38 protein-coding genes and 1 pseudogene (1 of these 39 running past the window's edge) are annotated in these 57671 nt (G+C 35.7%); 24 read left to right on the forward strand and 15 right to left on the reverse strand.

Annotation, left to right across the window (positions count from 1 at the left end):
- Positions 1 to 5: 5 nt before the first annotated feature.
- Together ACKXGU_RS09745 and ACKXGU_RS09750 are read left to right on the forward strand one after the other, a co-directional pair.
- A complete protein-coding gene (locus ACKXGU_RS09745) occupies positions 6 to 938 on the forward strand; it encodes a M28 family peptidase (RefSeq protein WP_463465133.1) in 933 nt (310 codons plus the stop codon).
- A gap of 17 nt (positions 939 to 955) precedes the next feature.
- Complete coding sequence (locus ACKXGU_RS09750; protein WP_463465134.1) at positions 956 to 2725, forward strand: MutS-related protein; 1770 nt, start codon at positions 956 to 958, stop codon at positions 2723 to 2725.
- 29 nt (positions 2726 to 2754) lie between these two features.
- On the opposite strand, the gene ACKXGU_RS09755 is transcribed toward ACKXGU_RS09750, so the two are convergent.
- Complete coding sequence (locus ACKXGU_RS09755; RefSeq protein WP_463465135.1) at positions 2755 to 3399, reverse strand: GldM family protein; 645 nt, start codon at positions 3397 to 3399, stop codon at positions 2755 to 2757.
- A 172-nt stretch (positions 3400 to 3571) separates the two neighbouring features.
- Positions 3572 to 4465: a thioredoxin domain-containing protein gene (locus ACKXGU_RS09760; protein WP_463465136.1), complete on the reverse strand. Its 894-nt coding sequence runs from the start codon at positions 4463 to 4465 to the stop codon at positions 3572 to 3574.
- Positions 4466 to 4715: 250 nt separating this feature from the next.
- Between ACKXGU_RS09760 and ACKXGU_RS09765 the strand changes: the two genes are divergently transcribed.
- Genes ACKXGU_RS09765 through ACKXGU_RS09775 form a run of 3 tightly spaced genes read left to right on the forward strand, consistent with a single transcriptional unit; the run spans position 4716 to position 6914 of the window.
- Complete coding sequence (locus ACKXGU_RS09765; protein WP_463465137.1) at positions 4716 to 5621, forward strand: sensor histidine kinase; 906 nt, start codon at positions 4716 to 4718, stop codon at positions 5619 to 5621.
- On the forward strand, positions 5618 to 6310 hold the full coding sequence (locus tag ACKXGU_RS09770) for a LytR/AlgR family response regulator transcription factor (protein ID WP_463465138.1): 693 nt from the start codon (positions 5618 to 5620) through the stop codon (positions 6308 to 6310). Before ACKXGU_RS09765 ends, ACKXGU_RS09770 begins: the two co-directional genes overlap by 4 nt.
- A 28-nt stretch (positions 6311 to 6338) precedes the next feature.
- Positions 6339 to 6914 (forward strand): hypothetical protein, encoded by a 576-nt coding sequence (locus ACKXGU_RS09775; protein WP_463465139.1) that lies wholly within the window; start codon positions 6339 to 6341, stop codon positions 6912 to 6914.
- A 5-nt stretch (positions 6915 to 6919) separates the two neighbouring features.
- Here the strand turns inward: ACKXGU_RS09775 and ACKXGU_RS09780 are convergent, their stop codons facing one another.
- Together ACKXGU_RS09780 and ACKXGU_RS09785 are read right to left on the reverse strand one after the other, a co-directional pair.
- Positions 6920 to 7372, reverse strand: coding sequence for a hypothetical protein (locus ACKXGU_RS09780; protein ID WP_463465140.1), 453 nt, complete (start codon positions 7370 to 7372; stop codon positions 6920 to 6922).
- A gap of 21 nt (positions 7373 to 7393) precedes the next feature.
- Positions 7394 to 9484, reverse strand: a complete 2091-nt coding sequence (locus ACKXGU_RS09785; RefSeq protein ID WP_463465141.1) for a S46 family peptidase — start codon at positions 9482 to 9484, stop codon at positions 7394 to 7396.
- An 80-nt stretch (positions 9485 to 9564) separates the two neighbouring features.
- Here ACKXGU_RS09785 and ACKXGU_RS09790 point away from each other — a divergent pair, with 80 nt between their 5' ends.
- The 3 genes from ACKXGU_RS09790 to ACKXGU_RS09800 all read left to right on the forward strand — a co-directional run bounded on the left by ACKXGU_RS09790 (position 9565) and on the right by ACKXGU_RS09800 (position 11918).
- Positions 9565 to 10707, forward strand: a complete 1143-nt coding sequence (locus ACKXGU_RS09790; RefSeq protein ID WP_463465142.1) for a methionine aminotransferase — start codon at positions 9565 to 9567, stop codon at positions 10705 to 10707.
- A gap of 65 nt (positions 10708 to 10772) precedes the next feature.
- A complete protein-coding gene (locus tag ACKXGU_RS09795; RefSeq protein ID WP_463465143.1) occupies positions 10773 to 11126 on the forward strand; it encodes a hypothetical protein in 354 nt (117 codons plus the stop codon).
- 12 nt (positions 11127 to 11138) lie between these two features.
- On the forward strand, positions 11139 to 11918 hold the full coding sequence (locus ACKXGU_RS09800; RefSeq protein ID WP_463465144.1) for an amidohydrolase: 780 nt from the start codon (positions 11139 to 11141) through the stop codon (positions 11916 to 11918).
- Here ACKXGU_RS09800 and ACKXGU_RS09805 read toward each other — a convergent pair.
- Both ACKXGU_RS09805 and ACKXGU_RS09810 read right to left on the reverse strand, forming a co-directional pair.
- The gene (locus ACKXGU_RS09805) at positions 11905 to 13509 is read right to left on the reverse strand and encodes an Ig-like domain-containing domain (protein WP_463465145.1); all 1605 of its coding nucleotides are present in this window, start codon (positions 13507 to 13509) and stop codon (positions 11905 to 11907) included. The genes ACKXGU_RS09800 and ACKXGU_RS09805 overlap by 14 nt on opposite strands.
- Positions 13510 to 13560: 51 nt before the next feature.
- Positions 13561 to 13965, reverse strand: a complete 405-nt coding sequence (locus tag ACKXGU_RS09810; RefSeq protein WP_463465146.1) for a ComF family protein — start codon at positions 13963 to 13965, stop codon at positions 13561 to 13563.
- 433 nt (positions 13966 to 14398) lie between these two features.
- Between ACKXGU_RS09810 and ACKXGU_RS09815 the strand changes: the two genes are divergently transcribed.
- A complete protein-coding gene (locus ACKXGU_RS09815) occupies positions 14399 to 15283 on the forward strand; it encodes a hypothetical protein (protein WP_463465147.1) in 885 nt (294 codons plus the stop codon).
- Positions 15284 to 15346: 63 nt separating this feature from the next.
- Positions 15347 to 16891, forward strand: a complete 1545-nt coding sequence (locus ACKXGU_RS09820; RefSeq protein WP_463465148.1) for a glycine--tRNA ligase — start codon at positions 15347 to 15349, stop codon at positions 16889 to 16891.
- A 62-nt stretch (positions 16892 to 16953) separates the two neighbouring features.
- On the opposite strand, the gene ACKXGU_RS09825 is transcribed toward ACKXGU_RS09820, so the two are convergent.
- The 4 genes from ACKXGU_RS09825 to ACKXGU_RS09840 all read right to left on the reverse strand — a co-directional run bounded on the left by ACKXGU_RS09825 (position 16954) and on the right by ACKXGU_RS09840 (position 26359).
- Positions 16954 to 18099 carry an efflux RND transporter periplasmic adaptor subunit gene (locus ACKXGU_RS09825; protein WP_463465149.1) on the reverse strand — a complete coding sequence of 382 codons (1146 nt, stop codon included), beginning with the start codon at positions 18097 to 18099 and terminating at the stop codon, positions 16954 to 16956.
- Positions 18100 to 18108: 9 nt separating this feature from the next.
- Complete coding sequence (locus tag ACKXGU_RS09830; RefSeq protein WP_463465150.1) at positions 18109 to 22410, reverse strand: CusA/CzcA family heavy metal efflux RND transporter; 4302 nt, start codon at positions 22408 to 22410, stop codon at positions 18109 to 18111.
- Positions 22411 to 22480: 70 nt separating this feature from the next.
- Complete coding sequence (locus ACKXGU_RS09835; RefSeq protein WP_463465151.1) at positions 22481 to 22870, reverse strand: hypothetical protein; 390 nt, start codon at positions 22868 to 22870, stop codon at positions 22481 to 22483.
- 54 nt (positions 22871 to 22924) lie between these two features.
- Positions 22925 to 26359 carry a hypothetical protein gene (locus tag ACKXGU_RS09840; protein WP_463465152.1) on the reverse strand — a complete coding sequence of 1145 codons (3435 nt, stop codon included), beginning with the start codon at positions 26357 to 26359 and terminating at the stop codon, positions 22925 to 22927.
- Between the two features lie 122 nt (positions 26360 to 26481).
- Here ACKXGU_RS09840 and ACKXGU_RS09845 point away from each other — a divergent pair, with 122 nt between their 5' ends.
- From ACKXGU_RS09845 to ACKXGU_RS09875, 7 genes are all read left to right on the forward strand, one after another.
- Entirely contained in the window at positions 26482 to 27243 is a 762-nt protein-coding gene (locus ACKXGU_RS09845; protein WP_463465153.1) for an exodeoxyribonuclease III, read from the forward strand.
- 18 nt (positions 27244 to 27261) lie between these two features.
- A complete protein-coding gene (locus ACKXGU_RS09850; RefSeq protein ID WP_463465154.1) occupies positions 27262 to 28218 on the forward strand; it encodes an OmpA/MotB family protein in 957 nt (318 codons plus the stop codon).
- Between the two features lie 30 nt (positions 28219 to 28248).
- Positions 28249 to 29286, forward strand: coding sequence for an aldo/keto reductase (locus ACKXGU_RS09855; protein WP_463465155.1), 1038 nt, complete (start codon positions 28249 to 28251; stop codon positions 29284 to 29286).
- A 201-nt stretch (positions 29287 to 29487) separates the two neighbouring features.
- Complete coding sequence (locus ACKXGU_RS09860; protein WP_463465156.1) at positions 29488 to 36795, forward strand: T9SS type A sorting domain-containing protein; 7308 nt, start codon at positions 29488 to 29490, stop codon at positions 36793 to 36795.
- Positions 36796 to 37056: 261 nt separating this feature from the next.
- Entirely contained in the window at positions 37057 to 43194 is a 6138-nt protein-coding gene (locus ACKXGU_RS09865; RefSeq protein ID WP_463465157.1) for a gliding motility-associated C-terminal domain-containing protein, read from the forward strand.
- 20 nt (positions 43195 to 43214) lie between these two features.
- Positions 43215 to 44132 carry a PorP/SprF family type IX secretion system membrane protein gene (locus ACKXGU_RS09870; protein WP_463465158.1) on the forward strand — a complete coding sequence of 306 codons (918 nt, stop codon included), beginning with the start codon at positions 43215 to 43217 and terminating at the stop codon, positions 44130 to 44132.
- Between the two features lie 19 nt (positions 44133 to 44151).
- Positions 44152 to 46053: an OmpA family protein gene (locus tag ACKXGU_RS09875; protein ID WP_463465159.1), complete on the forward strand. Its 1902-nt coding sequence runs from the start codon at positions 44152 to 44154 to the stop codon at positions 46051 to 46053.
- Positions 46054 to 46115: 62 nt separating this feature from the next.
- Here ACKXGU_RS09875 and ACKXGU_RS09880 read toward each other — a convergent pair.
- Positions 46116 to 47662, reverse strand: a pseudogene (locus ACKXGU_RS09880) (Rne/Rng family ribonuclease).
- 304 nt (positions 47663 to 47966) lie between these two features.
- The gene (locus tag ACKXGU_RS09885; protein ID WP_044626974.1) at positions 47967 to 48257 is read right to left on the reverse strand and encodes an HU family DNA-binding protein; all 291 of its coding nucleotides are present in this window, start codon (positions 48255 to 48257) and stop codon (positions 47967 to 47969) included.
- Between the two features lie 135 nt (positions 48258 to 48392).
- Between ACKXGU_RS09885 and mutY the strand changes: the two genes are divergently transcribed.
- The 4 genes from mutY (at position 48393) to gldD (ending at position 51878) form a co-directional block, all read left to right on the forward strand.
- The gene (gene mutY, locus ACKXGU_RS09890; RefSeq protein ID WP_463465160.1) at positions 48393 to 49415 is read left to right on the forward strand and encodes an A/G-specific adenine glycosylase; all 1023 of its coding nucleotides are present in this window, start codon (positions 48393 to 48395) and stop codon (positions 49413 to 49415) included.
- An 88-nt stretch (positions 49416 to 49503) separates the two neighbouring features.
- Positions 49504 to 49962 carry a single-stranded DNA-binding protein gene (locus ACKXGU_RS09895; RefSeq protein ID WP_463465161.1) on the forward strand — a complete coding sequence of 153 codons (459 nt, stop codon included), beginning with the start codon at positions 49504 to 49506 and terminating at the stop codon, positions 49960 to 49962.
- Between the two features lie 24 nt (positions 49963 to 49986).
- Positions 49987 to 51291: a gliding motility-associated protein GldE gene (locus ACKXGU_RS09900; protein WP_463465162.1), complete on the forward strand. Its 1305-nt coding sequence runs from the start codon at positions 49987 to 49989 to the stop codon at positions 51289 to 51291.
- A 5-nt stretch (positions 51292 to 51296) separates the two neighbouring features.
- Positions 51297 to 51878: a gliding motility lipoprotein GldD gene (gene gldD, locus ACKXGU_RS09905; RefSeq protein WP_463465163.1), complete on the forward strand. Its 582-nt coding sequence runs from the start codon at positions 51297 to 51299 to the stop codon at positions 51876 to 51878.
- A gap of 51 nt (positions 51879 to 51929) precedes the next feature.
- On the opposite strand, the gene ACKXGU_RS09910 is transcribed toward gldD, so the two are convergent.
- Positions 51930 to 52448, reverse strand: a complete 519-nt coding sequence (locus ACKXGU_RS09910) for a heavy-metal-associated domain-containing protein (RefSeq protein ID WP_463465164.1) — start codon at positions 52446 to 52448, stop codon at positions 51930 to 51932.
- Positions 52449 to 52532: 84 nt separating this feature from the next.
- Between ACKXGU_RS09910 and ACKXGU_RS09915 the strand changes: the two genes are divergently transcribed.
- Positions 52533 to 53411 (forward strand): DMT family transporter, encoded by an 879-nt coding sequence (locus ACKXGU_RS09915; RefSeq protein WP_463465165.1) that lies wholly within the window; start codon positions 52533 to 52535, stop codon positions 53409 to 53411.
- Positions 53412 to 53462: 51 nt separating this feature from the next.
- Here the strand turns inward: ACKXGU_RS09915 and ACKXGU_RS09920 are convergent, their stop codons facing one another.
- Both ACKXGU_RS09920 and ACKXGU_RS09925 read right to left on the reverse strand, forming a co-directional pair.
- On the reverse strand, positions 53463 to 55544 hold the full coding sequence (locus ACKXGU_RS09920) for a M16 family metallopeptidase (RefSeq protein WP_463465166.1): 2082 nt from the start codon (positions 55542 to 55544) through the stop codon (positions 53463 to 53465).
- Positions 55531 to 56850, reverse strand: coding sequence for a M16 family metallopeptidase (locus ACKXGU_RS09925; protein ID WP_463465167.1), 1320 nt, complete (start codon positions 56848 to 56850; stop codon positions 55531 to 55533). Before ACKXGU_RS09925 ends, ACKXGU_RS09920 begins: the two co-directional genes overlap by 14 nt.
- A gap of 179 nt (positions 56851 to 57029) precedes the next feature.
- Between ACKXGU_RS09925 and ACKXGU_RS09930 the strand changes: the two genes are divergently transcribed.
- A complete protein-coding gene (locus tag ACKXGU_RS09930; protein ID WP_103051300.1) occupies positions 57030 to 57473 on the forward strand; it encodes a DUF4199 domain-containing protein in 444 nt (147 codons plus the stop codon).
- Positions 57474 to 57562: 89 nt separating this feature from the next.
- On the forward strand, positions 57563 to 57671 hold the 5' end (the start) of the coding sequence (gene rplU / locus ACKXGU_RS09935; RefSeq protein WP_463465168.1) for a 50S ribosomal protein L21. The gene runs 407 nt beyond the window's last position; the window shows 109 of its 516 coding nt (coding positions 1-109); the start codon lies at positions 57563 to 57565; its stop codon lies beyond the right edge, outside the window.

The following is a 57671-nucleotide window of genomic DNA, read 5'->3' on the forward strand; positions in this document are numbered from 1 at the left end:
TTTAAATGAATAACTGGATTACCTTATTTCTGGTACTGATTTTAGGCAGTGCGACTGGATGTAATGCCCAAAAAAAAGAAGCGCCTTCGTCAACTCCGATAACCTTTCAATTTAATACAGATTCTTTATTGCATCATGTTAAAATATTGTCTTCGGATACTTTTGAAGGAAGACGCACGGGAACTACTGGTGCCTTAAAAGCAAAAGACTATATTGTTTCGGAGCTTCAAAAACGAAAGGTTGAACCCTTGGTTGCTAATTATGAACAGGCATTCTCCTTTTCATCACGTAAAAAAGATTATCAAGGCATTAATATTATAGGTCAGATAGAAGGAACCGATTCTAAAGACAGCTATATTGTCATCAGTGCACACTATGATCATGAAGGTATTAAGAATGGACAGATTTATAATGGTGCCGATGATGATGCCTCTGGTGTTAGTGCGCTGCTCGCTTTTGCTGAATATTTTCAAAAACATCCCCCAAAACACTCGGTAATTTTAGCCTTTTTTGACGCTGAAGAATTAGGGCTTCAGGGTTCACGTTACTATGTGGATAATACGATAGTGCCAATTGGAAACATTAAGTTGAATCTGAATTTGGACATGGTGAGTAGAAATGACCAGAATGAATTATATATCACTGGTGCCCGAGATAATGAAGCTATTCAAAATGTCATTCAAAACCAGAATGCTTCAGATGATTTTGAGTTTCTAATGGGTCATGATGGAGAAGATGGGAAACAAAACTGGACTTTTTCATCAGATCATGGATCTTTTTTTAGAAAAGGTATTCCATTTCTTTATTTTGGAGTTGAAGACCATAAAGATTATCACAGACCAACCGACGATTACGAGAATATCCATCCTGAATTTTATAAATTAGCGGTTCAAAGCATACTTTCACTATTTTTGGAAATTGATGCTATGAAGTTATAGATATAAGAACACCTTCTATGCAGAATCCGCAAGATTTTTATTCTGAACAATTAAACCACTACCAAAAAATTGTCAAGGATTTAAACAAACAACTTATTAGGTTAAGTACGTTGCGTGTTTTGGTTTTTGTGTTGACAATCCTTGGAATTTACGTCACCTATCCTAATTGGGTTTTAGTGGCCATAGTAGCTGTTTTAGGGATTGGTATTTTTTTGTTTTTGTTGTCTAAATACACTAATGTAAAATACAACCGTGATTTAAATAAGGCTTTGGTGACTATCAATGAAGAGGAGTTGCTTATAGCTTCTGGAGACTTTCATCACAGACCCAACGGGAATGCATTTCAAGATCCGAAGCATTTTTATAGCTTGGATATAGATTTATTTGGAAAAGGGTCCTTTTTTCAATTCATCAATAGAACAACTATACCTGAAGGGACTCATCTGTTAGCCAATCTCCTAAAAGCAAATACTATTGACGGTATTGAGGAAAGACAAGAGGCTATCAAAGAACTGGCTCAAAAACCAACATGGCGACAACATTATTCGGCTGCTTCCAGTTTGATTCAGGTTGAAACGTCTGCAGGTGATATTATTGCTTGGTTAAAAAACCATAAACCATTTTTACCACAAATAATGCGTTGGCTTCCTATGGCTTTTGGGTTGGCTTCAATCATTTTAATTATACTTTCGATGTTCCAGGTTATATCACCTAATTTAGTTGGTTATTGGCTCTTGTTGGGCTTTGCCATCACTGGAAAATATCTGAAAATGATTAATAGTCTCGCTTCCAATACTGATAAGGTTAAAGATACGTTCAAGCAATACGCTACGTTGTTGGATAGTATTGAACAGGAATCATTTAATTCAAAATTACTGCTCGAAAAGCAACAACAAATAGAATCTCATCACCAAAAGGCATCCACTATTTTTAAACAGTTTTCAAGACATTTGGACGCGTTGGATAATAGAAATAATATGATTGGTGCTATTTTGGGGAATGGATTTTTTCTAACCGATTTAAAGCATAGTTACAGAATAGAGCAATGGATTACAAAGCACCAGCAAACTGTTGCCAAATGGTTTGAGGTGGTTTCCTTTTTCGATGCTTATAACTCCTTGGGTAATTATGTATTTAATCACCCAGAATATGTGTTTCCAGAAATAGTTGATACCAAACAAACGATTTCAGCAACGGAATTGGGGCATCCATTATTGGATAAAACCAAACGGGTTAATAGTGACCTAAAGATTGACAACCAAGAATTCTTTATTGTAACAGGCGCTAATATGGCTGGTAAGAGTACGTTTTTGCGAACCGTTTCCTTACACATTGTTATGGCCAATGTGGGTTTACCGGTTTGTGCCAAATCCAGTCAGTACCATCCTATTAAATTAATAACGAGTATGCGCACCAGCGATTCATTAACTGATGATAGCAGCTATTTCTTTTCAGAATTAACACGTTTGAAATTTATTGTAGACGAAATAGCCAAAGAGCCTTACTTTATAGTATTGGATGAAATTTTAAAAGGAACCAACTCAACCGATAAAGCCATTGGCTCCAAAAAGTTTGTGGAGAAACTGGTGGCCTCAAATGCTACGGGTATTATTGCCACGCATGATTTAAGTCTATGCGAAATTGAAAACCAATTAGAGCCTATCAAGAACTACTATTTTGATGCGCAAATTGTTAATGACGAACTCTTTTTTGACTATAAATTTAAAAAAGGCGTTTGCCAGAATATGAATGCCAGTTTCTTGTTAAAGAAGATGGAGATTGTTTAAAATTCCTGTGAAGACAGGAATCTTTTAATTTATTCCATAATTTTTATCTGAATAGGAGAAGGGGCTTTCATTCTAAAATGACTATTTCCCTCAATAACGGTTTTTATATCAAAAACGAATCCTTCATCGTTAGTTTTTAATTTATCAATTAATATTTTGGCTTCATCGGACATATTGGAGCCATTGACCTTGACTATGTCTAAACCTGGAAATTTCATTTTAAACCCTAAAACAACAAAATTCAAATCATAAGTAAAATCTTCAATTTTTACACCAATTTTTCCATCTCTTAACTGCTCTTTGGTTAATTCAATTATATAACGACTACCATGACCAAGACCATTAATAGTTCCAATTGGCTTCCCAATATTTTTAATTCGTAATGTTTTTATAGAAGTAACAATCTCCCCATTTGGAAGTTTGCCGCGTAGTTCAATATCAACGGTCAATCCAGAACCTGGACTCATGATATAATTTCCGTAATCATCAATTTTTTCCAATCCTGGAGCTGATGCTTCAAAGGAAACAGTTCCAGGCATACTTAATGTTAATGGATTGCTCACACCTCGGTAAACCACATTCATCTTGTTGACTTCAACAACAGCTTTTGGAGGCTCTTGTGAAAAACCAGTAATATTTATAAGAAGAAATAAAGAGCAATAGAGGACCTTCATAATGGATGGTTTAGCTAATCTAATAACTAAAAATACCGTTTTTTATTTTGTTTAATATGTTCTCGATACATTTGTTTTCACTATCGTTTCAAACAAACACTCGAACTGACAAGTTTTAGGTTTTGTCACTTCGAGTGGTTCAGATGCTTGTCGTCTGAATTGTATCGAGAAGCTATTCGACTTGAGACTTAATTTTCTCAATCATTTCTTTTGCATTGTCATCATCTGGCTTTAGGCTTAAAACCTTGTAATAGTTTTTTAGTGCCATATCGTAGTTTTTGGTTTCAAAATAGGCTTCACCCAAGCTGTCATAAACATTGTATTTATAAGGAAAAATTTGGGTGTTCAAATCAAAAACATACAAAGCTTTGTCGTATTCTTGGGCACGTAAATACACATAACCCAAAGTATTCAACTCCCGACTACCTTTTACAAACTCGGCCAATCTGGGAACTAAAATATCATGTTCCAATTGTAAACTATCAATAGACTTTTCGGATAGTAAATAGTTCAAATAATTGGCAGCCATATAGTTTGGTGTGTATTTATTGTCAGTAACAATAGTTAACATATCGCGTTCCAAAGTTTCCATAGGGTGTTCTACAATACGGTTTACTTCCTGACCATTTTTATAAAAAATAAAAGTGGGTACCCTGTGAATGTTCAAACCTTTTTCTTCATGGTTCGGAGCTTGTTTGTAGGCTTCCGGTTTGTTGTCTACGGCAATGACCTCTAATTGACTGGCTGTAAATTTAGCCTTATCCAGAATGTGGTAAAACCTTGGGACTTCTTTTTTGCTGTCACCACACCAGGTACCCAAAAACACTTTTATCGTATATTGATTAAGCGAATCCTTAAGTTTGGATAACACCTGTTTGTTGACAAGGTAGTCATCATAATTAGTTTCAAACCACGCGTTAAAAGGCGCTTGTTGCAGACCGCTTTTGTCAATTTTACCTAATAATTTAGGTTTGCCTTTGTCGTCAGTAACGGTTTGATTAATAGTTTGAGAAAAAGTGATTTGGGAGCAAAAAAGGATGGCTAAAGTTAGTGCTATTCGTTTCATGATTGATGATTTTTAATCAAAAATAGAAGCTTAACGGCTTGCTTGCCAATAATTTGTATTTTCAACTCATTTAGGTGTACAAACGTTTTATTTTACAATACCAATGGTTGTTTGTTGCGTTATTTCTGCCTTTTGTACATTATGTTTGACCAACTAAAGAATTCTGTTTACTTTTCATTTCCATATGAATACCTTAAAAAAGCATAGCTCTCAAATATTGGTGCATATCCTGTTTTGGATCTTGTTTGTCATGGTATCATTATTTGTTTTTTCACCTTATTACTGGCGAGAAAACCCTTTTTTGCAATACATATCCATACTGGTGGTTATTGTTTATGTCAACAATTTGATATTACTACCCTATTTTGTCAAGAAGAAAATGTACGCCTGGTATGTTTTTGTTATTGCCTTGATTTCCTTTCTGGCCACGCAATTGTATTGTTATGAATTTGCCCAATGCGGTTGCTCCATTATGAAATGCTTAAGTGATTATTTATGGCAAACCTTGGTACCACTCATTTTCTTCTCTTTTGTTTGGGTGTTATACCGATTTATAGATAAGCAAGAAGAAGTGGAGCAAATAAAAAAGGAACATTTGGAAATGGAATTGAAGTTTTTAAAATCGCAGATTAATCCGCATGTGTTGTTCAATAACCTGAATACCATTTATTCCTATGCCTTGGAAAAACCCAATGAAACACCAGAATTGATTTTAAGGCTTTCCGATAATTTAAAGCATGTATTGTACGAGAGTAATGCGAAAAAAATTCCATTGCACAAGGAGATTCAGTTTATTGACAATTATATGACCTTTCAAGAATTACGAACTGAAGGTGTGAATACGATTGTTTATGCCAAGAGCATTGAAAATGAAAACCATCAAATAGCACCTTTATTACTAATTACCATAATTGAAAATGCCTTTAAACATAGTTCCTTGAACAGTGAAATTAGGGTCTCCATCGTTGAAAAAAAGGGTGTTTTGGAGTGTGTTTGTGAAAATGATTTTACAGAAAAAGATCATGATTTAGCTGAATTTAAAATAGGCCTTCAAAACTTGGAAAAGCGTTTGGAGTTGTTATATAAAGATCATTTTGAGTTTACCATTACACAGAATAGTAAATACAAAGTGTATTTAAAACTGGATTTAGTATGACCTGTATCATCATTGAAGACGAAATACCTGCACAGAACATTCTTAAGAATTTCTTGAAGAAGTTGCCTGATATGGAATTATTAGCAACTTTTAAAGCCGCTATTGAAGCCAACAATTTTTTAAAAAGCGAAACGGTTGATGTGATTTTTTTAGATATAAACTTGCCGGATATTTCTGGGATTGATTTTATTAAAACCGTTAAAAATCCACCAGCTATTATCATGACAACAGCTTACCCAGATTATGCCGTGAGCAGTTTTGAACTGGATACTATTGTAGATTATTTGGTAAAACCATTTTCCTTTGACCGTTTTATAAAAGGGATTAATAAAGCCAAAGACAGATTAGTGGTTTCTAATAAAACAACTGCTGATGAATCTGAAGTATTGTTTTTAAATGTTGACAAAACCCTTCATAAAATTGTATTGGATGAATTGGTCTACATAGAATCTGACAGAAACTATATTACTGTTGTTACCACCAAACAAAAACTGTCCTATATTGATTCGCTGAAAAACTGGAACGAAAAATTACCGAGCAATCAGTTTATACAAACCCACAAGAGCTACATAATAAACCGGAAGTTTGTCGATAAAATTGCTGGGAATGAAATTTATGTGAACAGTAACCGCTTACCAATTGGCAGAACCTATAAGCAGGAATTGTTAAGGAAATTGCATATTGTTTAGATATTTTTAAATTTGAAAAAAGCTAAACATGATTTTTAAAAAGCCTCAATTAATTAAACTCCTATTTGTTCTTTTTACTTGCTACGGATTTAGTCAAGAAGTTAATTATAAAGAAATTAAAAATTACGTTTGTTTAAGTGACAACCAAACTAAATCGATATTAAATTCAAAAGGTTTTGAATTGAAAACACCAGATAGTTGGTGTGGATATAAAGGATTTCATGATATTCTCACTTTTTCACCAAAGTCATTAGCAAGCTTAAAAGAAGGGCATTATATAAATGGGCTATATGTTTCTACGTATAACGATAACACGTATCGGAGTAAGAGTATTGAAGAGGCTTTAAATACTCATTATGTCTTATTAAATAATGGTTCAGAGTTTGCTCCGATTTATGATGAAAGTGTCCATGAACTCTATGGGAAATATTATATCATTAAACACAAATCGATTCAAGAAGGACAAAAACTCATGAATTTGGATTTGTTATTTAATTACCAAAATCAAGACTATATAATCCATTATTCGGTGCTGGAAAAAGACTTTAATGCCAATCTAAATGAGGTTATTCAAATAATGGAATCATTTAAGATTGTTGAATAACTTTTTTAATGCTTAATGGAGTCTATTTCTGACATTAATTTATCCAATAATATAAATAAATTGGATAGGCTTCTATGATCATTCCTCCTTACACCACCACTAAAAATCAAATATTTTCCATTTAAGCCAAGCTTTGGGTGTCGACTATCCATTAAATATTGAGTGGTTGGACCTGATAAGAGAACATCTGAATATTGACTTTTCTTACCATAAAAATTAAAAGTATCAGATCTCGTTAAAAAAGTGAAAAAATATGCAGGCTTTAAATGGCAAGAATCAAAATCAAAAACTAAATCCGATTTTCTTGATTTAAATTCTATTGAAATATATTTTTTATTCCATTTAGAAATTACATCGATAGACCAGACATTTTCTCTCTTGTTAATTTGAAATTCTCCTTTTGGGATTGAATTTACCGAATTTAAAATGGTTTTGGCATATCGATGCAGTTCTTCCAAGTTAAATTGTTTTCATTTAATTTATTTTTTCGGATGGACCAAATCCATTTCTTCAATCAGGTGTTTGGCACCAGCATACTTGTCTACAATGAATAGAACATAACGTAAATCTACCATAATGTTTCGGCAAATTTCTGGATCGTAATTCATATCACTCATAGTACCTTCCCATACACGGTCAAAATTCAATCCAACCAAATTACCATGCGCATCAATTGCAGGGCTACCAGAATTTCCTCCTGTGGTATGATTGGTTCCTAAAAAGCAAACAGGCACCTTGCCATTGGCATCAGCGTATTGTCCGTAATCTTTAGCCTCATATAAATCAATCAGCTTTTGAGGCACATCAAATTCATAATCACCTGGCACATATTTTTCAATGACACCTTCTAAATGACTAACTGGTTGATAATACACCGCATCTCTTGGTTGGTATCCACGCACTTGGCCATAAGTAACACGCAAGGTGCTATTGGCATCTGGGAAATAACGAGCATTTGGCAACGCTTTCATAAGTGCTGTCATGTATTCCGTTTGTAAAGCCGTAATGGGCTCATTCTTTTGCTCGAATTCTGGATTAATACTCGTGTAGAATTCCTCAATGATTGGTTTAGCATAGACATAGGCGGCATCATTATTTAAGTTATTTATCACGTCTTCAGCCGAACCATCAAACAATTTTAAAGCGCTGTCTAAATTTGTAAAAGCTGTTTTGTCATAAATAGTTGGATCCACATTATTCTTACTATATAATGGCATGACGGCTTCAAAAACACCTTTATCCACGTTAACATCATAATTCTTGTGAACGCCTTTCAACAGGTTGGTTATGTAATCACGATTCTTTTCTAAATTATCTGAACTCTGCTTCAACGATTGCTCCACTTGATAGGCTCTGAATGTCATTTGCATCAATTCGTTAGTCACTAAAAATACCTCAATGAAATTTCGACGTTTAATATTGACATCAGCAAAATCCTTATAAAGTTTGTCAAATTCTGGTAAAATATGACCATACTTGTTTTCCAGTCCTTTTTCTTTTAAAGCTTTTGTAAACGTAGCCTCAAATGCTTGACGTTCGGCAACCGCATTACTTTTTTCAATTCCTAAATTTTCACCTATCCATTTTTTCCAGGCATTGGCAATACGTGCTTGTTTGGATGCATACTTAATACGTACTTCATCATCGGCTTTCATTCGGGCATCAATCACTTTTAAAGCCGCTTCTCGAATGGCAATGTTACTAGGGTTATAGTCTTTAGTAATATGTTCAATAGCTACAGCAGGAAGGTACTCATCCGTACGACCTGGAAAACCAAATACCATGGTAAAATCGCCTTCTTCAACACCATCTAATGAAACAGGTAAATAGTGTTTGGGCTTGTATGGTACATTATCTGCGCTGTACTTTGCAGGTTTATTATCTTTATCAGCATAAATTCGAAACATCGAAAAATCGCCTGTATGTCTAGGGAATACCCAGTTGTCAGTATCACTACCAAACTTCCCAATACTACTTGGTGGCGCGCCAACCAAGCGAACATCTTCAAAACGTTCAGTTACAAATAAGAAATACTGATTGCCTTTGTAAAACGACTTGACTTTAGTGTCTTGCCATGCTTCTTTTTTAACTTCAGCTTGCAAGCTGTTACTGTTTTTATCAATGGTTGATTGCTTTTCTTTTTCGGTCATGGTATCTGTAACACCAGCCAATACTTGATTGGTAACATCTTCAATACGTACAATGAATTCTATGAATAAACCTTCATTTGGTAATTCTTCTTCCAAACTCATAGCCCAAAAACCATCTTTTAAGTAATCATTTTCTAATGAAGAATGTGATTGAATTTGACTGAAACCACAGTGATGATTTGTTAAAACCAGGCCTTTAGGTGAAATCACTTCACTGGTACAACCACCATTAAAATGCCCAATAGCATCTTTTAAACTAGAGTTGTTAACATCATAAATATCTTTTGCGGTTAGCTTGCTTCCTAAGGCTTGCATTTCATTTTCATTCATGCCTTCCAAAAGTGAAGGAATCCACATGCCACCTTGTTGAGCTGAAACCTGAAGGGTTATAAAAAGTAATAGTAATCTGAATAATTTCATGGTATAAAAATTTTGAATCCTTCAAAGATAAAAAGTTCTTGTCATTAATTGGTATTATAGAAGTTATTACCTTTACAATTATGAGGCATATTTCAAAATTACCACAAGTTGGGACGACTATTTTTACCGTGATGAGTGCACTGGCAAATAAACATAATGCCATTAATCTATCACAAGGATTTCCCAATTTTAAAAGTGATCAGAAGTTGATTGACCTAGTGAGCAAAGCCATGAATTCGGGCTATAATCAATATGCACCCATGCCAGGCAGTTTGGAGCTACGCCAAGCTATTTCAAAAAAGTTTGAGCACTTATATAATTCCAGTTATCATTCAGAAACGGAGATTACCGTTACAGCTGGAGCTACGCAGGCTATTTTCACAATCATCTCAACTTTTGTAAGACAAGATGATGAGGTCATTATTTTTAAACCGGCTTACGACTGTTATGAGCCTGCAGTAGAGCTTTATGGCGGTGTTGTAAAGCCTATTCAATTAAGTGCACCTGGCTATCAAGTCGATTGGGACTTGGTTAAAAAAACGATTTCAAATAAAACGAAGTTGATAATCATTAACACACCGCATAACCCTAGTGGAACCATACTAAAAGAAACTGATATGTTCAGACTTCAGGAATTGACACAAAACACAGATATTATGGTGTTAAGTGATGAGGTTTATGAACATATTATTTTTGATGGATTACGACACGAAAGCGCTTGTAGATATCCAGATTTGAAAACTCGCAGTTTTGTAGTAGCATCCTTCGGAAAAACCTTTCATAATACAGGTTGGAAAATAGGGTATTGCTGTGCACCCAAAGAATTAATGGATGAATTTAAAAAGGTGCATCAGTTTAATGTGTTTTCTGTAAATCATCCTGCGCAAAAAGGATTAGCGGATTATTTGAAAGAGTCTGATCATTATATGGGCTTATCGGATTTTTATCAAGAAAAACGCGATTATTTTTTGAGTTTAATCAAAGATTCACGGTTTAAAATAAATCCCGCTCAAGGCACTTATTTTCAGGTGTTGGGTTTTTCAGAAATCACCAATGAACATGATGTGGAATTTGCCAAGCGCTTAACCATAGAACATGGCTTGGCATCCATTCCCATGTCGGTTTTTAATGAGGCTGGAAAAGATGACAAAGTATTGCGTTTTTGCTTTGCTAAAACCAATGAAACATTGGAACGCGCAGCAGAAATATTAAATAAAATATAATTTGTGTTACGATTCATAAAATGTTGTGTCTAAAGTTTTATATTAACATAGAATATTTTTGGAATATGAAACGCATAATTTTATTTTTAATCCTTTCAATAGTTAGTTTCAATCTGTCAGCACAGGAAATGACCGAAAAAGAAGCTAAAGCCATTCATAAAGAGCATGATAGGGCAGAAAAGGACATGAAACGTGCTGAAAAAAAGCACAAAAAAGCCGAGAAAGAGCATCAAAAAAAGGAAAAGGCACGCAATAATTTAGAAAAGGCACAAGATAAATACCAAGATGCCGAAGCCAAATACAACAAACTTAAAGATAAAGGGAAATTAAGCCCAGAAGCTGAAGAGAAATGGTTAAAAAAACTAGATAAACTGAATGAAAATATTTTAAAAGCTGAAAAGAAATTTAAAAAGGCTTAAAGCCTAAAAATTATGCAAGACCAACTAAAAACAGCCTTCATCCAAACCGATTTGGTTTGGGAAGATCCCAAAGCTAATAGAAAGCATTTCAAATCGAAATTTGATTTGTTGCCAGATGATGTCGATCTAGTCATTTTACCTGAAATGTTTTCAACTGGTTTTACTATGAATGCGCAAGCAGTCGCTGAAAGCATGGATGGTAAGACGGTTGCTTGGATGATAGAAAAAGCCCAAAAGCATCAATTTGCTATTGTAGGGAGTTTGATTATTGAAGAAAATGGTCATTATTTAAATCGGTTAGTTTTTGCTTTCCCAGATGGCACTTTAAACACTTACGATAAACGCCATACATTTTCTTTGGCAGGTGAAGACAAAATATTTACAGCAGGTAAGGAAAAAGTAATTATTGATTATAAAGGCTGGAAAATTTGCCCACTAATTTGCTATGATTTAAGATTCCCGGTGTGGGCAAGAAATGTTGAGGATTATGACCTGTTATTATATGTTGCCAATTGGCCCAAACCGCGTATTGCAGCCTGGGATGCGCTTTTAAAGGCAAGGGCTATCGAGAATATGAGTTATTGTATTGGGGTGAATAGAATAGGCCTGGATGGTAAAGAAAATGAATATTCAGGACATTCCGCTATTTATGATGTTTTGGGGAATAACATCACGCCATTAAGGCCTAATAAAGAACAGATAGAAATTGCTACAATTGAGAAGAAGCATATTGTCTACTATCGCGATAAACTCAAGTTTCTGGACGATAAGGACAACTTTAGTTTAATGTAAACGTTATTTCCTCATCAAAATTGGGTCTAGCCTCATAAGTGTAATCCATGTAGCTTATTCGTTCTGGCTGACGATTTTCAAGAAACTTACCAGTATCATACTTGCCATTTTTATTGGAATCAAAAACCGTTCTGATAAAATATTTACCAGATTCAACATTCCTAAAATCAATAGGTTCTGGTTTAGTACTGTAAATTTCATATTTCACGTCTCCTTTATCATCTGTAAGCTGCACAATAACAGGATAGGTAGCATTTTCTAAAATAATTCTTGCGTTGCTATAATCAGAATAGGTTTTGGTACTTAAACTGTAGCTGAGTGTATCATTCGTGTCACCAAAAAAATCAGTAAAGGCTTCTGGAAGTATCTGAATTCTGTAACGATCACTTTCTTTCTTTTCAAATTCAAAAGAAAAGGTGTTAGAAAGTGAATCTAATTTGGTTGAAAAGCTTACAGGTAGTGAGTCTTTATCTATGATAGTCACTTTTTCAGTATCGAAATTAACGAAAGGAACGGATCCAGTAATCTTAAAGTTGTCATTAAAGTTGAGGGTTCCCGATGGAGAGGATGATATGGTGAGGGTATCTCGCGCTTGCTCACTTATTTTTATGGTAAAGTTTTCGTTATAATCTTTATTGGTTACTTGGAAAATAAGTGAGTCCACTTCTAATCTCGGTTTGTACCAATAATTTAGTGTGTCGGTTTTTGGGTCTTTGGTTATTCGGTATTCAAATTCACTGGGAACTTCAGAAGTAATATCTATTGTGAAATCGGTGTTAGGCCCTTCAAAACCAAAGCCTATTTTTTCACCAGAAAGTAACCGAGGTCTGATGATTTTAGAGTCTAATTCCTCTTTGAATAGTTTTAACGTATACGAGCTGTCAGTTGGGACAGTTACATAGGAGCTGTTAAAGGCAATCTTGTCTGATTTAGGTTGAAATTTATAATCTTGATTTTCGTCTTTTAGGGCAACCATAAGATATTTTCCTGCCTTTAAATTTTCAAGGGTAAAAGTAGTTGTGCTATCCAATGTATTGGTTATGTATCTTGGTTGCTTGAAGTAAACTATGGAATCGGTTAAAGTAGAGTCAACTTCGTAGAGCATAACCGAAATAAAATCTTCAGGTTGTCGTAATGTTGCACTTGTAATTTGACCTTTAATAGACAAAGAATCAATATAGCTGCCTGTTGAAAACACATATTTGTAGTATGGGAATGGATTTTCCTCATTGTTGTCAACAATACTATTGCCAAAATTAAAAGCGTATGTGGTGTTTGCAGCCAGTGTATCAATTATTCTGATTTTTATGTATTTATTGGCATTGCCCAATGGCGTTATTTCAGGCATCGGATCCATTGGTGGTGAAATAATCAATTGACGTTGTAGGTTTTTGATTTTAATGTATTCGTCAAAATAAATTCTAATCTCATCCCCTTGAAAGTTCACAGACTGGTTTTCTGGTTCCGATTTCGTTATTTTTGGAGGGATAATGTCCTTTATTCCTCCACTTGGTCTTCCACGATTTGCGCAATTGGATATGGTGAGTATAATTGCAATTACTAGAATTATTTTTGAAATTATTTTGCGCATTTCTAACTATTATTTGTGCAAAGAAACAACATATTTATTATTATAAAAACCTTAAGCGGTCACTGCCATAGTTGCTAAACTAATTTTAACATTTTGTGCCTTTTTTAAAACATTTACACATGACTCAACGGTTGCTCCTGTGGTAACAATATCATCAACCAATAAAATGTGTTTGTTTTCTATTTTTTGTAGGTTTTCAGCTTTAAAAATTTCAGACGCATTTAGCCATCTGGCAATGCGATTTTTATGCACTTGTGAGTTGGTATTGGTTGCTTTTATCAGTACATCATCAATATATTGCGCATTGAGGGCTTTGGCAATATGTTCGCCAAATTTAGCAACTTGATTGTATCCTCTTTTTGATAATTTTTTCCTGTGCAATGGGACAGGTAATACCAAGTCAATGTTTTGATAGCCACCAACTTCCTTTAATTCTTCACCTAACCAGTCACCCAAAAACAACCCTATTTCTTCAAAACCTTTCTATTTTAGACTGTGAATTAATTTTTGGGTAATTCCTCTTTTTTCAAACCAAAGCAAAGCTGTCGCATTTTCCAGTTTACAACGGCCATAAAAAATATTTAAAACACTGTTGTCATCATTTAAATGACAGTTGGTTACAGGCAGATCATGCCGACATTTTGTACAGATATACTGCTCATAATCCTGCAAAAGAAGATTACAAGTGTAACAGACTTTAGGGTAAAAAATATTAATCAATGATTGAAGCATATATAACCAATTTAATATAAATATCTTACAAGTTCTAATACAGAAAGCAAGTTATTTTTAATCGAAAAAGAACTTCAACAAGTTTTTTATCATTTTATCGATAAAAATCCGTCAACACGATCTTAATATTTAGATTCGTAGGATAAAATTAATTAAGATGATAGTTAACCCTCAATTATTTAACTACAGATTAATTATTGGTACTTTGGTAATAGCCATTGTTGTATTAGGGTCGTACAGCTTTTCTAGTTACAACACACTTAAGAAACACGAGCAGTTTATTAAGCAAGAAGTCAATCTTGTTCAAAATGAATTATCAGATATGATTACGCTCTATGATGAAGTTAGTGTTGATAATAAAGAATTAGCTTCACAGTTGCAACAATCTAAATCTAGAATGCACCTCATTTTAGATTCTTTGAAAACAGCGAAAGCCAATTTCCCTTTAATTACTAAGTATAAAAGAGAGATTGCCGTATTAAAGCAAGAAAGAAGGAATTTGTTTAATCAAATTCAAACCATTCAAAATCAAAAAGACGCATTGGCTGAAAAAGCGCAGGATGCTACTGAAAAGCTGGATAAGCAAACCAATCAGTTATCCATGTTGGCAGAAGAAAACAAGAAGCTGACAGATATTGTTAATGAAATTACAGCTTTGAAGGTTAACAGTATTAATGTGTCCGCTATTATTACTAACAATAGTAATTATGATGTTGAAACGCTGAATGCTAATGAAGCTGATAATTTAGAAGTGTGTTTCACCGTTCTTGAAAATGCGTATTCTTCAGAAGGAAACAAAGACATCTATGTTCAGATTTTAGGACCTGATGATGATGTAATTTCAGATAGAGGGACTGTAACTTTTGGTAAGGCCGAGTTAACGTACAGTGGTAAGACTTCAGTAAATTACCGCAATCGAAATTTAGACGTTTGTACTAAAATAAATGTCAATCAAAAACAAAAACTTAAGAAAGGAAATTATCTTATTTCCGTTTTTCACGATGATTTTAAGTTAGGATCATCAGAAATAATACTTAATTAGCTAACCAATTTTATTTCTCAAGAAACCGTTCCATTAATTGGAGCGGTTTTTTATTTTTGCACTATGACAAACAACGACGATCAATTTAAGAAGGTAATCTCTCACGCAAAAGAGTATGGTTATGTGTTTCAAAGCAGTGAAATCTACGATGGTTTAAGTGCAGTTTACGATTATGCTCAAAATGGTGCAGAGTTAAAAAAGAACATTCGTGACTATTGGTGGAAAGCCATGGTGCAAATGCATGACAACATTGTGGGTATTGATGCAGCTATCTTTATGCACCCTACAACTTGGAAAGCTTCAGGGCATGTTGATGCATTTAATGATCCGTTGATTGACAATAAAGATTCTAAAAAACGCTATCGTGCTGATGTCCTTATAGAAGATTACTGTGCGAAAATTGAGGCTAAGATAGATAAGGAAGTAGCAAAAGCTACTAAACGTTTTGGAGATGCTTTTAATAAAGAAGAGTTTATATCTACCAACCAACGGGTGTTAGGTTACCAGGAAAAAATTGACACAACCCTTTCCAGAATGGCGAAGTCTTTGGAAAAAGAAGATTTAGCTGATGTGAAGGCTTTGATAGAAGAATTGGAAATTGCAGATCCTTTAACAGGTTCCAGAAACTGGACTGATGTCAAACAATTTAATTTAATGTTCGGAACCAAACTGGGAGCCAGCGCTGAACACGCCATGGATTTGTACCTGAGACCAGAAACTGCTCAAGGAATTTTTGTTAATTTCTTAAATGTTCAAAAAACAGGCCGTATGAAAATCCCGTTTGGTATTGCCCAAACAGGAAAAGCATTTAGAAATGAAATTGTTGCCAGACAGTTTATATTTAGAATGCGGGAATTTGAACAAATGGAAATGCAATACTTTATCAAACCTGGTACGCAAAAAGAATGGTTTGATTACTGGAAAGAAACTCGATTGAAATGGCATAAATCGTTAGGAATGGGAGATGAAAATTACCGTTTCCACGACCATGAAAAATTAGCACATTATGCCGATGCTGCTACCGATATAGAATTTAAATTCCCATTTGGATTTAAGGAATTGGAGGGAATTCACTCTCGTACCGATTTCGATTTAAAACAACACGAAGAATTTTCAGGAAAGAAACTACAATATTTTGATCATGAAGATAATACGAGCTATACACCTTATGTGTTGGAAACTTCCATTGGGTTAGATCGTATGTTTTTAGCAGTATTCTCTAATAGTTTACAAGACGAAACTTTAGAAGACGGAAGTGAAAGAACAGTTCTAAAGTTACCGGCTGTTTTGGCCCCTACAAAAGCAGCCATTCTACCATTAGTTAGAAAAGATGAGGCATTAACAAAAATGGCAAAAGATATTGTTGATGACTTAAAATGGGACTTTAATGTTGCTTATGATGAAAAAGATGCCGTTGGGCGCCGTTACCGTCGTCAAGATGCGGCTGGAACGCCATTTTGTATTACAGTTGATGGTGAAAGTATAGAGGACAACACGGTAACTATTCGTCACCGAGATACTATGGAACAAAAAAGAGTTAAAATAGAAGAGCTTCGAGACATCATTAAAAAAGAAGTAGACGTCAAGGAATGGTTGATGAAGATGTGATAGCTTCTTTATGCAACGAAAAACGAAATAAAAACTCCCAAGTATTACTTGGGAGTTTTTTATTAATGTCCATGTCCGCCTTCACTATCATTAGAAAGCATACCAGTTCCCGTTATTATTATTTTTTCGGATTTGAACTTGTCTGGATTTAGTATTTCAATAAAGTCTTCAGATTCCATTCCAGTTTCGACTTCTGTTTTACTAAATACTAAGTTTTCTGAAGTTTTGTCGTTCAGGACAAATATGTAGTTATGATTACCCGATTTGACAACAGCTCCTTTAGGTAGTCCCATACTTTTTGTATCATTAACATGGATAGCTGCTTCTACAAACATGCCAACAATAAAATTCTCTTCCTCGTTATCAATATGTCCATGAACCTTAACACGTCTGGAGGTTTCATCAATGGTAGTGCCAACCAAATGCACGTCAGCTGTGTAAGTTTTATTTGATGCTTCAGGTATTTTAAAGGTTATTTTTTGTCCTTTTTTTATTTTCATGATGTCTTTTTCAAAAACTGACAATTCTAAATGTATATGATCAATATCCACGATTTCCATAATCACATCACTGGCACCAACATAGGTGCCATTGCTCACGTTTACTGATGTTACAGAACCTGTAATAGGTGCATAAATATTGATGGAAGATGTGAAGTCACCTTTTAACACGGTATTTGGATTGATATTGAGCATTTGTAGCTTCTTTTTTAGCCCACTGTATTGGGCTAAACTGCTTTTATAGGTGCTTTCAGCTTTGAGGTAATTTTTTTCAGAGGTTATTTGTTCATCAAATAATGTTTTTTGACGTATAAATTCATTTTTTAAATAATTTAGTTGTTCTGCAACTTCCAAAAATTGTTGCTGTAAGGCCACGTATTCCGTATTTTCCATAGTCACCAAAAGCTGTCCTTTTTTAACTTGGTCACCAACTAATAAAGGTGTTTTGGTAATATAACCTGCCATGAAAGTGGTCACTCGCGATTTGTTATGTGGTGGCACATCAATCATACCGTTAACCACAACCGTTTCGGTGAAATCGTGTTCAGCAATAGATCCCAATTGCATGTTCTCACCTTCAAATTGCGTCTTTGTTAATATTATTTGGTCATGGTGTTCCTGATTATCAACTATAGCAGGTTCTTCCTTTTCTGAATTTCCGCAGCTCCAAAGTGCTAAAGCAATAAATGTTATATATAGTACTTTCATGATTTAATGTTATAAAGTTAAATGGTTGATAATGATTGCCACTTGATTGTATTTATTTAGGTTGTCCAGATATTCCAATTCTATATCCTGGGCGGTTTCTATACTTTGAATGTATTGAAAGAAATCAATTTCACCTTCCTTAAAAGTTCTGGAGGCTGTTTTTATGATTTCTTCTGAAAGTCTTTTGCCTTGGGTTTCATAATAAATAATGGACTCTTCGTGCTCTTTAAGTTTGGCTAACAGCGTTTGATATTCTTTTTGAATAATTGTTTTAAAATCTTCTTCTTGAGATGTTATAATCTCCTCGGCAATTTTTGAAGCTTTTATTCGGGATGCGTTGCCAGAAAAGAACAATGGAATTTTTAATCCAAATTGATAACCTTGAATGCTGTTATTTAATCCACTATTGGTTCCAATAAAATATTCTGCTGAAATATCTGGTAACAATTGTTGTTTTTCTTTACTGTTCAGGGCTTGATAGTATATTTTGGATTCCTCATAAAAACCTACTTTGGGATTGTTTTCAAGGGAAAAGCTTTGCAATACAACTTTGTCCAAAGGTTCATCAACTATTTGAAGCGTATCTACCTGAACAACTTGTTTGAGATTTTCCGAGGCCGCGATAACATCGTGCAGAGCTTGTTTGTACCTTGTTTGAATTTGTTTAGCCTTTGATTGAGCTGTAATCATTTCCAGATAATTGGTTTCACCTAATTCAAAACGCCGCTTAGCATTTTTTGAGAATGTACTGTACAAGCTGTCTAGATATTTATAAGTTTGAGCCTTGTTTTTAACGTATTGCAATTGGTAGTAATTGGCATAAATACGCTCCTTCAATTTTTGAAGTGCCATATTATGCTGTGACTGTTGCACATTGTAGGCCGCTTGATTCACTTTCTTATCAGCAAAGTACAGAGTTGGAAATTTGAAATCTTGCGAGATACCAAATACATTCAATGGTTTATTATTGACAGCTAAATTATTCTCGTCATAGCTGTAAAAAATATTGGTTTTATCAAAATCAAAAGCACTTCCAATCCGTGCTTGGGCTTCATCAACTTTCAGTAATGAGGCTTCAATACCTTTGTTGTTTTCTATTGCCAAGCCAATGGTTTCTTCAACAGTAAGTGGATTTTGTTGTGAAAATCCACTGAATGAAATTAATAGTGCAATTATTGTGGGTATATTTTTTTTCTTCATTTTAATGGATTTTTTCTCTTCCAACCAAGCATATAAAACGGGTAATACCACCAACGTTAATATGGTAGCGGTAACTAAACCACCTATCACTACAGTCGCAAGTGGTCGCTGTACTTCAGCACCAGCATTGGTAGAAACAGCCATAGGTAAAAACCCTAGAGCCGCAGCAGAGGCTGTTAATAAAACAGGTCTTAAACGTTCCGTGGCACCTTGTTTGATCAGTTGTTCAATGCTTTCAAAGCCGTTATGTTTAAGTTCCTTGAAATGCTCAATGAGTACAATACCATTTAAAACGGCAATACCAAACAATGCAATAAAACCAACCCCTGCTGAAATGCTAAAGGGTAAATCACGTATCCAAAGTAAAAGGACTCCGCCAACTGCTGCTAAAGGAATCGCTGAATAAACCATAAGCGCGTCTTTTACCGAGTTAAAAGCAAAGTATAATAAAACAAAAATGAGTACCAATGCCACAGGAACGGCAACCATAAGTCGGTTTTTGGCACTCTGTAAATTCTCAAATTGCCCACCATAGGTTATACTATAACCAACAGGTAGTTGAATCTTATCATTGATTAAAATTTGGACGTCATTAACAACGGATTGTAAATCTCGATTTCTTACGTTAATACCAATAACTATGCGACGTTTAGTATCGTCACGGGAAATCTGTGCTGGTCCTGTTGAATAGGAAATATCGGCCAATTCGTTTAAGGGTATTTTACCACCGTTTGGTAAATCAACATACAGGTTTTGTAAATCCGCTAATTTTTGACGATGATCACTATCTAATCTGATGGCTAAATCGAAACGCTTTTCGCCTTCAAAAATGCTACCTATCACATCGCCTGCAAATCCCATAGAAATGATTTGGTTTAAATCGGCTATGTTAAGACCGTAACGGGCAATTTTGTTTCTGTTGAAGGTTACACTCATTTGAGGCAATCCTTCTACTTTCTCTACAATTATATCTGAAGCACCATCAACATTGGCAATAACCGTTTTTATTTCTTCGGCTTTACTGGCCAAAACTGATAAATCCTCCCCAAAAATTTTAATGGCCACATCAGCACGCACACCTGTAATGAGCTCATTGAAGCGCATTTCAATGGGCTGGGTAAATTCAACCTCCATGCCAGGAATTACCGTAAGGGCTTCTTTGAATTTTTCAGCCAATTCATCTTTGCTTTCAGCAGAAACCCATTCGTCTTTGGGTTTGAGTTTAATAATGACATCACTTTGTTCCATGGACATTGGGTCGGTTGGTACTTCAGCGGCTCCAATTCTACTCACTACTTGATCTACTTCAGGAAAGTTATCCAACAAAATGGATTCAATTTTTGTGGTTATTTCAATGGTCTTTCCCAATGACGTGCCTGTTTTTAAAACAGGCTGAATAACAAAGTCGCCTTCGTCCAATGTGGGCACAAATTCACCACCCATTCGATTAAAAATGCCAATACTTAAAACCAGTAATACCAATGAAGAGCCTATGACCACTTTTTTATGGTTTAAGCTCCAATGTAAAGACGGCTGATACCAATTATTTATGGTATTCATAAGCCTTGCAGACAAACTTCTTTTACTAGTCTTGCTGGGCTTTAAGAATAATGATGAGACAACTGGAACATAGGTTAAACAAAACAGCATGGCACCAATTAAAGCAAAGCTGAAGGTCATAGCCATGGGTTTGAACATTTTACCTTCAATACCACTTAATGATAAAATTGGTATAAAAACAATGAGAATAATGAGTTGGCCAAAAATGGCAGAATTCATCATTTTTGAGGCACTTTTTAAGGTAATGCCATCAACCGTTTCTTTTGAGAGGTGCTTTAATTTGGCACTTTGGGCGGTGATTTGAAATGCTATAAACTCCACAATAATAACGGCACCATCAATAATAATCCCAAAGTCTATAGCACCTAAACTCATCAGGTTGGCATCAACACCAAAGAGATTCATTAAAGAAATGGCAAACAACAAGCTTAATGGAATAACCGATGCTACAATAAGTCCCGAACGCCAATTGCCCAGCAATAAAACCACTACAAAAATGACGATTAAGGATCCTAATATTAGATTTTCAGAAACAGTAAAGGTAGTCTTGTTAATGAGTTCACTACGTTCCAAAAAGCCATTAATATAAACCCCTTTTGGTAATGTTTGTTGTATTTCGGCAACGCGGTCTTTTACGGCATCAATAATTTTTTTGGAGTTACCACCTTTAAGCATCATGATTTGCCCTAATACTTTTTCGCCTTCGCCATTTCCGGTAATGGCACCAAAACGTGTGGCATGACCAAAGCCTACTTTGGCAACATCTTTTATGTAAATAGGAACGCCATCATTTTTGACAACAATGTTTTCAATATCTTTTAAAGAAGCAACCAATCCTTCACCACGTATAAAATAGGCTTTGTTGGTTTTTTCAATATAGCCGCCACCAGCAACACTGTTGTTTTTTTCTAGAGCCAGATAGATATCGCCAATGGAGATATTCATGGCTGTTAGCTTCAACGGATTAATAGCGACTTCATATTGCTTTAAATAGCCACCCCAAGTATTGACTTCAACCACACCTGGAATGCCAGATAGTTGCCGTTTCACGATCCAATCTTGAATGGTGCGCAAATCGGTTATGGAGTAGTCATCTTTATATTCAGGTTTAACATCCAGAATGTATTGATAAATTTCACCCAAACCAGTAGTAATTGGTCCCATTTCGGGTGAACCAAATCCTTCAGGGATTTTTTCGGAAGCCGATTTTATTTTTTCGGCAATTAGCTGTCGTGGTAAATAGGTACCCAAATCATCATCAAAGACGATGGTAACTACTGAAAGGCCAAATTTTGATACCGATCGAATTTCCTGTACACCAGGTAAATTAGCCATTTCCAATTCTACCGGATAGGTAATAAATTGTTCTACATCTTGTGTTGCCAAGTTGCGCGATGTGGTGATCACCTGTACCTGGTTATTGGTAATGTCTGGTACAGCACCAATGGAAATTCTGGTTAAGGAAAAAAATCCAAAACCTATTATAAAGACTATAAATAAGAGAATAATAAGCTTATTCTTTAAACTAAATTTTATGATGTTTTCTAACATAATTCATTTAAATATGGTGTTTGCCAATCAAGGATTGCCTTAATCGAAAAAATAAAATATGGTAAATGAATTAAGCGAACTTGGGTGGTTGAAAAATTGATGGTTTTTCAAATAAAGAAACAGATTCTTTATAAAAGAAGTTAAAAGGGATTTCTAAAAAGGGTTCATAAAACAATGGGTAATCTATGGTGTTCAGTGTAAAAACCACATTAGCATGAACACAGGCTTTATGATGATCCTTAAACGGAAGCTTTTCATGATCTGAATGATCGGCTTTTGGATGATAAGTACTATCACCATAATGCTCAGCAAGAAACTCAAAAAAGGAGTCACCATACTGTTCCTGGTGATATTGGGCGTGTTCTAAAAGTATATTAAAGCGGGAAACATCCTCAAAGCTTAAATTAAAACTTTGGAAAAGTATTAGAAATGAAAATGTTATGCTAAACAATTTGCCCATTGATACAAAGCTACAAAAAAATATATGGTAATGTGTAACTTGGGTTACAAGAGACTAAAAATAAGCCTTCAACTGTACATTTCCCGTATGAATCACCTTACTGGTTTCAGATTTTCTACCGTAATACGTTAAGTTTAAATCCAAATAGCGGGTAATCTTTTTTTGTGCCAACACACTCCAAGTATAGTTTTTTCCAGGTTGTAAACCTTCCATCATTTGGTAAGCCACAGCAGTATTGGCACTACCCGAAAAATCATTTGTAAAATAATTAAACTCGCCACTGATAGCCGACTTTTGAAAATTGGCAAAGGTGAATGAAGCACCGTATTTCTGCTGTTTTAGGGTTTCAAAATTACTGATGGTATTTTCTTTTGAAGCATACTGAAAAAACACATCAAAACGGGTGTTGTCGTTTAACAGATATGATAATTTAGGGTTAAAGTTGGTTTCGTCAATATCAAAATTCTTACTAGCGTAGTTTTCACTAATACTAATGTTGTTGTTAAAATTGGATTCCAAATTCAGTAACCAACTGGTGGCAAATTTATGTGTAAATAACAGCTTATGACTTTTTAACTTACTTTCAATAAACCCAAATGATAAGGTGTTTTTGGTTGCATTGTTTAAATAGGTATAAGAGGTTGTGTACCGTTGTTTACCACGATTAAAGAACAGCACACTTCTAAAGTTTTGCTGTAATGCCAATTGATTGGCTTCATCGCCATTAAAGGGATTCAGGTTAAAGGTGTTGCCTTGACGCTTTTCTTTTCGGTCAATTAAAAATGAGGTTTGGCTGTGAAAATGCGCCAATACTTTTAAAAAGCCATTATCAGAATTAGCCCATTGTTGCGGGTTTAAAGTCAGTAATTGACTAAATCGGTTTTGATGGGTTTTGATAAAAACTTGATTAGGTAATAATACACGAATATAGTCGGCTTCATCTTGAAATTGCGCTATTTCAAATTCCTCCAATTCCTGAATACCATTGTTATTATAGTCAATCCAAGTATAAATTCCTGTACCAGATTCCACTTCAACATAGGTGAAATCCTGTTGTGGTAAAGTACCTGAATTGGTTTCAAAGATGGTATTCCAATAAATAAGCTGTTCCCAAAAGCGTTGTCCATAGATTAAACGGGAGTTTAAGGATTGTTCATTCTCTTTATTCGGGTCAACATCTTTCAAAACGCGATAATTAGCATAGATAGATAAATTGGTTTTGGCGTTTTGAATAATTCTGGAATCTAAATAAATGGTGTTGGATGTGTTTACTTTTTGAAGTGTATTGTTTCTTATACTATCATTCGTTCGATATTTGTAACCGACTTCAGCAAAAATCTTGGTGCTATCACCAATGCCGGCAAATACCTCATAAGATTGGAAACGCTGACTTAAAGGCGTGTAAGCATTGGTCGCTCTTTCTTTTTGTTCATTATCCTCCAAACCAATTCGCGTTCCAGCCCATGCTTTGTTAAAGCTATACGTTATCTGATTATACGAGCGTAAAAAGGTTGACGTAGAGGTGCTTGCGGTTGCTGATAAAAAGCTGGAGCTAGAATTAATTTGCCACTTGTTCAGGTTGAAATTGACACCAATTAAATGCCGATTACCATTAAAATTATCGGTATAGTTGAGGTGTTCAAATTGGTAATTGGCCATGCCCTTTTTAAGATGAAATAAGCTTAAACCAGATTTAAAAATCAGTTGATTTCCAAAATTGGTAATATTCTGTGAGCCTGTTTCCAACCCTAAGTTCCAATCTCGATTGAATTCGGCATTGTAGATACGCTGAATGGTTCTGAAATTTTCATTGATATAATCGGTATCGATATTAGCAGATACATTCCAAAGACTGTCATTTTTTACTATGGCCTGATTCACTTTCAGCTTGGCTGCATAGCCATCGTTGTCGTCATCATCGATGCTTGAAAACAAGTTCAAATCATTCTTGCTTCCTGCCAATTCAAAACCAATATCCGTTTTGTTGGTTGGTGTGTAAGATCCGTTTACGATGGCCAATTGGAGTTTGGTTGGCGCTATGAGTTGAATGATTGGTTCATAATTTCCTTGCGGGATTCCCGCTATGGGCTCTACATATTCATAAATGGTTGAAATGGCGTCAATAGAGCTTACCACATAATTTCCCTGATTGTCACCGACTAATGAAAACGTCACACTAAAAAGGGTGTCATCTGGATTGTTAGAAAACACAAAGGCTTCAACACCGTTAATAATTTCTTTTTTATATAAAATACGATTTTCATTGTAAGCTTCAGGCGTGCTGGAAGGCGCGACCATTTGACTTTTGTCATCACCAGCATTTGCTAGAATTTGAACCTGCTCTTCCGATAAGTTTTGCTGAAGCGGATTATTTTTAGAGTCGTTTTCACTGTAAATACTTACACCCAATTTCAGCTTGTCACTCGTGTAATTACCACCTCCAAAAACTACTAGGCGAGAGTAGTTGCGCTCACTGAATTGATAATCAACCGTGATACGCATTTCGGAAGTAATTGGAAAGGTTGGATTGAAAATAATTTCACCGGCATTGTAGTCAATGATGTAATCTTTGTTTTCTCCACGTTCCAATGCTATTCCATTGACGTAGACGGTTTCACTTCCAGACACGATTAAAACATATAATTCTTCATTAGGGCCTCGTAACTTATAAGGTCCTTGGTTGCCTTCTTGAGCAATAAATTGACTGGTGGTAAATTGACCACGAACCAAGGCGCCAGCAGCAAATAAATTGGTTGTAGATTCTGAATGATTTAATCGCGCATTGATTGACAAGCCTTGGACACGCTTGCTAAAATTTCCAAAATAAGAATTGTTATTTTCCAAGTCTACATCACCAGCGCGAATTTTCCAATTATCACTAAAGAGTTCGATAAACACTTGATCAAATTCATCCAATCGCTGTGAATAGCCACTTTCTTGTAGTGGGATATTGGCATCCTGAATAGAGGCACGTAACGATACTTTGTCGCTTAACTTACCAGTGACCTGTAAATCAAGCTCGCTGTTTAATACAGAATTTTGGTTGTTGCCAATAACAATACCACGCGAAATACTTCCGGTGGTTGTCAAGCCATCAAAAGGCGTAAAATTGGATTTTTCGCTGGGTTGGGATAGTTTGTATAATTTCTGTTGATTCGTTGTATTAGCGAGTATGACGTCATCGTCCAATTGTCTGTAAGTTTTGGTTAAAAAATCAGGATAACTTAAATAATTGATAATAATAGAGTCCGTTGGAAGTGGTTTTGTTAGAGTCAAAGTGGCTTTAGCAAAATCAATTTCATAAAACGATGTATCAACAAAAGAGCTGTCTTTGGTTTTAATTGAAAAAAAACTTGAATTGATACTCACGGAGTCAATAACAATCGTATCGGAAACCGCAACTTTTTTGCTTTTATAATTAGAGTTTTGATCTTGTGCTAAAGCACAAAAACCAATAAGAAACAGTAAAAGCGTTGCAGTTAATTTCATTTGATACTTAAACTACTTTATAGCCAAAATATTTTGTTAATAGTTTTTGTTAAAAGCACTTTAAATTAATAGTGTAAAAGTAACGCATTATTTATTTTAGCTGAAATTCTAAATGACTTAAGATGAAAATCATTTCTTATAATGTTAACGGCATTCGTGCAGCTTTAAACAAAGGATTTGTTGATTGGTTAAAGAATGCGAATCCCGATGTAGTTTGTTTGCAGGAAATAAAGGCATTAAAAGAACAATTAGACTTAAGTATTTTTGAAGAAGCCGGTTATCCATATCAGTATTGGTTTAGCGCTCAAAAAAAAGGATATAGTGGTGTGGCTATTTTAAGTAAGGTTGAACCCAAGCATGTTGAATATGGCACTGGTATTGAGTCTATGGATTTTGAAGGACGAAATTTGCGTTTGGATTTTGAAGGGTTCTCGGTTATGAGCTTGTATTTACCATCAGGAACCAATGATGCCAGATTGGACCACAAATTGGAATATATGGATATGTTTCAGAACTACATTAACGACTTAAAACAAGATATTCCAAACTTGATTATTTGTGGTGATTATAACATTTGTCATGAAGAAATTGATATTCATAATCCTAAAATGAAAGGTGTTTCTGGATTCCTGCCAGTCGAGCGTGAATGGATTGGAAATTTCATTAGGAGCGGCTTTATTGATGGATTTAGATACCTGCATCCTGGCAAGCAGGAATACAGCTGGTGGAGTTATCGTGCAAACGCTCGAGCCAATAACAAAGGTTGGCGTTTGGATTATACCATGGTAGCAAAACCTTTACAAGAAAAAATTGAAAGAGCAGTTATACTCTCGGAGGCAGTACATAGCGACCACTGTCCGGTGTTATTGGAAATAAGTAATTAACTGATTAATAGTAAATAGATGAAAAAATATTTTTTAGGCGCCTTGATAATAGTTCTTATGACATCATGTGTGTCACCAAAAGTTTATAAAGATTTAGAGAGTAAATACAATACTTTAAAAGATCAAAACAGAGAACTTTCTGCTGAAAATGATGCACTTTTAAGTGCGAAAAATAAAGCTTTAAATGAATTGGAAAACTTACAAAAAGACTATGATGATGCCATCGCGCAGCGTGATAGATTACAGAGAGATTATCAGGCAACAAAGACTAATCTGGATAATTTAAAGGCTTCCTATGATGCTCTTGAGAAAAACAGTTCGGCTTCAATAGCTGAAAATGCTCAAAAAAACCGTGAATTATTAGCACAACTTGAAGCAAAAGAACAAGCACTTACGGCCGAGAATGCTCGCTTGGAAAAATTGAAAAAAGAATTGGAAGAACGCTCAAATCGTGTGGCAGAACTGGAGAGCGTTATTTCTGCTAAAGATGCAGATATGAAACGGCTAAAAGATGCCATTTCTAGTGCTTTAACCGATTTTGAAGGCAAAGGTTTGACTGTAGAACAACGTGGAGGTAAGGTCTATGTGTCTATGGAAAACAAGTTGCTGTTCGAATCGGGCAGTTGGGCAGTTGGGTCTAATGGTAAACAGGCAGTTAAACAATTAGGGTCTGTATTAGCGGACAATCCTGAAATTGCTATTTTGATTGAAGGTCATACGGATAATGTCCCGTACAAAGGTAATGGCCAATTAAGTGGCAATTGGGATTTATCTACGAAAAGAGCCACTGCTATTGTTAATATCTTAAGAGAAAATCCCGCCATAAATCCTGAAAACTTAACCGCTGCAGGAAGGGGCGAATATGCACCGGTAGCATCCAATGAAACATCTGAAGGCAGGACCAAAAATAGACGTATTGAGGTCATTTTAACACCAAAATTAGATGAAATCACCAAATTATTAAATGATATGTAGCCCTTGCCAAAAGCAGAATATTAATTTTTTATGAAATACACCAACTTACCACATACCGATATAGAAGTCAGTAAAATTTGTTTGGGAACTATGACATGGGGTAACCAAAATACCGAGTCAGAAGGTCATGAACAAATGGATTATGCATTTTCACAAGGCATCAATTTTTTTGATACTGCAGAACTATATCCGGTGCCAGCAACTGCAGAGACGTATTCCAGAACGGAAAAAATAATTGGTAATTGGTTCCAGAAAACGGGCAATCGGGATAAGGTGGTTTTGGCAACTAAAATTGCTGGTCCTGGAGATTATACGGCACATATACGAACCACAGGATTTAGTCCTTCAGCACTAGAAGATGCTGTTAATAATAGTTTAAAGCGTCTTAAAACGGATTACATTGATCTATATCAATTGCATTGGCCAGAGCGACAAACAAATACGTTTGGTATTAGAGACTACAAGCATAACCCAAATGATAAATGGGAAGATAATTTTAATGAAATTTTATATACCCTTGATGAAATCATAAAGGCAGGTAAAATCAGGCATATAGGTATTTCTAACGAAAAAGCCTGGGGAACCATGCGGTATTTGGAGGAGTCAAAAATTAATAAGCTACCTCGCATGATAACCATTCAGAATGCCTACTCATTATTGAATCGTGTTTTTGAAGGCGATATGGCTGAAATATCCCTCAGAGAACACATTGGATTGTTGGCCTATTCTCCAATGGCGTTTGGAGTTTTGTCTGGAAAGTATATCACGGGTACTGCTGCTGATAATGCACGATTAAATTTGTTTCCAAGGTTTTCGCGTTACAGTAGTGAACAATCAACAAATGCAACCAAAAAATATATGGAATTAGCTGCTGAAAATAATATGTCTCTTGCTCAAATGGCATTGGCTTTTGTAACCCAACAACCTTTTGTAACTAGTAATATTATTGGCGCTACAAACATGAGTCAACTCAAGGAAAATATTGATAGTATCCATGTAAATCTTACCGAGGAAATATTAGAATCTATTGATGAAATACATAAAATAATTCCCAATCCAGCACCTTAATCAGAGGAAAACACCATAAAATCCGACAAACAGTATTACCAACTTTTGGTCCTACCAATTCAACGAATAAAAAAGTAGTTTATCATATTGTTGCTACGTAAACAATCATTTTCACTAATTTTAGGGTCCTATATTTTATGGTCCCAGTGAAATATTGTTAGCCTACTGCATTATTAGTCATTAAACCTAACATTAATAACGATGAAAAAATTTACTTTTTCCATCTTGTTTGCGCTTATTTCACTTAGTGGATTTTCACAAATAGGATTAACAGAAAATTTCGATGGCGGATTGACACTACCAACTGGTTGGACGTCTGATGCCGGAGATTATTTTGGAGCTGTAGTTCAAGTCTGTCAAGGATTCTCTCAACGAGTCAATCTTTTTGACGCTAACACGACTGCTCACCTTACTTCACCAAACCAAGTAGGCTTATCGAATGGTAGTGATTTAACCATTACTTTCGATTATAAAATTGTCGATTGGTCAGCTGCTGTGGATGCCACACCACCTGGTTGGGGAGAATTACGAGTTCAATACTCAACCAACAATGGGGGTGTTTGGAACACCATTGAAACAATAAATGATGTTAACCATATTACATCCAGTGATTGTTTTAATTTTAGTACAGTTGTACCAGCGGCGAACTTACCAGTTGGCTCTGATTTCAAATTGCGTTTCGATGCAACATGGTTAGAAGGAACTTATTATATATATATAGATAACGTAACAGCTACACAAGTAGTGGTTGATCCACCATCATGTGTTAATTTAATAACACCTGCCAATGGGGCTAATGGCGTTGGGATTAACACCAATTTGGAGTGGAGCGCGGCAACGGGAATACCAACTGGATATACTTTGACAGTGGGTACAACACCAGGCGGAACAGACATCGTAGATAATGAAGATGTTGGATTGTCAACGTCCTATACCTTTGGAGCGCCTTTGGAATACTCAACAACTTATTATGTATCTGTTTTAGGATATAATGCCAATGGTCCTGCTGAAGGTTGTCAGGAATTTTCATTCACAACAGGTGCTGATCCTAATGCGCCAGTTGATTGTGCGGCTGGAACCCCAATTAACACGGTTTACTGTTATGGTAATAATGAAACACAAACCTGGAACTTCCAGAGTTCTGATGGTGGCCCAATGAATGTGTTTTTCAATGCGGGACAAATGGAAGAATGCTGTGACCAAATTACCATTTATGATGGTACAGACAATACAGGAACAGTTCTATATGATGATAACAACGGTGGTAATATGACAGGTGTTTCTGTTAACTCAACCACCGGTTTTATTTTTATTGAGATTGATAGTGATTTTTCAGTTAGCTGTCAAGCTAACGGTTATGTGCCGTTGAATTTTGATGTGTCGTGTATTGATACCACTGCAGTTCCAAACTGTAATTCAGTATTGACAACACCAGCTAATGGTGCTGTTGATGTCAATGAAAATACGGATATCACATGGAGTGCAGCTTCTATTATTGTAACGGGATATACCATTTCCATTGGTACTACCCCAGGTGGAACGGATGTTTTGGACAATTTTGACAATGGTCCTGCAACAACTTACGATCTAGGAACTTTGGATTATGAAACCACATATTATGTAACTATAGTTCCTTACAATGATAATGGTCCTGCCATTAATTGTAATGAGCAAAGTTTTACAATTAAAGATGACCCAAATCAAATAGTTGATTGTGATTCTGGAGAAATAATTAATACCACATTCTGTTATGAGAATAATAGTGGCGGGGCTGGCAATAATAATTTTATTGATGTTTTTAGTTTCCAAAGTTCTAATGGGGCACCGTTATCCATTTCCTTTAACTCTGGTAACATGGAGGTAGGATTTGATAGAATTAGAATAACCGATTCAGATGGTAGTATTATTTTTGAAGGTCAAGGAGAACTTTCTGGATTATCTTTCATTACAACTGGAGATTCTTTAACAGTGTGGTACGAGTCTGATGGTTCAGTAAGTTGTTCTTCAGGGAGCAGACCAGAATGGGATTTTGATGTAACTTGTGTAGATACATCTGCACTTCCAAACTGTAACGCTTCTTTAACAGGAGCTGTTGCAAATGGTAGTATAGATGTTAATGAAAATGAAGATTTAACATGGAGTGCTGCCACTGTATTTGTTACTGGATATACATTATATATGGGTACCACTCCTGGAGGAACTGATGTTTTGGACGGTATTGATGTAGGCAATGTATTGACTTATGATCCTGGAACATTAGAGTATGAAACAACTTACTATGTGACCATTGTGCCATATAATGATAATGGTAACGCTGAAAATTGTACAGAAGAGAGTTTTACAATTAAAAATGATCCAAATCAAATTGTGGATTGTGCTTCAGGAGAAGTTGTCAATACAACTTTCTGTTATGAAAATAATAGTGGTGGAGCTGGAGCTAATGTTTGGGTAGATGTTTTTAGTTTCCAAAGTTCAGATGGCTCACCGTTAGCAATTGCGTTTACCTCTGGAAATATGGAGAACGGATTTGATACTATCCGTATTACCGATTCAGATGGTAGTATAATTTTTGAAGGACAAGGAGAACTTTCAGGTCTGTCATTCTTTACGACAGGAGATTCACTTACCGTATGGTATGAATCAGACGGTTCAGTAAGTTGTTCTTCAGGAAGTAGACCAGAATGGAATTTTGACGTAGCTTGTTTTGATCCAACAGCAGTGCCAAATTGTAACGCAACTGTTACAGCACCAGCTGATGGAGCTATAGATGTTGATATTAATGCTGATTTAACATGGACTCCAGCTTCTATAGTAGTAACAGGATATCTTATTAATATGGGTACTACGCCAGGAGGGACAGATGTTCTAGATGGTGTAGATGTTGGAGACGTTTTAACATATGACCCTGGTACTTTAGAAAATGCAACAGAGTATTATGTAACTGTAATACCATATAACGATAATGGTCCTGCTGATACAGGCTGTATAGAATCTACTTTTAGAACAGTTTGTATACCGCAGGAAGTAACCTTTAATGCTGTTGGAGACTGTGATACAGATCCAGATAATCCAGAGTTTGTTTTAGAGGTTAATGTTGAAGACTTAAGTGGAGCGGCTTCGATTATCATTTCTGATGATCAAGGAAGTCCTTCACAAACAGCTACTGCTCCAGGTGTAATAACCATGGGACCTTATGCTGCCAATACAGTAGTTACAATCACGACTATAAAGTCTGATGATGATACGTGTGATGTAATCAGTAGTCCAATAACATTTATTTGTCCTCCACCACCAAACCCATGTTCTATTGTGTATGCAGGTGAGGATGCTGCTGTAGATTGTGATGAAAACACGTCTACTGATTTGACAGCTGTTTATCATTTATTTGGCCAAGACACTAATAATTACACTATTAATGCATTGGATTCATGTCCTTTGCCAACAACTGTGGGAGGAACACCGACAAGTTTAGATATAGATGATAGATGGTCAGAGGTTATTGATTTAGGTTTTGAATTCTGTTTCTTTGGTGAAATCTACGATCAAATTCTAATAGGTTCGAATGGTGTATTGAGTTTTGAATTAGGAAATGCTGGTGGTTTCAATAACTGGAATATTGATCCAGGTGATACACTGCCTAATAATGACAATACAAGTTTGACACAAGCCAATATCTTTGGAGTAGCCCATGATATAGATCCTTCTGTGTCAGGTGACATTAATTACTTGGTAATTGGTTCTGCACCATACAGAATGTTTGTAGTGAATTATGTTGAAGTTGCTCATTTTGGAAGTGCTTGTAATCAAACTTTACATTCTAGTTCGCAAATTATATTATATGAATCTTCAAACAACATTGATATCAATGTGTTTGAAAAACCAATTTGTGCTTCATGGAATGATGGAAATGCCGTAATAGGGGTTCAAAATATTGATGATACTATAGCATTTACACCAGCTGGAAGAAATACAGGTGTTTGGGAAGTAACTCCAGATGCTCCTGAATCTTACAGATTTGCACCTTATGAGGATACCCCAAGTTTTGTATTCGAGTGGTTCGATGGAGATACTTCATTAGGTAATTCTGAAACAATTACTGTATCACCAACTGAAACAACAACATATACAGCTACGGTGACTTATGATTTATGTACTGGGGGAACAGCTACTGTTGTTGACGAAGTAACCGTTACAGTGAGTGGGTCAGGTGGTGAAGCTTCATTTACTATGGAGCCATCATGTAATGGCGCTACAGCTACAATCACAGGTGATGAAGGTGGAACGTTTAGTTTTGATCCTGAACCAACGGATGATGCTGAAATAAATGCAGACACAGGTGAAATTACTAATGGTACACCGGGAGAAACATATACCGTTGTGTATACAATCTCAGGTGAATGTGGCTCTACAGCTACAGAATCTGTGACCTTATTACCAGCTGAAGATGCTTCATTTGAGTTAACTGCAACTTGTGGCGGCGCAACAGCTGTTGTAACTGGAGATACAGGTGGAACATTTACATTCAACCCACAACCAGAAGATGGTGCTGAAATTAATGCTGAAACAGGCGAGATAACAAATGGTGTTGAAGGAACTACCTATACTGTTGAATATACAACTTCTGGAGAGTGTGCTTCAAGCAGCACTCAAGATGTTACGGTATTAGGTTCTGAAGATGCCTCGTTCACATTAGAGGCAACCTGTGATGGTGCTACGGCAACAATAACAGGAGATGCAGGTGGAACATTTGCATTCAATCCTGAACCAGGAGATGATGCTCAAATTGATCCTGTTACGGGTGAAATAATCAATGGCACACCAGGTGCGACTTACACGGTTGAGTATACTACTGCGGGCGATTGCCCAACAAGTAGCACTCAAGATGTCACTGTATTAGACGCTGAAGATGCTTCATTTACTTTAGAGGCAACTTGTGACGGTGCTATGGCAACTATTACAGGTGATGCTGGAGGAACATTTGCATTCAATCCAGAACCGGGTGATGGCGCAGAAGTTGATCCTAACGGAAATATTATTGGCGGAACACCAGGAGCTACCTATACTTTGGAATATACTACATCAGGACCATGTCCAGCAAGTAGTATGCAATCTGTAACGGTACTACCTGCAGAAGATGCGTCATTTACATTAGAGGCAACATGTGATGGAGCCACGGCAACGGTAACAGGAGATGCAGGTGGAACATTTGCATTCAATCCTGAACCTAATGATGGAGCGGTAATTGATTCTAATGGTAATATTTCTGGTGGAACATCAGGAGCTACTTATACAGTTGAATACACTACTTCAGGGCCATGTCCAGCAAGTAGTACACAATCTGTAACGGTTTTACCCGCAGAAGATGCGTCATTTACTTTAGAGGCAACTTGTGATGGAGCCACGGCAACAGTAACAGGCGATGCAGGTGGAACATTTGCATTCAATCCAGAACCAGGCGATGGTGCTGAAATTGGTTCTGATGGAACAATCACCAATGGAACACCAGGTGCAACTTATACTGTGGAATATACCACTTCAGGACCTTGTCCAGCAAGTAGTACACAATCTGTAACGGTATTACCTGCAGAAGATGCATCATTTACGTTGGATTCAACTTGTAATGAAGCTACCGCCACAGTAACTGGAGATGCTGGAGGAACATTTGCATTTAACCCAGAACCGGGTGATGGAGCTCAAATAGATTCTGAAACAGGTGCTATCACTAACGGTACTTTAGGGAACACATATACTGTAGAGTACACAACTTCAGGACCATGTCCGGCTAGTTCAACTCAAACAATCACACTTGAGGATAACATTCCTCCAGTAGCTATTGCACAGGATATTACTATTCAATTAGACGAATCCGGTAATGCGTCAATTACTGTTGAAGATATCAATAACGGGTCATCTGATGATTGTGGTATTGAGACTATGACAATTGATATGGAATCTTTCACTTGTGAAAATGTTGGAGATAATACCGTAACATTAACAGTAACTGACGTTGGAGGAAATGTTTCAACAGCTACAGCAACTGTAACAGTAGAAGATAATGTGATGCCAGATGTGGTGTGTAATAATATTACAGTTTCATTAGATTCTACAGGTAATTATATGCTGTCGTCTGAAGATATAGATGCCATCGGAGCTGGAAGTAGTGATGCATGTGGCATAGAATCCATGACGGTTTCACCTCAAGCCTTTACTTGTGATGAGATTGGTGATAACACAGTGACGCTTACCGTAATTGATGTTAATGGTAATGAGAATTCTTGTGAGGCAACAGTAACTGTTGAAGGTGTTATTCCAACACTCACTATTACTGAAGAACCATTATCAGTTTTCTGTCGAGGTGTAATCCTGACTGCTGAAAGTGATGTTACCGTTACTTATGAGTGGACGACAGGAGAAGATACTCAAAGTATCACAGTAGTAGATAATGGCATTTATGGCGTTACGGTTACCTCTGAAACAGGTTGTACAACTTATGAAGAGATTGAAGTAACAAGTATTATTGAAGGAACACCTTTATCTGATTATACTATTTTTGCAACAAATGAAGTTTTCCTTCATGGAAACAATTCTGTACAATCAGGTGGTGTTGGAGCTGGCAGTAATGACGGTGAAATTCAATTACATCAGGACAGTCATATCGTAGAATTTGGACAAGCTTCTACATTTACTTTGAACCAAGGTAGTACTATTGGTGAAGAGATCAATGAAGCGGCTAACCCTATAATTCCTGATTTCATTTATAATACGCAATCGTCAAGAAACAGTGAATCAGTGACAATTCCAAATGGAGGTACGCGAACACTAGACGGCGACGTTTATGATGAAGTTTGGGTTAGAAGTGGTGCTACTGTAATATTCTCTCAATCTAATGTTTTTGTCAACAGAATAAAAACCAGTGAAGGAGCGAGTATTGAGTTTAGTGGTTGTGCAAATGTCTATATTAATGATAGATTCATGCTTGCCGAAAATGGAACACTTAATTCAAATGGAAATAATGTAACCTTTTATGTCAACAATAATGTTGATATAGAAAAAGGATCAGATGTGAATGCTGTTATTTATGCAACAAGACAAATATTGGCAAAAGGTTCTAATGTTAATAGTAATAACCCAGAGCCAACCTATATGACAGGATTGTTTATTGCTGAAAAAGTTCATGGATTAAACAATGTTATATGGAATGCTGCAGATATTTGTGATCCTTGTCCAGTTTACGATAATGAAAGCGATCCATTGAATAGAGAAGCTCAATTTGATGCTGTTGCTTGGCCAAACCCATCTAATACCTCATTTGATATGAGATTACGATCATTAGATCTAAATAGTGATGCGGTAGTTCTTGTTTATGATATGAGCAATAAGTTAGTTCATAAGGCTACATTTAGACCAGATCAAAAACATACATTTGGCTCTGAATTGGAAGCAGGAATTTATATTGTGAAAGTAAAACAAGCTAAAAACACCAAAGTTCTTAGAGTGATTAAATATTAAAAAAAAGATAATTGTTAAAAAAAAGGTCTGATTGAAATCAGACCTTTTTTATTTTCACGCAATTCATTTTAACGAGGAAAATTACCGTTAGTCTATTAACCGAAAGTTTAATTATTCCTTACAGAAATTTTCATAATTTTAGGGATTCATTTTTTTGAAATTTAAGGTTGCCAGGGGCATTTTTGATTCACTTTGTTTTGATAATGCTCATTATAAAACTGATTTTCAATTAAATATTTAACTAACTTTTGATTATTAGCAATGAAAAAAATTACATTTTCTTTCCTTTTTTTGTTAATTTCTCTGTCTGGATTTTCTCAAATAGGATTAACTGAAAATTTTGATGGCGGATTGACACTACCAACTGGTTGGACCTCTGACGCCGGAGATTATTTTGGGACAGTTATAGAAGTCTGTCAAGGATTCTCTCAGCGAGTAAACCTTTTTGACAGTAACACGACTGCTCATTTAACGTCACCCAATATAGTTGGGTCTTCAAATGGCACGGATTTAACCATCACTTTTGACTATAAAATAGTCGATTGGTCACAAGCTGTGGATGCCACGCCTCCTGGTTGGGGAGAGATGTTGGTTCAGTATTCTACCAATAATGGCGGTGTTTGGAATACGGTCGAAACCATTAATGATAGTAATCATGTCACTTCCAATGAGTGTGCAAACGTAACAACTACAGTTCCTGCAGCTAATTTACCTGTAGGCTCGGATTTTAAATTACGTATTGAAGGGAATTGGACGGCAGGAACCTTTTATATTTATATTGATAATGTAACAGCAACTCAAGTAGTTGTTGACCCGCCATCCTGTGTTAATTTGATAACACCTGCTAATGGAGCTAATGGCGTTGGAATTAATACCAATTTAGAGTGGAGTGCAGCAACGGGAATACCTACAGGATATGTGCTTTCTGTTGGAACAACACCGGGCGGAACAGACATTGTTGATAATGAAGATGTCGGATTGTCAACTTCCTATACCTTTGGAGCGCCATTGGAATATGCAACTACTTATTATGTAACTGTGTCTCCATATAATGCCAATGGTCCTGCTCAAGGTTGTACAGAATTTTCATTCACAACAGGTGCTGATCCAAATGCACCGGTTGATTGTGCAGCTGGAACCCCAATTAACACGGTTTACTGTTATGGTAATAATGAAACACAAACTTGGAACTTCCAGAGTTCTGATGGTGGCCCAATGAATGTGTTTTTCAATGCGGGACAAATGGAAGAATGCTGTGACCAAATTACCATTTATGATGGTACAGACAATACAGGAACAGTTCTATATGATGATAACAACGGTGGTAATATGACAGGTGTTTCTGTTAACTCAACCACCGGTTTTATTTTTATTGAGATTGATAGTGATTTTTCAGTTAGCTGTCAAGCTAACGGTTATGTGCCGTTGAATTTTGATGTGTCGTGTATTGATACCACTGCAGTTCCAAACTGTAATTCAGTATTGACAACACCAGCTAATGGTGCTGTTGATGTCAATGAAAATACGGATATCACATGGAGTGCAGCTTCTATTATTGTAACGGGATATACCATTTCCATTGGTACTACCCCAGGTGGAACGGATGTTTTGGACAATTTTGACAATGGTCCTGCAACAACTTACGATCTAGGAACTTTGGATTATGAAACCACATATTATGTAACTATAGTTCCTTACAATGATAATGGCCCTGCCATTAATTGTAATGAGCAAAGTTTTACCACAAGGGACGATCCGAATCAAATTTTGGATTGTACCAATGGAGAGGTTATCAACACAACCTATTGCTATGGTCAAAATGATAATATGGTCTTTAATTATGCTAGTAATGATGGATCACAATTATCTGTTGTATTCAATTCAGGCTGGATTGAAGCAGGTTGGGATAATTTAATTGTAACGGATTCAGATGGTACTGAACTTTTCAATGGCGACAATGGTGGTGATTTAACAGGGCTATCCTTTTTGTCTTCAGGAAGTTCTATAGCTATTGCTGTCGATTCGGATGGTTCGGTAAGTTGTGGTAGCACGGGTAATGCGCAATGGGATTTTACGGTGTCATGTTTTGATGCTACTGCGGTTCCAAACTGTAATGCTTCTTTAAACGGAGCAGTGGCCGATGGTACAATTGATGTCAATGAAAATGAAGATTTAACTTGGAGTGCCGCTTCTGTTGTGGTAACGGGATATGTTATCAATATGGGTACAACCCCTGGGGGAACCGATATTTTGGATGGTGTTGATGTAGGCAACGTATTGATTTATGAACCAGGAACATTAGAATTCTCAACCACCTATTATGTTACTATTATTCCTTATAATGATAATGGTAGTGCTGTAGGATGTACAGAAGAAAGTTTTACCATTAGAGATGATCCTAATCAAATAGTTGATTGTTCTATCAATGAAGTAATCAATACCACTTATTGTTATGCTGGTAATGATACCATGGAATTCAATTTTGCTAGTAGCGATGGTTCACAATTGGTAGTGTTTTTCAATGCAGGTTGGATTGAAGCAGGTTGGGACAGTTTAATAGTAACGGATTCAGATGGAACGGTTATTTTTGATGGTGATAATGGAGGTGATTTAACGGGATTGATTTTTATTTCTTCTGGAGATTCAATAACCATTGGAGTAGATTCTGATGGAATTATTAGTTGTGCTGGATCTAACAATGCACAATGGGATTTTGATGTAACATGTTTTGATGCTACCGCATTACCTAATTGTGATGCAACTGTTGTGACACCTGCTGATTTAGCTATTGATGTCCCAATAGATACTGATATCACTTGGACTGCAGCTTCAATATTTGTTACTGGGTATACTATTTCAATTGGAACGACACCAGGAGGAACAGATATTGCTGATAATGTTGATGTAGGCAATGTCTTGACTTATGATCCTGGTATTTTGATAAATGCGACTGATTATTATGTGACCGTTATACCTTATAACGATAATGGTCCTGCGGATACAGGTTGTGTCGAATCTACTTTTAAAACAGTGTGTATACCTCAAGTGGTTACGTTTAATGCTGTTGGCGACTGTGAAACAGATCCTGATAACCCTGACTTTGTTATTGAAGTTAATATTACCGATTTAAGTGGTTCAGCATCTATTCTGGTGTCAGATGACCAAGGTAGTGCAGTTCAAACTGCTGATGCAACAGGGGTCGTTACTATGGGGCCTTATGCAGCAAATACAGTAGTTACCATAACAACTTTAAAATCGGATGATGATACGTGTGAGGTGATAAGTAGCCCAATTACGTTTATTTGTCCACCACCACCAAACCCATGTTCAATTATATATGCTGGTGAGGATGTTACTATTGGTTGTGAAGAGTCAACAGATTTAACAGCCAGTTATCATTTGTTTGGACAAGATACTAATACCTATACCATTAATGCATTGGATTCCTGTCCTTTACCAACCACTGTTGGAGGAACACCAACTAGCCTTGATATTGATGATCGCTGGTCAGGTATAATTGATATCGGATTTGAGTTTTGTTTCTTTGGAGATACTTATAACCAATTATTAATTGGATCTAATGGTGTGCTTTCTTTTGAATTGGAAAATGCCGATACCGGAAATGGTTGGGCTATGGCGGCAGGTGATTTACTGCCTAATAACACGAATCCAACTTTAGCAGAAGGTAATATTTTTGGAGTTGGCCATGATATTGACCCAAGTGTTTGCGGAGATATCAATTATTTGGTCATAGGAACAGCACCTTACAGAATGTTTGTTGTTAATTATACAGATGTGTGTCACTTTAGTTGTAACGAACTACAGTCCAGCAGTCAAATCATTTTATATGAGTCTTCAAATAATATTGATGTAAATGTGTTTGATAAGCCTACTTGTAGTGGCTGGAATGGTGGTAGAGCTGTTATTGGGGTTCAAAATATACCGGGTACAGTGGCATTTACACCTGCAGGAAGAAATACTGGTGTATGGACCGCTACTGATGAATCTTATCGTTTCGCACCATCAGAAGGAACACCAAATTATACGTTTGAATGGTTTGATGGGACAACATCTTTAGGGAATTCCGAAACTATATCAGTATCTCCAACAGTCACAACTACCTATACAGCCACAGTGACTTATGAATTGTGTACTGGAGGAACCGCTACGTTAACGGATGATGTTACTGTTGAAGTTATTACTGATGGTAATGACGATCCTTCATTTACAATGGATGCGACCTGTGATGGTGGTATTGCCACTATTACGGGTACGGCAGGAGGAACTTTCCAGTTTAACCCTGACCCTGGTGATGGCGCTTTAATAGATCCTGCTACTGGTGAAGTAACAAATGGTTTACCGGGTGAAACATATACTGTTCAATATGTTGTTATGACTTCAGGAACATGTCCTGCGTCAAGCACGCAAGATGTTACGGTTTTATCTCTTGATGATGCCTCATTTACAATGTCTCCTGCCTGTGATGGTGGTTCGGCAGTTGTAACAGGTGTTTCAGGAGGAACATTTGCCTTTAACCCAGAACCAGGCGATGGCGCTGTAATAGATCCGAATACAGGGGTTGTTACTGGAGGAATGCCAGATACAGATTATACTGTTGAATATACTACTAATGGTGATTGTCCTAATTCTTCGACTTTGATGTTTACTACATTAACATTAGGCGGAGGTTTTATGGAAGATTTCGGTACAAGTCCTGATAGGGAACCGACACCATATACAAATTACACATTCAATGAATTTACTCAAGTGAATGATGGGGAGTATACTTTAAACAGTAATGCTTCTGACCTGAATACTGGATGGCATGATATGGAAGACCATACTGCCGGCGACACTGACGGTTTGATGTTTGTTGTTAACGCATCCAATACCGCTGGAGAATTTTACAGAAGATCTATTTTTGTTAGCTCAAATACTGAGTATAATTTCAGTGCTTGGATTACCACTGTATATGATATAGATACAGGTATTTGTCCTGGAACAGGAGTTCCTTCCAATGTAACATTTAGAATTGAGGATGAATCAGGGAACTTGATAACTGAAGTTAATACAGGAGATATTCAAAATGAATCAGATCCTAACTGGCAGGAATATCAATTAAATTTCAATACTTTGAATAATTCCCAGATACAATTGGTCTTATTAAATCAAGGTGTTGGTGGATGCGGAAATGATTTAGCAATTGATGATATTAGCTTAACAGCTGTTCAGCCAGTACTTTCATTCGATCCAGATTGTGAAGGAGGTACTGTAATAGTAACAGGAACTTCAGGTGGAACATTTGTATTTAATCCAGAACCTGGTGATAGTGCAGTTATTGATGAAATGACTGGTGAGATTACTGGCGGAACACCTGGAGCTACTTATTCTGTTGAGTATGTAATTCCTGGCGGATGTGCTTCAAATATTATTAATGCAACCTTGTTGCCTGGAGAAGATGCTTCATTTACAATGTCTGCAACATGTGATGGAGGGATTGCTACTGTAACTGGTGATATTGGGGGTTCGTTTGCATTCAATCCGGTACCAACTGATGGAGCTGCAATTGATGATATGACCGGAGAGGTTACAAATGGAATTCCAGGAACTTCCTATACAGTAGAATATACTACTGCTGGAGATTGTCCTGCAACTAGCTCTCAAACATTTACAGTACTGCCAGAAGACGATGCGTCATTTACTATGGCAGCTACATGTGATGGTGGGATAGCAACAATAACTGGTCTTCCTGGCGGAACATTTGCATTAAATCCTGATCCATCTGACGGCACTGTTGTTGACTCAACTACAGGAACTGTTACTGGCGGAACGATAGGTGTTACATATACTATTGAGTATACAACGTCAGGACAATGTCCTTCCAGTAGTTTTGAAACAGTAACTCCATTATCAGCTGAAGATGCCTCATTCATTGCCACTGCAGTTTGTGGCGGTGCTGAAGTAGAAATAATTGGTAACACTGGTGGAACATTTGCTTTTAATCCAATGCCAGACGATGGTGCTACAATTAATCCTAATACCGGACAGGTAGAAGGAGCTTCAGGTGATACAGAGTATACAATTGAGTATACAACTGCTGGGCCGTGTCCAACAAGTTCAACAGAAACTTTTATAACATTACAGTGTATCATACCTCAAGTAATAACACCTAATGATGATGGGTTTAATGATTCATTTGATTTAAGTGGTTATAGTGTAAGTAGTTTAGAAGTATTTAATAGAAACGGAGTGAAAGTTTACAGTAAAACCAATGGTTATACCAATGAATTTAATGGTGTTGCTGATAATGGTGATAAGTTGCCAGTTGGGACCTATTTCTATGTGATGAAATACCAAGGAGGTAAAGAACGAACTTCATGGGTATATATTAACAAGTAAAACAACACAACCAAGATTAAATGATGAAAAAACTATATATAATTTTAGTATTTGTAATGTCTGTTTCTTTTTTGCAGGCGCAACAAGACCCACAGTACACTCAGTATATGTATAACATGAATGTTGTGAATCCAGCTTATGCCGGTTCGTTTGATGGTATTGCCGTTGGAGCACTCTATAGAAGTCAATGGGTTGGATTAGAAGGAGCCCCTAATACAGGGACACTAGCCATTCATGCACCAGTAGGTAGAAGAGTTGGACTTGGTTTTTCGTTTATTAATGACGAGATTGGTCCAGTTCGTGAGAATAATGCTTACGCCGACTTTTCATATACAATACCGATGGGGAATGAAAATAAACTAGCTTTTGGTGTTAAGGCTGGAGCTACTTTTCACAACATTGGATTAACGGGATTAGCAGTTATTGACCCTAATGACCCCTTCCTTCAGGAAAATGTTGACAGTGTGACACCAAATGTAGGAGCCGGTGTGTATTTCTATAGTCCAGATAAGTATTACATATCAGTGTCTATGCCCAACATGCTCAATTCGGTTCATTTAGATGCAACTAATGGAACGAAAGTTGGTTCTGAAACACAACATTTATTCGCTGCTGCTGGATATGTGTTTAATTTCTCTGATAACTTTGCTTTAAAACCTCATGGTTTGTTAAAAGTTGCTTTTGATGCGCCAATCAGTTTTGATCTGAATGCAAATTTATTTATGTACAATTTAGTTGAAGTGGGTGTTGGATATCGATTGGAAGATTCATTCAGCGGTATGATTAACTTTATGGTTGCTCCTAATTTAAGAATAGGATATGCTTATGACAGTATTAGGTCAGATTTAAATATAGCGACTAGTTCATCACATGAGATATTTATAAACTTTGATTTCAGTTTTACGAAAAAGGTATCTCGTTCACCTCGTTATTTCTAACCACTTAAGCTTAAACATTATGAAAAACTTTAAAATATTTATAACATTAGTATTATTGGGTAGCTTAAGTATAACTGCTCAAAACAAGCACACGCAAACAGCGGATAAGCATTTTTCTAGATTTGAATTTATTCAAGCTATAGAAAGCTATATGAAATTGGTTGAAGATGGGAAAGCTGATGAATATGTGTATGCTCAATTGGCTGAAGCGAACTATAATATTTTTAATACCACCGAAGCTGAAAGATGGTATGCAAAAACACTAGAAACTTCTAAAGATTCTGAAACCATTTATAAATACTCCCAAATGCTTAAGGCAAACGGAAAGTATGATGAATCTAGTAAATGGATGCAAAAGTTTGCCGATGCTAACCCAAAAGATGATAGGGCTATAGCATTCAAATCTAATCCTGATTTCGTAACAGGAATTTTAGAAGGAGAGAAAAAATATGATATTAAAGCGTTGCCTTTTAATTCAGAAGAATCTGATTTTGGAGGGACTGTCGCTAACGATATGGTGTACTTTACATCAGCTAGAAATAAAGCCAGACGAAACTATGGTTGGAATGAAGAACCTTTTTTAGATGTTTACAGTGTGTCTTTAACGTTGGACGAGTCAGATCAAGAAGGGGAATTGGTAAATGGTGCCATTAACACCAGACACCATGAAGGTACCGTGACTTTTAGTCCAGATGGAAACACGATGTACTTTTCTCGTGAAAGTTTTTTTGAAGGTGATTATGAAAAGGATCAGACCAACAAAAATAAATTGAGTGTATTTTACCTTTACAAAGCGACAAATGATGGTGATAAGTGGGGTAATGTTGAGCCTTTGAATAGTATTAATAATCACAATTATAATGTAAGTGCTCCTGCTATGAGTGCCGATGGCAAAACACTATATTTCCATTCTGATATGCCAGGAGGACATGGTTTGTTTGATTTATACAAGGTTTCTGTTAACAGTGATGGAACAGTTGGAGAGCCAGAAAATTTAGGAAATACTATTAATACAGAAGGGAATGACAGATTTCCATTTGAAACGAGTAATGGCACGTTGTATTTTTCTTCAGATGGACATTTAGGTCTTGGTGGACTGGATGTTTTTTTTGTGTCTGAATCTGGTAAAGTTGAAAATGCAGGGACACCTATTAATAGTAATTCTGATGATTTTGCATTTACTATAGACGAAGAATCAGGTGAAGGCTATGTGTCTTCTAACAGACCAGGAGGAAAAGGGAACGATGATATTTATGGTGTCAAAAGATTAGAACCATGTGATGTTATGGTCATAACGACTGTTATGGATAGCGAATCGGGAGACCCATTGTCTAATGTAAGCGTTGTGATAAAAGATTCTAATGATCGTATTTTATCATCCCAAACTTCAAATGATAAGGGCCAGGTTTCATACCAAGTTACCTGCGATAAGGCATTGGAAATTTCAGGAACATTACCAGATTATGAAGGAAATACCTTGAGTTTTGCTGGTAGCAAGGATGAAGAAGTCAATTTGCAATTGGAATTAAAACCAATTGATAAGATAATTGTAGAAGATCGTGTGGTGTTAAATCCAATTCTGTTTGATTTTGATAAATCCAATATTACTTCACAAGGTGCTTTTGAATTGGATAAATTGGTGGCTGTCATGAACAAGTACCCAGATATGATAATTTTAGCTGAATCGCATACCGATTCGAGAGGTAGTAATAAGTATAATGAGGAACTATCTGATAGAAGAGCAAAATCTACGGTTCAATATGTCATATCAAAAGGAATTGATGCTAGTAGAATCTCTGGTGTTGGTAAAGGAGAGACCGAACTAAAAGTAAATTGCGGTTCAAAATGCACTGAAGAAGAGCACCAAATGAACAGACGCTCAGAGTTTATTATTGTAAGCGGTGGTCCTAATCAAGAATAAAGAGCTTTTTAAGCTAAAAATAATACATAAAAAAAGCCTTACGATATCGTAAGGCTTTTTTATTATTTAATCTGATTACCATCTTTGTCAAAAAAGTGGTATTCTAAATATGTGTAAGCATCTCTAGGTAAAATTTTCACCCATTTTTTATGTTCAAAAAACCATTTTGAACGAATTGATGGAAAGCCTTTAGTTAAAAAGGCTGCTATAAAAGGATGTGTGTTTAAAGTCAGCTTTTTATAGTCTTTTTTAATTAATTGTTCAAGATCATGAGTTATTTTGGGCACAATTCCTATTGGTGCCTCTACCTCTGTACCATTAAGGTCATTAGGGTTTTCCTCACGCGTTTTAATGTTCATTTCTTGTCGAACACGCTGTTCTTGTAATCTGTACTAAACCAAATTTACTTGGTGGTAGTATTTTGTGTTTGGCTCTATCATCCTTCATTTCATCACGAAGAAAATTATAAAGCGTTTTTCTGTTTTCAGCTCTGGTCATATCAATAAAGTCTATAACAATGATGCCTCCCATATCCCTCAAGCGCAATTGCCTGGCGATTTCAGCGGCGGCTATCATATTGACTTCCAATGCTGTGTCCTCTTTGAGTTTTGGCTTTATTGGAACGGTTACCACTGTTAACATCTACAACATGAAGTGCTTCCGTGTGTTCGATAACCAAATAAGCTCCTTTTGCCATTGAAACGGTTTTGCCGAATGACGTTTTAATCTGTCTTTCAACACCAAATTTTTCAAAAATGGGAACATTAGATTGATATAACTTAACTATAGATTCTTTTTTTGGTGCAATTTCTTGCACATAATCTTTAATTTGAATGTAAAGTGCTTCGTCATCCACATGAATATTAGTGAAGGAATCATTGAATATATCTCGTAATATTGACGAGGCTTTATTCAATTCTCCTAAAACTTTGCTGGGATGATGTGCTCTGTCTAGTTTTTTACACATTGCGGTCCAACGACCTAACAAGTTTTGTAAATCTCTATCCAATTCTGCAACTTTCTTGCCTTCTGCAACGGTACGAACAATAACACCAAAGCCTTGCGGTGTAATACTCCTTACAAGGCGTTTTAAGCGATCTTTTTCCTCTTTATCTTCTATCTTCTGTGAAATAGAAATTCTATCGGAAAAAGGCACTAAAACAATATATCGGCCAGCTATTGAAAGCTCGGAACTAATTCTAGGTCCTTTAGTAGATATTGGCTCTTTTACTATTTGTACCAAGATAGATTGATTGGACTTTAAGACATCATTTATCTTACCGTCTTTATCAATATCTTTTTCAAATGGGAAATTCTTTAAAGAATAATCTTTTAGTCTACCTGTGCTTACACGTTTTGTGAATTTTAAAAGGGAAGGAAGTTTAGGCCCTAGATCGTGATAATGTAAAAAGGCATCTTTTTCATAGCCTACATTTACAAAAGCAGCATTTAAGCCCGGAACAGCTTTTCTTATTTTGGCTATAAACACATCACCAACAGAAAAATTGTTTCCTCCTTCATCTTTTTGTAATTCAATTAGTCTTCCATCTTTTAATAAGGCAAAATCAACGTTATCAGAATCAGATCGAATAATCAATTCTTTATCCATTTAGTTAATTTTTATCCATCACGACAAAGCGCGACAGATGGATTAATACTAATTCTTCACAGGATTTTAATCCATAGAGTCACTCATTTCGCAAGGTAATACGAAACAGAAACTCACTATCAAAGAACGTTTTGATTTTAAAACCAAAAAAGTAGTTTGCCAACTACTTTTTCAGTTTATTTTTTCTTTTTGTGACGATTAGCGCGTCTTCTCTTTTTACGCTTATGCGTCGCTACCTTGTGTCTTTTTCTCTTTTTACCACTTGGCATAAATGTCTTCTTTTAAGGTTAATTAATAAATGTTTTTATTTAACGTCTACATTAGTTTTTACACCTTCAACAAAAACTTTTGCAGGTTTAAATGCTGGAATATTGTGAGCTGGAATCTTGATGGTAGTATTTTTTGAAATGTTTCTACCAGTTTTTTCAGCTCTAGTTTTAATGATAAAGCTTCCAAATCCTCTTAAATAAACGTTATCACCGCTTTCTAAAGAAGTTTTTACTTCATCCATAAATGTTTCAACAGTTGCCTGTACATCTCCTTTTTCAATTCCTAATTTTTCTGAAATTTTTGCTACTAAATCAGCCTTCGTCATTTTAAATATTTTTTGTGTTACTATTAATCTTTTAAAGGGTTGCAAATATAGGAATTTAATATTCAATATTTCAAACCTAATTCATTAAAATTTAAGAATATAAACGATTATTTTTGCATTTAGTATATACTATAAATGCATATTACAAAAATTTTAACATCTTGGTATTCAGATAATAAGCGCGAATTGCCTTGGCGTAACACTAAAAACCCATATTTCATTTGGTTATCGGAAATAATCTTGCAACAAACACAAGTTAAGCAAGGATTACCATATTATGAAGCATTTATAAAGCACTATCCAACGGTATTTCATTTGGCTAAAGCTTCTGAAGAGTCTGTTTTAAAATTGTGGCAAGGTTTAGGTTATTATTCGCGAGCGAGAAATCTTCACGCTACTGCCAAGTATATTGCCCATGAGCTGAATGGCGAGTTTCCTAAAGATTATAATGGTCTTATAAAATTAAAAGGCGTTGGAGACTATACTGCAAGTGCCATTGCATCAATATGCTATAGCGAGGTAACAGCTGTTGTGGACGGTAATGTTTTTAGAGTACTATCTAGATTTTACGGCATCCAAACTCCTATTAATAGTACATCAGGAAAAAAAGAGTTCAAAGAACTGGCACAACAAATCATTGACAAAAAAAATCCAGCTGAGTTCAACCAGGCTATTATGGAATTTGGCGCCATACAATGCAAGCCCAATAGCCCTGATTGTTCCATATGCCCGTTGCAGCTAGAATGTCACGCATTCCATACAGGAAAAATAAAAGACTTGCCTCAAAAAATCAAATCAGCCAAGCCAATAAAAAGACACCTTAATTATATTGTCTATATATCGGATTCCCATACAACTGTTCTGGAAAAAAGAGTTGGTAAGGGCATATGGCAAAATCTATATCAGTTTCCATTAGTTGAATCTGACAAGGAGCTACAACCCAAAGAATTCAAGAAACAGCTTAATGTTAATCATAAAAGTATAGCATTGTTTAACGAGAACCCGATTGTGCATAAGCTCTCTCATCAACATTTGTATGCCAAGTTTTGGATTGTAAAAGTGACAAGTTTATCTGAAAACGCCATTCCAATTAATAAAATCAATGATTTTGCAACTCCCATATTAATTAAAAACTTTATTGATGACTTCAATTTTTAAAGTGAAAAGAACTCCTGTCATATTTTTTTCTTAAATTTAAGATTATGAATTGCAAAAGCGTAATTTTGCACAATAAAAATCAGATAGAATGTCAGGAACACTAAATAAAGTTATGCTTATTGGGCATCTGGGAGATGAAGTTAAAATGCACTATTTTGAAGGAGGTGGATGTATTGGGAGGTTTCCGTTAGCAACAAACGAAACCTATACCAATAAACAAACTAATGAGCGTGTTACCAATACGGAATGGCATAACATTGTGGTCAGAAATAAAGCGGCCGAAATTTTTGAAAAGTACGTAAGTAAAGGCGATAAAGTATATATTGAGGGTAGAATAAAAACGAGAAAATGGCAGGATGAAAATGGAAATGATAGATACTCTACAGAAATTCAATGTACTGATTTCACCTTCTTAACTACCAAGAACGAAAGTGCTACTGGTTCTAATGTCCAACAAGGCAATCAAGCCAATCCTGTTGGTCATAAAGTAGAGTCTGTCAATCACAAACCTGAAGTTGATTTACCAGAAGACGATTTGCCGTTCTAAATTGTTTAATTAAAACCCAAGCTATTGGATCCTGAACCCCCGAGTTTTTTAGCGCTTCTAATAACAATAGAATATTCTTTAATATTTGGTTTTGTACTGCTCTTTGTACTACTTGTTTGTTCTGCCTTGATCTCTGGTGCCGAAGTTGCCTTGTTCTCGCTTACCCGATCAGACATTGAGGACAATCTAAACGAAAAAAACACGGCGCTTTCAATTATCTCAAAGTTACTTGATAGACCAAAGAAATTGTTGGCTACCATTCTTGTTGCCAATAACTTTATTAACATAGGTATTGTTATCCTATTTGCATATTTGGGGAATTTTATTTTTGAAGGCATTGAAAATAATATTGTTAAATTCCTTTTGGAAGTAGTTGTTGTAACTTTCTTGATTTTATTGTTTGGCGAAATACTCCCTAAAATATATGCCAGTAGAAATAAATTAAAGTTTGCAATCTTTATGGCTTATCCATTACGGGTACTTGATGTCATTTTTTCCCCATTAAGCCTTCCAATGCGAAGTGTCACAATTTTTATTCACGGTAAACTGGGGAAACAAAAATCTAATTTAAGTGTAGATCAATTATCTCAAGCACTGGAATTAACGAGTGAAGACGATACCACTATGGAAGAACAGAAAATATTACAGGGCATCGTGTCATTTGGTAATACGGACACCAAACAGGTTATGAGGCCTCGAATTGATATTTTTGCATTGAACATAAACCTGAAATATTTAGAAGTTATTCCAGAAATTATAGCCAATGGATATTCACGAATCCCTGTTTATGAAGATAGTATTGATACTATTAAAGGAATTCTTTACGTTAAAGACTTACTGCCTTACATAGATCGGAAACAGTTTGATTGGACAACATTAATGCGCGAACCATTTTTTGTTCCCGAAAACAAAAAATTAGATGACTTGATGGCTGAATTTCAAGAAAAGAAAGTGCATCTAGCCGTTGTTGTTGATGAATATGGTGGAACATCAGGACTCATTTCGTTGGAAGACATCATTGAAGAAATTGTAGGTGATATTAGTGATGAATTTGATGATGAAGATTTAATTTATTCCAAACTTGATGATAGGAATTATGTTTTCGAAGGGAAAACGGCACTGAAGGATTTTTATAAAATTGTCAAATTGGAAGAGGGTGCTATCTTTGAAGAAAATAAGGGTGAAGCCGAAACATTGGCTGGGTTTGTTCTAGAGATTTCAAAAAGTTTTCCAAAACAAGGCAGTAAAATAATTTTTGAAGATTTCGTTTTTACAGTGGAGGCTCTAGACAATAAACGTATAACAAGATTAAAAATCACATTACCATAATTTAAATGAAGCAACTGGCGTTTGTAACTTTAATTTTTTTAATATGTTTTTCTTGCGGTAACGATACCATGCCAAAACCGAATGCTTATTTGCGTTTAGACTATCCTGAAGCAGATTACAAAACTTTTGACCCTGGCTTTCCCTTTACTTTTGAAAAAAATGAGTTGGCAACTGAAATTAGAGCGCGAATGCTAACAGCTGATTCTGCTAGTTTAGGAATTGATCTTATCTATCCTTCATTAAAAGGGACTATTTATTTAACCTATAAAAAAGTAAATAGCAGTGAAGAAAAACTTAAAAGTCTATTGCGTGATGCCCAAGGTTTCACGCAAGAACATACTCAAAAGGCTGATGAAATAACAGAGCAGATATACCAAAATAATGAACACAAGGTATATGGAATGTTCTATGAAGTAGGTGGTAATGCCGCATCGCAGTCTCAATTTTATGTAACAGATAGCATCAATCATTTTTTAACGGGATCTTTGTATTTCTACGCAAAACCTAATTATGATTCTATTTTACCAGCTGCCAATTACTTGCAGAAGGATATTCAAAAAATTATGGAAACCGTGAGGTGGAAATAAAAAAAGGCTTTCATAATTGAAAGCCTTTTTTATCTCATGTTGATGCTCTATTTAAGCTTTTGCTTTATCAGCACAACAGGCCATTTTGCAGTCTTTGGCACAGGCTGTTTTTTCTGCTTCAGTTTTATTGGAACAGCAAGCTTTCTTGCAATCTTTATCACAAGCTTTCTTATTGCCATCAAAACTTTCAACGGTTTTCATATCCTTTACAGAATACATGTCACCAGATTTTTTAACAACTTCTTCTAAAGTTTCTGTACTTACTTTGGCTTCATCATACTCAACCATGGCTAATTTTTTGTCAAAATCTACTTTGGCAGATTTCACACCTTCTAACTTCGCCATTTTCTTTTCAATAGTTTTGGCACATCCCATGGCACAAGTCATACCTTCAATTGTAAATTCTGCTTTTGCGTAGGTAGCATTTGGGTCTAATTCTGCAACGGCATCATTAGTTGTTTCAATAGCTTCATTTTCTACTGTTACTACTTCAGGAGTTGTATCATTTTTACAGGCTGTAAAAATTGCAGCAATAGACAATATAGCTATAACATTTTTTAATCTATTCATTTGAATTACGTATTAAGTTCTGAACAAATTTAATAAATATTGTTTTTTATTGCATTAAAATTCAAAACTTTGTGATTTTTATCGATGAAGCAAATAAACGTCAAGTGGCTGTATTTAATTGTGCTTTCTCTCATTTGGGGCACATCCTTTATTCTCATTAAAAAATCCTTGTTGGGATTAAGTCCCTTTCAATTGGGTGCATTGCGTACAATTATTACAGGGGTGTTTTTATTAGTTGCTGGTTTTTCAACGTTAAAGACAATCGATAAAAGTCAATGGAAATGGGTTGCCCTTTCCGGCTTTTTAGGCTCATTTTTTCCCGCTTTTTTATTTGCCATAGCTGAAACTGAAATTGACAGTGCTGTCGCTTCCATATTAAATTCACTTGTACCATTGAATACCATTTTATTAGGCTTTGCTGTTTTTAAAATAACCTCAACCAAGCGACAAGTTTTGGGCGTTATCATTGGGTTTATTGGAACTACCATCTTGATATTAAAAGGTGCTGAATTAAACCCAGAACAAAATTATTTATTTGCTGGTTTTGTAATTGTATCAACTATCATGTATGCCGCTAACGTAAATATAATTAAACGCTATTTGCAAAATGTGAAGCCTTTGGCTATTGCTGCTGGAAATTATGCCATTATTGGAATTCCTGCTATAGTTGTATTGTTTTTTAGTGGATTTTTTAATCAGGAAGTTTTGCAGAGCCCTGTGTTAAAACAGTCTATTTTATACGTCACTATTTTATCCTTCTTCGGTACGGCGTTAGCCAAAGTGTTGTTCAATAAATTAGTGCAAATTTCATCACCAGTATTTGCATCGTCTGTAACGTATGTCATGCCTATTGTTGCACTTACTTGGGGAGTATTGGATGGTGAAGGATTCAGTTTTTTGCAAGGTCTGGCAACTATTATTATTTTAATAGGAGTTTATTTGTCACATAGACCCAAAAAATAAAAGCTTGAAGTTTCCTCCAAGCTTTTATTAAATTTATAAATACGTTTATAATTAGTCAAAATCAGCATCTTCTACACCTTCATTTACTTTTATTTCTTTGACAATAAAATCAAACTTACGTGGACCTGCTGTCTGTGAAATTTTGAATGGGAATTTGATGCCAGCAACTTCCTTGTAATCGGTATAGAAAATGGAAGTTGAACCCATTTCAGAGCTTCTATCTTCTTTAACTTTTAATCCCGTATCTACGCTGTAATAAGCTGTTAATTCATCCGATACTTTTACTTTGTAAGCTTTTTCACCGTCAACATCTTCAATTTTATCCAATGTCACACCTTGGCTTAAATAATTTACTTCCGGGAAAGGAGAGGATTGTCTTTGCGCTTTAGTAATTTCATCTTCAGTCATTTCAGAACGTTGTCCTTGCTGAACTTTATAACCAGCATTACCATCTAAAACTTGTTTTTGAACTGAAGTTCCCATGGCGGTAATCTCTTGCATTAATTGGTTTTTAGATGTTTTTTTCATTTCTAAATTCATCATCATGCCTGGCTGTAATTCTGCTTCGGCCAATATAAGCACCGAGTTTACGTTATCCAGTTTTTCACGACCACCAATGGCATCAATGTAGGCTTGTAATACTTTGTTAGGAGTAATATCCGCAGGCATCTCTATGTCATAGTTCGGTTTTTCAGTAGCATTAGCATATTTGTCAAAATACTTGATTGGAATTTTTGTTTTTTCAAGATTTTCAAGAACGTCACTACCATTGCCAATAATAACGATTCTGGCATTATCTGGCTTCATATACTTTTGAGCGACACGCGTAACATCTTCAGTAGTTACATCGTTGATTTTTTGAAGATAGGTTGTGTAAAAATCCTCTGGTAAATCGTTTAATTTAATGTTTAAAGCATAATTAGCGATGGTCTGTGGTCGCTCTAAAGCCATAACAAAGTTACCAGTGTATTTAGCTTTTACATCACGTAATGTTTCAGCTGAAACAGGCTCGGTATTAATACGTTTGATTTCTTTTAAAGCTTCAACTACAGCACTATCTGTAACTGCGTTTCTAACTTTTGCTGTTGCATTGAAACGAGAGATTCCATAGCGGTTAGCACTTAAGCTTGAATAGGCGCCATAGGTGTAACCATGTTCTTCACGAAGGTTTCTAAACAGATAACCTTCACCACCACCGCCAAGTATTTCATTGGCAATTAAAGCCGCATGATAATCTTCATCCTTCATTTTTAAATCCACATTATTCGTAATTGAAATGTTGGATTGCGTAGCTCCAGGAACATCAACAAAATTGATTTGAGTGTAAGGAACATTTGGATTTGGAGGTGTAATAGGTGCATCAATGGAAACATCACGCGTCCATTTACTAAAATATTTTTTTACTTGCTTTTCAACGGTTTTAAAGTCGACATCACCTACTACCACCAAATAGGCATTAGAGGGATTAATGTACGTAGAGCGATAGGATTTGATATCACTGAACTTTATATTGTTTATCGTCTCTTCAGTTGTAAACTCACCATAGGCATTTTGAGTTCCATAAGACAATGCACTGCCCACACGACCTGCAATGGCATCTGGGTTTTTTTCATTGTTTTTTAAACTTTCAATTAACTTGACTTTTTCTTTTTCAAATTCTTCTTCTGTCAATAATGGATTAATGACAGCATCAGCCATTAATTCTAAAATACGTTCGGAGTATTTGGATAAACAACTGGCAAAACCACCGCTAAATCCTAAATTAAAATTTGCTCCTAAATAATCTATTTCTTCATTAAATGCATCTTTTGGGATACTGGTGGTTCCATTGCCGAGCATAGATCCAAGAACACTGGTAACACCAGCAATATTTCCTTCAACAATAGGTTTGTTGTCAATTCGCAATGAATAAGATACTCTTGGTAATTTGTGATTTTCCACAACTAAAACTTTCAAGCCATTTTTAAGCTCAAATTCACCAGGCTCTTCTAATGTAATTTTTGGAGCTGGGCCAGCTTTTGGTTGTTTAGAACGGTCTATTTGTGCATTCATTCCCATTGCTACAAAAAACAATGCAACAAATGCTACTAACTTTATATTGGTTTTGTATGTTTTCATTTTATTGGTCATCATTTTTTGGTAAATATTCTATTTCCACACGTTGATTGGTGTTTAAGTATTTTTGTGCCACGGCCTGAATTTCTTCTCTTGTAATGGACCTGTAAATGTCAATTTCAGTGTTTATTAGGTTCACATCACCATAAAGCAGATAATATGTTGCTAATGAACTTGCAATTCCTGCAATACTTGAATTAGAGTTCACAAATTGGTTTTCAAATTGATTAAGCAGTTTTGTGTGATCGCGCTCCGAAATCAGTTCGGTTTGCATTTTAACAATCTCCTCATCCATTTCTTCCAATAATGTCGCTAATGGCACATCGCCAAGTGGAATGGCAAAAAGTGCAAAAATATTATAATCAACTTGTCCCAAATTTACTGCTTGAACGGTCAAAGCTTGTTTTTGTTCGTCAACCATTTTTTTGTAAAGCACCGAACTTTTTCCACCACTTAAATAGGTCGAGATCATATCCAATATTCGAGCATCACGAGTTGCAAAACCTGGCGTTCTATAAGCAGCAATTATTGCAGGAGCTTGAATATTCTTATCATATGCCTTGGTTTTGATTGTTTCAGTAATAGGCTCTTCTTTAGGGAAGGTTCTATCTACTTCTGGGCCTCTTTTTACCTCGCTAAAGTAATCTCTAACCAGTTTTTTGGTGTTTTCAATATCAATATCACCTGCAACAACTAAAACCGCATTATTAGGGACATAGTACGTTTTAAAGAAAGCCATAAATTCTTCTAGTGTTGCCGCATCTAAATGCTCCATTTCACCTATGTTGGTGTCTTTGTAAGGGTGAACTTTAAACAAATTCTCTCCTAAAACCTTAAGAATTTGCCCGTAAGGTCTATTGTCATAGCTTTGACGCTTTTCTTCTTTTACTACCTCATTTTGAGTATCCACACCTACTTGGTCTATTACTGGGTGCAACATACGTTCTGATTCTAGCCACAAGCCTAGTTCCATTTTGTTGGATGGAAATATCTCATAATAATAAGTTCTGTCTTGAGAGGTGTTGGCATTAAAAGTACCACCATTGGCAGGAATAATTTTCATGAATTCGCCACGGCCAATATTCTCAGAACCTTCAAAAAGTAAATGTTCAAAGAAGTGAGCAAATCCTGTACGGTTACGGTCACCATCTTTGCCGCCTACGTTATACATAACTGAAGTTGCCACTACAGGCGCAGTGTTATCCTGATGGAGAATGACATGCAGGCCATTTTCAAGATCAAATTCTTCAAATTTAACCTCTTGTGCGTTTGCAGTTACTATTGCTAGTAAAAACACAGCAAGAGTTAATAAATGTTTTTTCATTGTGAGTGTAATTTATCTGGTTAACGAATGTCTGTAAGTATAATTTTACATTAAAAAGTTACAGGACATCAAAAATAATAAATGATTAGCGTTTTAAATGTTAATTCAAGAAAATTCATTTGAAATTATTTTTTCTAACAAATTTTCACGAAATTTAAATGAAACCAAAACAAACAATTATGAAAAAAGTAGCACTTCCTGTACGTTTTGGATTAATTATGGGTGGTATTCTTATCGCTTATTTTTTAATCTTGGCTATGTTTCACAAACATACTAACCCCGTCTTTAGCTTTTTGAACGCGTTTATCACCGTTTTTGGAGTTTATGAAACGGTTCGTTATTATAAATTGGAGCAAGGTGAGGAATTTACATATGCCAACGGAATTACTGCTGCAATAATTTCAGGGTTTATTGCTACAACAGTATTTTCTATTTTTTTCTTGTTTTACATAACCGAAATTGATCCGGATTTTGTTTCCAGTTTATTGAAAACCATTGATTTTAATTCGAGTGTAAGTGTTGGCATAATGACCTTTACGGTTGCGGTCATGGGTTTGGCAACCACTGTTATTTCTGCATTAACGGTGATGCAATATTTCAAAAAAAGTTGGAATATTTCTTAATTTTAAGAAAACGTTTGTAGTTTAATTATTTAGGAGTATATTTGCACTCATTTTTTGAATAAATAAATAATTAATAAAAACGTTACGCTATGTACGCAATTGTAGAGATAGCAGGGCATCAATTCAAAGTTGAGAAAGACCAAAAAGTTTTTGTTAACCGTTTAGCAACAGAAGAAGGTAAGAAAGTTTCTTTCGACA

It is taken from the genome of Hanstruepera sp. CR43 (assembly GCF_055227665.1).

Coding starts and splice junctions, on each gene's coding strand:
- ACKXGU_RS09745 (WP_463465133.1), top strand. CDS start 6: ATGAATAACTGGATTACCTTATTTCTGGTACTGATTTTAGGCAGTGCG.
- ACKXGU_RS09750 (WP_463465134.1), top strand. CDS start 956: ATGCAGAATCCGCAAGATTTTTATTCTGAACAATTAAACCACTACCAA.
- ACKXGU_RS09755 (WP_463465135.1), bottom strand. CDS start 3,399: ATGAAGGTCCTCTATTGCTCTTTATTTCTTCTTATAAATATTACTGGT.
- ACKXGU_RS09760 (WP_463465136.1), bottom strand. CDS start 4,465: ATGAAACGAATAGCACTAACTTTAGCCATCCTTTTTTGCTCCCAAATC.
- ACKXGU_RS09765 (WP_463465137.1), top strand. CDS start 4,716: ATGGTATCATTATTTGTTTTTTCACCTTATTACTGGCGAGAAAACCCT.
- ACKXGU_RS09770 (WP_463465138.1), top strand. CDS start 5,618: ATGACCTGTATCATCATTGAAGACGAAATACCTGCACAGAACATTCTT.
- ACKXGU_RS09775 (WP_463465139.1), top strand. CDS start 6,339: ATGATTTTTAAAAAGCCTCAATTAATTAAACTCCTATTTGTTCTTTTT.
- ACKXGU_RS09785 (WP_463465141.1), bottom strand. CDS start 9,484: ATGAAATTATTCAGATTACTATTACTTTTTATAACCCTTCAGGTTTCA.
- ACKXGU_RS09790 (WP_463465142.1), top strand. CDS start 9,565: ATGAGGCATATTTCAAAATTACCACAAGTTGGGACGACTATTTTTACC.
- ACKXGU_RS09795 (WP_463465143.1), top strand. CDS start 10,773: ATGAAACGCATAATTTTATTTTTAATCCTTTCAATAGTTAGTTTCAAT.
- ACKXGU_RS09800 (WP_463465144.1), top strand. CDS start 11,139: ATGCAAGACCAACTAAAAACAGCCTTCATCCAAACCGATTTGGTTTGG.
- ACKXGU_RS09805 (WP_463465145.1), bottom strand. CDS start 13,509: ATGCGCAAAATAATTTCAAAAATAATTCTAGTAATTGCAATTATACTC.
- ACKXGU_RS09815 (WP_463465147.1), top strand. CDS start 14,399: ATGATAGTTAACCCTCAATTATTTAACTACAGATTAATTATTGGTACT.
- ACKXGU_RS09820 (WP_463465148.1), top strand. CDS start 15,347: ATGACAAACAACGACGATCAATTTAAGAAGGTAATCTCTCACGCAAAA.
- ACKXGU_RS09825 (WP_463465149.1), bottom strand. CDS start 18,099: ATGAAAGTACTATATATAACATTTATTGCTTTAGCACTTTGGAGCTGC.
- ACKXGU_RS09830 (WP_463465150.1), bottom strand. CDS start 22,410: ATGTTAGAAAACATCATAAAATTTAGTTTAAAGAATAAGCTTATTATT.
- ACKXGU_RS09835 (WP_463465151.1), bottom strand. CDS start 22,870: ATGGGCAAATTGTTTAGCATAACATTTTCATTTCTAATACTTTTCCAA.
- ACKXGU_RS09840 (WP_463465152.1), bottom strand. CDS start 26,359: ATGAAATTAACTGCAACGCTTTTACTGTTTCTTATTGGTTTTTGTGCT.
- ACKXGU_RS09845 (WP_463465153.1), top strand. CDS start 26,482: ATGAAAATCATTTCTTATAATGTTAACGGCATTCGTGCAGCTTTAAAC.
- ACKXGU_RS09850 (WP_463465154.1), top strand. CDS start 27,262: ATGAAAAAATATTTTTTAGGCGCCTTGATAATAGTTCTTATGACATCA.
- ACKXGU_RS09855 (WP_463465155.1), top strand. CDS start 28,249: ATGAAATACACCAACTTACCACATACCGATATAGAAGTCAGTAAAATT.
- ACKXGU_RS09860 (WP_463465156.1), top strand. CDS start 29,488: ATGAAAAAATTTACTTTTTCCATCTTGTTTGCGCTTATTTCACTTAGT.
- ACKXGU_RS09865 (WP_463465157.1), top strand. CDS start 37,057: ATGAAAAAAATTACATTTTCTTTCCTTTTTTTGTTAATTTCTCTGTCT.
- ACKXGU_RS09870 (WP_463465158.1), top strand. CDS start 43,215: ATGATGAAAAAACTATATATAATTTTAGTATTTGTAATGTCTGTTTCT.
- ACKXGU_RS09875 (WP_463465159.1), top strand. CDS start 44,152: ATGAAAAACTTTAAAATATTTATAACATTAGTATTATTGGGTAGCTTA.
- ACKXGU_RS09885 (WP_044626974.1), bottom strand. CDS start 48,257: ATGACGAAGGCTGATTTAGTAGCAAAAATTTCAGAAAAATTAGGAATT.
- mutY (WP_463465160.1), top strand. CDS start 48,393: ATGCATATTACAAAAATTTTAACATCTTGGTATTCAGATAATAAGCGC.
- ACKXGU_RS09895 (WP_463465161.1), top strand. CDS start 49,504: ATGTCAGGAACACTAAATAAAGTTATGCTTATTGGGCATCTGGGAGAT.
- gldD (WP_463465163.1), top strand. CDS start 51,297: ATGAAGCAACTGGCGTTTGTAACTTTAATTTTTTTAATATGTTTTTCT.
- ACKXGU_RS09910 (WP_463465164.1), bottom strand. CDS start 52,448: ATGAATAGATTAAAAAATGTTATAGCTATATTGTCTATTGCTGCAATT.
- ACKXGU_RS09915 (WP_463465165.1), top strand. CDS start 52,533: ATGAAGCAAATAAACGTCAAGTGGCTGTATTTAATTGTGCTTTCTCTC.
- ACKXGU_RS09920 (WP_463465166.1), bottom strand. CDS start 55,544: ATGATGACCAATAAAATGAAAACATACAAAACCAATATAAAGTTAGTA.
- ACKXGU_RS09925 (WP_463465167.1), bottom strand. CDS start 56,850: ATGAAAAAACATTTATTAACTCTTGCTGTGTTTTTACTAGCAATAGTA.
- ACKXGU_RS09930 (WP_103051300.1), top strand. CDS start 57,030: ATGAAAAAAGTAGCACTTCCTGTACGTTTTGGATTAATTATGGGTGGT.